The following is a 57,671-nucleotide window of genomic DNA, read 5'->3' on the forward strand; positions in this document are numbered from 1 at the left end:
GTTACGTATCGACGGATTCGTACAACGGGTGATCTACGCGCGTAGGAGTTAGAGTGCGGAAATGACGAGCCAGAGCACCCCGAACACCCCGACGCCGGACCAGATCCGCCGGGCGCCGAAGGTTCTGCTGCACGACCACCTCGACGGCGGTCTCCGCCCGGGGACGATCGTCGAACTCGCGCGGGACGCCGGGTACACCGGACTCCCCGAGACCGACCCGGACAAACTCGGCGTGTGGTTCGCCGAGGCCGCCGACTCCGGTTCGCTGGAACGGTACTTGGAGACCTTCTCGCACACCGTCGCCGTGATGCAGACCCGGGACGCGCTGATCCGGGTCGCCCGCGAGTGCGCGGAGGACCTCGCCGAGGACGGGGTCGTATACGCCGAGGTGCGGTACGCGCCCGAGCAGCACCTCGACGGCGGGCTCAGCCTCGAAGAGGTCGTCGAGGCAGTCAACGAGGGCTTCCGGCAAGGGGAGTTGCTGGCGAGGGAGGGCGGGCGACGGATCCGCGTCGGGGCGCTGCTCACCGCCATGCGGCACGCGGCCCGCGCCCTGGAGATCGCCGAACTCGCCAACCGCTACCGCGACCTGGGCGTCGTCGGCTTCGACATCGCGGGCGCGGAGGCCGGGTTCCCGCCCACCCGCCACCTCGACGCCTTCGAGTACCTCAAGCGCGAGAACAACCACTTCACCATCCACGCCGGCGAGGCCTTCGGACTGCCGTCCATCTGGCAGGCGCTCCAGTGGTGCGGCGCCGACCGGCTCGGGCACGGCGTGCGCATCATCGACGACATCCAGGTCCAGGACGACGGCACGGTCAAGCTCGGCCGCCTCGCCTCCTACGTCCGGGACAAGCGCATCCCGCTGGAACTGTGCCCCAGCTCCAACCTCCAGACCGGCGCCGCCGACTCCTACGCCGAGCACCCCATCGGGCTGCTGCGCCGACTCCACTTCCGGGCTACGGTCAACACCGACAACCGGCTGATGTCCCACACCAGCATGAGCAGTGAATTCGAGCACCTTGTCGAGGCGTTCGGTTATTCGCTCGACGACATGCAATGGTTCTCCGTCAATGCTATGAAGTCAGCATTCATTCCTTTCGATGAACGACTCGCGATGATCAATGACGTCATCAAGCCCGGATATGCGGAACTCAAATCCGAATGGCTGTTCCGGCAGACGGCTTCCACCAGCGGTTCTGTACCCGAAGAGGGCTGACAGGGGCCGTTCGGGAAACGGGAGATGCGGACGGACGTTCACAATCCGTCCGCATTTCGATGTTTGCGGCGGATGCCTTCGCGTGTTTACGGTCTTGGACCGCTCACATCCCCGTCATCCCATTCAAGGACGCATTCACCATGAAGCAGTCTGCTGCCAAGACCCTCGGTGTCGCCGCCCTCGGTGCCGCCTTCGCCGCCGTAGGCGCGGGTGCCGCGAGCGCGGCTCCGGCGGTCCCGGACACCACCCAGGTCCTGGGCGCCGTGACCCACACGCTGCCTGCGGAGAACGTCACCAAGGCGCTGCCGGGTGCCGGCGAGGCGCTGAGCCAGGCGCAGCCCGCGCTCGCCGGTGGTCTGTCCGCCGTGCAGCCGGCCGCCGAGAAGGTCCTCTCCGACGGCCCGACCGCGCCCGTAGCCGGCCTGCTGGGCGGCCTCCCGCTGTCCCAGACGGGCCTGCCCACGCACGGCCTGCCGCTGAACGGCATCCCGCTGGGCTGAGGTCCGTTGGGCCGAGCCCGCCCCTGAAACCCCTGAAACGCGCCGATGGGGCGCCCCCTGGACGAGGGGTGCGCCCCATCGGCGTACGCGCGCCGGGGTCTTGGCGGGTTTCGGTGGCTTACCAGGCCTCGGTGCGCACCTTGTCCTCGGACGGGAACAGGATCCACAGCGCGATGTAGAGCACGAACTGCGGCCCGGGCAGCAGACACGAGAGCAGGAAGATCACCCGCATCGTGGTCGCGGAGGTACCGAAGCGCCGCGCCAGCGCTGCGCACACTCCGCCGATCATGCGGCCGTGGGTGGGGCGGGCAATGGCGGTCATCATGGGCTCCTTCGCGAGCGTCTTTCCGAGGCCTCCCCTGCGGCTGCCTCATCTGACATCAACGCTACGAACCGGAAGCCCGCCCGGCGTCGCTCTACGGTGCGATGCCGACCCTGGGAATCGTCGGGGTCCGTCCCTGAGTCGCTTCCTCCTGGAGGAGGGGCGCGGGGTAGGGGCTCTCGGTCCTGCGGCGGAGCCAGGCGCGGGCCGCGGGGACGATCGCGACGTGCGCGAGGGCCACGCCCACCGTGTTCATGAGCAGCGAGTCGACGTCCACGACCTGGCCCGGCACGCCGGTCTGCAACAGTTCGATGCCCAGGGAGATCAGGGCGCCCGCGGCGACCGTACGGATCAGGGACGCGAGCGGCGAGACATGCAGCCGGCCACTCACCATGGGGAGCAGGACACCCAGCGGGGCCAGCAGCGCGAGGCCCTCACCGATCCGCTTCGTCGCCTCCGGCCAGCCCAGCGCCAGATCGGCCCGGATGCTGGCCAGCGGGTGCAGGTTCGGCGGCATCACCCAGGGGACGTCCCGCGGGCGCAGCGTGACCCAGGCGACGAGCACGAGATGTGCGACGAGGAGGACACCTCCTGTCACACGGACGCGAATCGCGGCACTGCCGCCGATGGAGCCTTGACGCTGCACGCCCCACTAGACGCCCCCTCCGGCACGATCGGTTCCGGGTAGGGCCCAAGCACCAAGCTGAGGCTTCCGCCACACCCGTGCTTCTGGGCTCGTTCACCTACGGGGCGCATTCAGCCCCCCGTCACCTCGCTGGACGGCGGAGCCTTCGTCCCCGGCGCGGAGCGGACGTCGTCCGTGCACTCGTAGCGGCGCAGCGGGGCGTCGTCCGGGCCGCCGAGGATGACGGAGCCGTCGCCCTCGGCCGCGGCCGAGTCGGAGAACGTGCAGACGATCTGGGCGAGCGCGTACGACGTCAGGTCGGCCGGTGAATTGGACAGTCGCAGCGTGTCCTTGGGGTCCTTGGGGCGCGGTCCGCTCACGGACATGCCGCCGCGGACGTCGGTCGTGTACCCGGCGTCCCGCTCGCCCGACGACGGCGACTCGGCGAGCTGGTCCAGCAGCCCCTGGGCCACGATCACGCGCCGCTGTACGTCCGCCGTGCCGTCCGGCACCTGTACGGCCCGGTCGACGGCCACCAGCGACGACCCGCACAGCAGGAACACCTGCACCGGTACTCCTCGCGCGGCCTGCGCCGTCACGTCCGGCTCGGTCAGGGTGCACGGCACCCGTGAGGGCGCGGCCCCGAAGTCGGTCGGCACCTCGGTGGCCCTGATGCCACATCCCGCGAGCAGCAGGCCGAGCAGAGGGAGAGCCGTCAATCGGCGTGCCTTCATGAGGGGTTCCCCTTCGAGCTGTCCCCTTCGGCCTCGCCCTTGTCGGTCTCCTCCATGAGCGCGGAGGCATCCCTCGGCAGCCGCAGGGTGAACACCGCGCCGCCGTCGGGGGAGTTGGCGGCGGTGATGTCACCGCCGTGGATGTGGGCGTTCTCCAGGGCGATGGAGAGGCCGAGGCCGCTGCCCTCGGAGCGGGGGCGGGAGGCGCTCGCCTTGTAGAAGCGGTCGAAGACGTGCGGGAGGACGTCCTCGGGGATGCCGGGACCGTGGTCGCGGACCGCGATGACGAGGTCGTCGTCCTCCAGGCGGACGGACACCCGGACCGGTGAGCCGCCGTGCTTGAGGGCGTTGCCGATGAGGTTGGCGAGGATGACGTCGAGGCGGCGCGGGTCGAGCCGGGAGTGGATGCCGCGCTCGGCGTCGAGGTCCACGGCGTCGAGCCAGGCGCGGGCGTCGATGCAGGCGGTGATCTGGTCGGCGAGGTCGACGTCGTCGAGGACGAGCCGGGCGGTGCCCGCGTCGAAGCGGGTGACCTCCATCAGGTTCTCGACGAGGTCGCCGAGCCGCTTGGTCTCGCTGACGACGAGCCGTACGGCGGGCTCGATCATCGGGTCCACGCTGCCGGTCTCGGCGTCGAGTTCCTCCTCCAGGACCTCGACCACGGCCGTGATCGCGGTGAGTGGAGTCCGCAGCTCGTGGGACATGTCGGCCACGAAACGGCGCGAGGCGTCGTCGCGGGCGGCCATGTCGGCGACCCGTTTCTCCAGCGCCTCGGCGGTCTGGTTGAACGTCCGTGACAGTTCGGCGAGTTCGTCCGTGCCGGAGACCCGCAGGCGCGTGTCGAGCTTGCCCTCGCCCAGTCGGCGCGCGGCGATGCCGAGCCGGTGCACGGGCTTGAGGACGGTCGTCGCGGCGGCCTGCGCGAGCAGCGCGGAACCGATCAGCGCGAGTCCGGTGGCGATACCGAGCGACCAGGCGAGGGAGTTGAGATCCTTCGCCTCCGGCTCAAGTGACTTGAGCATGTAGCCGGTTGGGCCGCCGCCGATCATCCGCGTACCGGCCACCAGGAACGGCGTGCCGTGCTCGGTGACCCGCTGCCAGTACAGGTGGTACGGCTCCTTGTTGCCGTCGGTCACCGACTGCTGCTTGTTCACCGCCGTGCGCAGGGACTTGGGCACGTCCTCCAGCGAAAACCCGTTCAGGCCGCCGGAGTTGCCGTAGACCGTCTTGGAGTCGGTGTCCTCGGCTACGAGCAGGACGCTGAAGCGCTGGCTGCTGTTGGCCATCTGGCCCGCCGTGCGCATGAGTTCGTCCTGCGTGGGGTGCACGGGCAGCGAGCCCGCGTGGTTCTGCATCTCCTGGCGGAAGTCGCGCAGTACCGCGTCCTGGGCGCGGGTGAGGACGGCCTCGCGGTTGAGCCAGTAGGCGATGCCGGACGCGGACACGGCGGCCGTCAGCGCGACCAGGCCGAACACGACCACCAGCCGCAGCCGCAGGCTGGTGAACCGCAGCCGCCACAGGACTCCCTTACGACCCGGGCGCCAGCCGCGGATCCCCCTTGGTGCGTCGGTCACTGAGGCGAGTCCAGGCGGTAACCGACGCCGCGCACGGTACGGATGAGCGTCGGGGACGAGGGCACGTCCTCGACCTTGGCGCGCAGCCGCTGGACACACGCGTCCACCAGGCGCGAGTCACCGAGGTAGTCGTGCTCCCACACCAGCCGCAGCAACTGCTGCCGGGACAGGGCCTGTCCGGGCCGTCGGCTCAGTTCGAGGAGCAACCGCAGCTCGGTGGGCGTGAGTTGGAGGTCCTCGCCGTTCTTCGTGACGGTCATCGCGGCCCGGTCGATGACCAGCGAACCGAACGAGGCCGCGTCGTTGGCCTCCCGCTCGCCGCGCCGCAGCACGGCCCGGATGCGGGCGTCCAGCACGCGCCCCTGCACGGGTTTGACCACGTAGTCGTCGGCACCGGACTCCAGGCCGACGACGATGTCGATGTCGTCGCTGCGCGCGGTGAGCAGAATGATCGGCAGCTGGTCCGTGCGCCGGATGCGCCGGCACACCTCGAAACCGTCGATGCCGGGCAGCATCACATCCAGCACGATCAGGTCCGGCCGCTGCTCGCGCAACAGCTTCAGACCGTCCTCGCCGCTGGCAGCGGTGGCTACCCGGTGTCCCTGGCGCGTCAGCGAGAGCTCCAGGGCCGTCCGGATGGCGTCGTCGTCCTCGATCAGCAACAGGGAAGGCACGGGGCTCATTCTGGCCCATGTGGGGGCGGTGTTTCGACACCTGCACGGGTACGCGCCCGTAGCGCTCCGATCTGTGACCGGACTGTCCGTTTTCTGAGGACGGCCGCAGAGACCCACCCCTGTGACAGGTCTGTGACAGTCGGCGGACACGTCCATGAAGTGACCCCGGCAGGATTTTCGTCACAGGCAAGGAACCACGAGGAACCGAGCCGGAAGATCCGAACACCGGGCAAGTCCACTACGGGGGGCGCGAGATGAACACGCTGCACAGCACCAGCAACAACGCAGTCATCACGCGTCTGCACGACGTGACCCGGGGTTCCGAGAAGTCCGGTGCCGTGAGCGGGCGGGGGTGCGTTCGCGGTGCCGGGCGTCAGCACACCGGTTACATGACGGTGGTCGACGCGCACACGGGGGAAGCGCACGGGGGAAGCGGGTACAGGGAGGACACGGGGGAGCGTAGCTCGCTGTCGGAGGCGGAGTTCACCGCCTACGTCCAGGAGCGCCGCGCCTCCCTGTACGCGACCGCCTACCACCTGACCGGCGACCGCTTCGAGGCCGAGGACCTGCTCCAGAGCGCGCTGTTCTCGACGTACAAGGCGTGGGACCGGATCAGCGACAAGGCCGCGGTCGGGGGCTACCTCCGCCGCACCATGACGAACCTGCACATCAGCGCGTGGCGCCGCCGCAAGCTGAACGAGTACCCGACCGAGGAACTGCCGGAGACGCCCGGCGACACGGACGCGATGCGCGGCACCGAACTGCGCGCGGTCCTGTGGCAGGCACTCTCCCGGCTGCCGGAACTCCAGCGCACCATGCTGGTCCTCCGCTACTACGAGGGCCGCACGGACCCGGAGATCGCGGAGATCCTCGACATCAGTGTCGGCACGGTGAAGTCCAGTATCTGGCGGTCGCTCCGCCGCATGCGCGAGGACGAGGTCCTCAGCTTCGGCCGTGACGAGGAGGACGCCTTCGGGGAGCTGGTCGCCTGAGGGTCGGGGGGAAGTAGGGAACGGGGGAGCACCAAAGGGGAAAGAGGACCACGGGGGATCGGCGCTGGGGGGCGCCGACGGGGTCCTGGGGGGAAATATCGGGGGGAGCACGGGGGAAGTACCACGGGGGAAAAGGAAGAGCGGGACTGGAGGGCCGGGGGGTCCGTCCAGTCCCGCTTTTTCTTGTGCCGTCAGCTGGTCGGTGTGGGTGTGGGTGCGGGAGCCGCCGCCGGGCGCCTGCCCACCGCCGCTGCCGCGAGCCTGCCCAGCGCCTCGTCCTTGTCGCACGCGTACGCGCCGAGCGTCGTCTGCCGCGCCACGATCGACCGCTCCAGCCGCATCAGCCGCCAGCCGCGCCGCAACAGGAACGGCACGGACTTACGGCCCTCCCGCAGATCCCGCAGGAAGCGGCGGCGGAAGGTGCGCACAGGTCCGCGGCTCAGGCACAGCGCGTCCGCGAGGACACCCAGCTCCCGGCACCGGGTGATGACCTCGGCGGCGAAGATGCCCTCCGCTATGAACAACGGCGTCCGGCCCACATCGACCGCCTCCGTGCCGGTACGGGCGCTCAGCGAGATGTCGTAGACCGGCACATCCGTACGACCCGTGCGGCACAGTTCGACGATCGCGGTGACCGCGACCTCCGCGTCCCAGGAGCCGGGGTGGTCCCAGTCGATGTCCGAACTCCCCGCCACGAGTGGCAGCGTCGGGTCGTCGCCCTCCTTGTAGAAGTCGTCGAGCCGCAGCACGGGGAGACCAGAGCGGGCCGAGACGAGGGACTTGCCGGAACCCGAGGGGCCGCACAGCAGCACGACACGGGCCGGTGACGGGGAAAGGATGCTCACGGGACACCAGTTTGACGTATTCCGTACGTCCTGCCGACCCCGCGGGTCGCCATTGGAACGCGCATCACACGTCAACTACCCTTCGTGCTGACCTGATTACCCTGCGCACCAGAAGGTGGCACCAGCAATGGCACGACACACGTCCTCCCAGCACCCGACCGCCCAGCGCGCCCTGGTCGCCCTCGCGACCGCCGGAGTCGCCCTGGGCGCGGGCGCGGCGACGGCCGCCGCGGACACCGCGCCCGTCGTCGACGTGATGCGGACGCGGCCCACCTCGCTGGGCAAGATCGACCCCGCGGCGGGGCTCGGCGCCGTTGCCGGCACCGTCGGCTACGTCACCGGGCCGATCGCCGGGCTCAAGCCCAACCCGCTTGCGGGTACGGGAGTTGACCCCCTCGACAACGGCGTTGCCACGCAGCTCGCCGACTTTCAGCCGGTTGCTTCGCAGATGTTGACGGCGCCTGTCGCTCAGGCGGAGTCGATCAGCAGGATTCCTGTGGTGGGGCAGGCGTTGGGAGTTCTTGGGGGTTGAGCGATTGTGGGGGAGGGGCGGGGAGCTGCGGTCTCGTTGCCGGGTGCGCGTCCGGTTGTGGCTGGTCGCGCAGTTCCCCGCGCCCCTGCTGAGCGGCCTGCGGCCTGCTCAGTAGGACGAGCCACCTGCCCCCAGTGAGCCCGTCGGGTGCCAGACCGTCTTCGTTTCCAAGAAGGCTGTCAGGCGGTCGGTGCCCGGAGTCTCCGCGTAATCCACAGGCTGTGGACGGAGGACTCGCTTGAGGTTGTCGGCCGCCGCGATCTCCAACTCCTTCGCCAGTACGTCGTCCGCGCCCGCGAGGTCGATCGCGTTGACGTCCTGGTGGGCGGCGAGGGGGGCCGCGATCTCCGCCGTCTTTCCGGAGAGGATGTTGACGACTCCGCCGGGGAGGTCCGAGGTCGCCAGGACCTCGCCCAACGACAGCGCGGGGAGCGGGGACTTCTCGCTCGCGATGACGACGGCCGTGTTGCCGGTCGCGATCACGGGGGCTACGACCGAGATCAGCCCGAGGAACGAGGACTCCTGGGGTGCGAGGACGGTGACGACACCCGTCGGCTCGGGCGAGGAGAGGTTGAAGTACGGGCCCGCGACCGGGTTCGCGCCTCCGACCACCTGGGCGATCTTGTCCGTCCAGCCCGCGTACCAGACCCAGCGGTCGATCGCCGCGTCCACGACCACGGAAGCCTTCGCCTTCGACAGGCCCTCCGCGTCCGCCACTTCGCGCACGAACTGGTCCTTGCGGCCCTCCAGCATCTCGGCGATGCGGTAGAGGATCTGGCCGCGGTTGTAGGCCGTCGCGCCGGACCAGCCGCCGAACGCCTTGCGGGCCGCCACGACCGCGTCCCGGGCGTCCTTACGGCTCCCCTGCGGGGCGTTGGCCAGCCACTTGCCCTTTGCGTCGGTCACCTCGTACACCCGGCCGCTCTCGGAACGCGGGAACTTGCCCCCGACGTACAGCTTGTAGGTCTTGAAGACAGACAGGCGATCAGACATCGAGGTATGCCTCCAGGCCATGGCGACCGCCCTCGCGGCCGAAGCCCGACTCCTTGTAGCCGCCGAACGGCGAGGTCGGGTCGAACTTGTTGAACGTGTTGGACCAGATGACACCCGCGCGCAGCTTGCTCGCGACCGCGAGGATGCGGGAGCCCTTCTCGGTCCAGATGCCCGCCGACAGGCCGTACTGGCTGTTGTTGGCCTTCGCGACCGCCTCCTCGGGCGTACGGAAGGTCAGCACGGACAGCACCGGGCCGAAGATCTCGTCGCGGGCGATGGTGTGCGCCTGGGTGACGTTCGTGAAGAGCGTCGGGGCGAACCAGTAGCCGGAGGACGGGAGTTCGCAGGACGGGGACCAGCGCTCGGCGCCTTCCGCCTCGCCCTGTTCCACGAGGGTGGTGATCCGCGCGAGTTGCTCGGCGGAGTTGATCGCGCCGATGTCCGTGTTCTTGTCGAGCGGGTCGCCGAGGCGCAGGGTCGACAGCCTGCGCTTCAGCGAGTCCATCAACTCGTCCTGGATCGACTCCTGTACGAGAAGTCGGCTGCCCGCGCAGCACACTTGGCCCTGGTTGAAGAAGATGCCGGTGACGATCCCCTCCACCGCCTGGTCGATGGGGGCGTCGTCGAAGACGATGTTCGCGCCCTTGCCGCCCAGTTCGAGGGTGACCTTCTTGGTCGTGCCCGCGATCTGGCGCGCGATCGCCTTTCCTACGGCCGTGGAACCGGTGAACGCGACCTTGTTCACGTCCGGGTGCGCGACGAGCGCGGCGCCCGAATCGCCGTAGCCCGGAAGGATGTTGACGACACCCTTGGGGAGGCCGGCCTGGCGGCAGATGTCCGCGAAGAAGAGCGCGGACAGCGGGGTCGTCTCGGCGGGCTTCAGGACGACCGTGTTGCCGGTGGCGAGTGCCGGGGCGATCTTCCAGGCCAGCATCAGGAGGGGGAAGTTCCAGGGGATGACCTGGCCCGCGACGCCGAGGGGTTGGGGGTTCGCGCCGAAGCCGGCGTGGTCCAACTTGTCGGCCCAGCCCGCGTAGTAGAAGAAGTGCGCGGCGACCAACGGCAGGTCCGCGTCCCTCGTCTCCTTGATGGGCTTGCCGTTGTCCAGGGTTTCCAGGACGGCCAGTTCGCGGCTGCGCTCCTGGATGATCCGGGCGATACGGAACAGGTACTTGGCGCGCTCGGAGCCGGGCAGAGCCGACCACTTCTCGAAGGCCTTGCGGGCGGCCCTCACCGCGCGGTCGACGTCCGCCTCGCCCGCCTGGGCGATCTCGGACAGGACCTCTTCGGTGGACGGGGACACGGTCTTGAAGACCTTGCCGTCGGCCGCCTCGGTGAACTCGCCGTCGATGAACAGGCCGTAGGAGGGCGCGATGTCGACGACGGAGCGGGACTCGGGCGCCGGTGCGTATTCGAAAACGGTCATGGGTCAGTCCACCGTCACGTAGTCGGGGCCGGAGTAGCGGCCGGTGGCCAGCTTCTGACGCTGCATCAGCAGGTCGTTCAGGAGCGAGGACGCGCCGAAGCGGAACCAGTGGTTGTCCAGCCAGTCCTCGCCCGCCGTCTCGTTGACGATGACCAGGAACTTGACCGCGTCCTTGGAGGTACGGATACCGCCCGCGGGCTTCACCCCGACCTGGATGCCGGTCTGGGCGCGGAAATCGCGGACCGCCTCCAGCATCAACAGGGTGTTCGCGGGCGTGGCGTTGACGGCGACCTTGCCCGTCGACGTCTTGATGAAGTCCGCGCCGGCCAGCATGCCGAGCCAGCTCGCGCGCCGGATGTTGTCGTACGTCGACAGCTCGCCGGTCTCGAAGATGACCTTGAGACGGGCCGCCCCGGACGCCTCCTTCACGGCGACGATCTCGTCGTAGACCTTCATGTAGTGGCCCGCGAGGAACGCCCCGCGGTCGATGACCATGTCGATCTCGTCGGCGCCCGCGGCGACCGCGTCGCGCACGTCGGCCAGCTTCACGGCGAGCGCGGCACGGCCGGCCGGGAACGCGGTGGCGACGGAGGCGACCTTCACGGAGGAACCGGCGACGGCCTCCTTCGCGGTGGCCACCATGTCGGGATAGACACAGACGGCCGCGGTCGAGGGGCTCGTCCGGTCCGTCGGGTCGGGGCGGACCGCCTTGGCGCCGAGCGCCCGGACCTTGCCGGGGGTGTCCGCGCCTTCCAGCGTCGTCAGGTCGACCATCGAAATGGCGAGGTCGATGGCGTACGCCTTCGCGGTGGTCTTGATGGAACGGGTCCCGAGCGAGGCGGCGCGCGCCTCCAGGCCGACCGCGTCGACGCCGGGCAGCCCGTGAAGGAAACGGCGCAGCGTGCTGTCGGACGCGGTGACGTCACCGAGAGCGTGTGCTGTGGGTGCAGTGGTGGGCATGGTCACCAGACGAGCATATCTACGCGCGTAGCGGCTGTACACCCCGGATGCTTGGTCCCACCTAAGGGGCGCGGGGAACTGCGCGAGCAACCACGACGCACCCGCAGTCGCGCACGCACAGGTCCCCATCGACGAGAAGGCGCACCCCTGAGGCACAATCGCACCATGACGACCCCGCACCACGAGCCCTCCGCACCGCAGCCCCCGCTACCCATGTCCAGGGACCGTATCTACCGGTCCCCCATGGGCATCGTCGGCGGCGTACTGCTGCTCGGCATCGGGCTGTGGCTCGGCATCGACGCCCTCGCGCGCGGGCACGGCCGCACCCCGTGGCTGGCGCTCGCGGGGCTGATCCTCGTGGTGCCGCTGGTGGTGGCGTTCACGTTCCGCCCGGCGGTGTACGCCAACGAGGACCGGCTGCGCGTGCGCAACCCCTTCCGGCTGATCGTGGTGCCGTGGGGCGAGATGGCCGCGCTGCGGTCCGGGCTCTCGAACGAGGTCGTCGCCAAGTCCGGCACCAAGTTCCAGCTGTGGGCGATCCCGGTCTCGCTGCGCGGCCGGAAGCGGGCGGCGCGGCGCGAGGCGCGGGCCGCGGCGGAGGCGGCGGGCGGCGGGCGGACCGGCCGGGGCGGCCGGGCCGGGGGCCTCGGCGGCTTCGGCGGCGGCTTCGGAGGCCTCGGCGGGGGCTTGGGCGGTGGCCTGGGCGGCGGTTCCGCGGCCGGTGAGCCCACGCGGGCGGAGTCCGACCAGATCATGAGCGACCTGCGGGAACTGCTGGAGAACCGGGAGCAGGCGGAGTCGGCGCAGGGCGAGGTCACGGTGCGCTGGGCGTACGAGGTGATCGCCCCGGCGCTCGCCGGCGCCGTGGTCCTGGCGATCCTGCTGGCGACGGGCTGACCGGAACCGTGCTCCGGCCCGTGACCGGGTGACTGGTTGACCGGACCGAATCGGCGCCCGTACCCCCGTACCCCCGTTCACAGTTTTCCGGGTCATCATTCGACATTCGACCCGAACTCGGCCGCGACGGCGGTCCCCCCACCCGGAGGCGAAGCCGAGCCACGCCGACCACGCCCGTGGTCCGAGTCTCTGGGAAGTCATGGACACGAACGTCCGGGAGCCGCTGCGGCTGCCCTCCTCCGCGATACCCGACGGCTCCCTCCGCTGGCGCGGCGAACAGGTGCGCCGGTGGACGGAGGCGCTGCCGCCGCGCCGGACATCGATACGGCTGCGGCTGCGGTACATCAAGCTCGTGGTGCTGTGCGCCTGGCTCGCCGGGTACGGGCTGTTGTACTTCGCCCACCACCTCTCCCCGTACCTCGCGGCTCTGCTCCCGCTCCAGGCGGTCTGGCTGCTGTGGCGGCCCGAGGTCATGTGGTACACGGCGGCGGCCCTGTTTGCTGCCCTGGCCGCGCAGGAGCTGTTCGCGCCGGTGACCTGGTGGGTGCTCGCCCTCGCCGTTCCGCTGCTGGCGGGCTCGGTCGCGCTCGCCGAGATCCGCATCCGCGCGGCTCGGCGGCAACGGGAGGCCGCCCTGGCCGCGTCCGACGGCGTCACCGCACTTCTCCCCGATGCGGGCGAGCCGGTCCGGCGCGGCCGGTTCCTCATCGGTGCCGGAACGTTCCTGCTCGTACCCGGTGCCGTACTGACCGCCCTGGCGCCGCTCTTCCCCCACGCCGAGGACCAGCGGGGCGCCGCGATGACCGGCTGCTCCGTGATGGGACTCGGCTTCACGGTCCTGCTGTCCGGCGTGGTGGGGCGACGGCGGGCCCGCGCGCTGCGGCAGGCTCCGGCACCCGTCCTGCGTGTGCTGGTCCGGGACACCGCGCACGCCGACATGGAGGTCCTCGCCGCCGACGACCCGGCCGCGCTGCGACCCCTGTTCCGGATCGCCGTCTCGGATCCGGAAAAGACGCCCGCCGGTATCCACACCGCCGACCGTACCGACCACGCCGACAAGGATGCGGAGGACCCGGAGAACTCGGAGGATGGCACCGCCCTCCCCACCCCCCTCGACGACATCGTCGACGACGTCCTGGACGACGTCCTCGGCGGCGGCCGTCTCCCCGTCGAGCGTTCCGGCCCCCTCCGCGAAGCCGTCCTCTACGGCACTCCTTACGACGGCGCCGAGATCCTCCTCGTCAGCGCCGCCTCGAAGCCGGGCGGGGCGCCGCGAGCGCAGTGGTCGACCGGACCCGTGAGGCCGCTGTCGGAGGCCGAGGTGCGGCGGCGGCTCGTGCGGGCGAAGCGGGCGGCGGTCCGGGCGGCCCGGAGCGACGCGCGGCACGCGGAACTGGTCGCGGCCGTGCGGGCGCAGAGCATCGACATCGTGCCGGTACGGCGCTGGCGGGCGGGCCCGGTGGACTGGCTGGCGACCTTCCTGATGGCGCAGTGCGGCGTCTGGCTGTACTGGGTCGCGACCGCCGAGAGCCTCTGGCATCACTTCCTGCTGATTGTCGTGGGCACGAGGGGAGCCACCCGGATCCCCGTGAAGCTGTCCTGGCGCATCACCGCCGACCGCACCGGCATCTGGCTGAACGGTCTGCGCCGGCCGCGGCACATCCGCTGGGACGACCTCCGCTCGGCCCGCCGCGAGGGGTTCGACCTGAAGCTCCGGTGGCGCGGCGGCGACACGTGGGTGGTCGCCGCCCCGCACTCGGCCCGGCTGCAACGCAGACGCGGCCTGATCCATCCTTACGACGCCCTCGCCGCCGAACTCTCCGCGATGATCGCCGATCCCGCGCTGCGGCCGAGCGGTGAGAGCGGGGAGGACGAGCGCGGGCGCCCGCTGTGGCCGTTCGCCGCGGTCCTCGGTATCGCCTGGATCGCGCTGCTCGTCACGCGGTGGCTGTACTGACCGCTGTGCGGGGCGGTGCCCCCATGGAAGCGCTTCCGTCCCCTTATTGGCAACGTTGTCCGGACCGGGGAGTGAGCGCTTTCCCTGTGGCTGTCCTAGGGGTTACCTAGGGGATACTTCGACATGAAGCGTGTGCCGGGCCGTCACGTTTGCCTCTCCCCGTTCATCTCCGGCTCAGTAGATTGCTGGTGCCGTCCATAGCGCCGTACCTGCGGGTTTTACTCATCAATGGGCGGCAGGGGTGGGGACATGGAGCGGTCCGGCGAGACGGCAAGACCTGCCGTCGCGGTGATGGGCATGAGATGTCAGATCGACATCGACGGCCGAGGCGGATACGGCTGGCGGCTGGTGGCCCCCAACGGCCGGTCGGTGGCGGTGTCGTTGACCTCGCACGACAGCCATGAACGATGTCGTACGGCGTTCGTGCGGCTGTGCTCCCGGCATGCCGAGATGGGTGGCGGCATCCAGCACAGCGCCGAGGGCGGCGGCTGGGTGTGGGTGGTCTGGGAGACGTCCGGCCGACATCTGGCCGGGGCGGCGCGGACCTACGAACGGCATGCCACCTGTCGTGCCGCCTACGACCGTTTCCGCGCGCTGCTGCCCGAACTGGTGGGCGTGGGGCCGGAGTTGTTCGGCAACAGCTGACTCCGACCGTCAACTCATCATGTCCATAGGTGAGTTGTCCATGGTGCGGATGTGCCGAGCGCAACGGTTGTTGCCCCCAGGGCACCTCTTGTTCACACCTCGGGGTGAGCATGTCAATCGCGGGCCCGGAGCGTCGGGACCGTGCCTCCGCCGATACACATCAGACAGCCGCAGCCTGGGACGGCCCTCGCGGCCGGGCCCGACGACGACGTGCCGAGACGCCTGTACCCCGACCCGGGGCTGCCCGACCGGATCTTCCGCGTGGTGCTGCGCTCCGGCGGCACCTTCGTGCTGGGCGTCATGCTGCTCGTGGGCGGCTTCCTGCTCTACCGGGCGTGGCTGGCGCTGGACAAGGCCGGCTGGTCGTTTCTGACGACCGCTCAATGGGCCCCGGACCAGGGGAACTTCGGCATCGCGGCGGTGCTCGTCGGCACCGTGCTGATCGCGGTCGTCGCCGTGCTGGTCGCCGTACCGCTGGCGACCGGCGCGGCCCTGTACATCTCGGAGTACGCGCCCGCCCGGCTGCGCCGGACCCTGATCAGCACCGTCGACCTGATGGCCGCCGTACCGTCGGTGGTCTACGGGTTGTGGGGGGTGTTCTTCCTCCAGGACAAGGTGCTGCCGGTCGCCCGCTGGATCTCCACCTACTTCGGGTGGATCCCGGTCTTCGACGTGCGGGGCGCCGATCCGGCCGACCCGCTGGCGCCCGAAAGCCTGTACACGTCCTCGACGTTCATCGCGGGCCTGGTCGTCGGCATGATGATCGCGCCGATCGTCTGCTCGATCATGCGCGAGGTCTTCTCCCAGGCCCCCGCCGGTGAGCGCGAGGGCGCCTACGCGCTCGGCGCGACCCGCTGGGGCATGATCCGCAGCGTCGTACTGCCCTTCGGGCGCGGCGGGATGATCGGCGGCACCATGCTCGGGCTCGGCCGGGCGCTCGGCGAGACCATAGCCATCTTCATGATCATCTCGGTGACCTTCGACATCCAGTGGCACGTCCTCCAGTCCGGGACCAGCTCGATCGCCTCGCTGATCGCCCTGCACTACGGCGAGGCCAGCGAGTTCGGCATGTCCGCGCTGATGGCCGCCGGATTCGCGCTGTTCCTCATGACGCTGATCGTCAACTTCGCGGCCTCCTCGATCGTCGCCCGCTCGCGCTCGGGCGCGACGAGCGACGCCTGACGACGGCCTCCTTCCCATGCCAACTCCCAGGCGCCCGCAGCCCGTTACGCCACACAGGAATGAGCGACCATGACCGTTGCCCCTGAAGCGCCCGGCGCGCGTCAGGCGACCGGCCGCCCGCGCACCACGCTGCCGGGCTCCGCGCGCGGCACCGGGCCGGGCGGGGAGCGCCGCCGCGCCCTGACCCGGATGCGCGCCACCGACCTGTACGCCGTCGTCGGCGCCGCCGCCTCCGCGCTGTCGCTGACCTGGCTGCTGTTCGTCTGGCTGCTCCCCTTCAACGGCGCGGTCGGCTTCGCCGTCCTGGCCTACGGCCTCTTCCTGCTGATCTACGCCCTGCTGGTCTCCTTCGACGAGGACGGACCCGCCGTCGTCGACCGCATCGCGGCGGCGGTCGTACGGTCGATGGGCGTGCTGCTGGTCGTGATCCTCGCGTTCGTCGTCGTGTACGCGCTGGTCGAGGGCCGCAAGGCGCTCGTGCACCTGAACTTCTTCACCCAGGACATGCATCTGGCGGGACCGCTGGAGCCGCTCAGCGTGGGCGGGGCGCTGCACGCGGCGGCCGGCACCCTGATCATGATCACCATCGCGCTGCTGATCACCGTCCCGGCCGGGCTGATCTGCGCGGTGTTCCTCACCGAAGTCCCGGGCGGCTACGCCCGGTTCGTGCGCACCATCGTCGAGGCGATGACCGCGCTGCCGTCGATCGTCGCGGGCCTGTTCATCTACGCGACCGTGATCCTGGGCCTCGGTCTGGGCCAGTCCGGTCTCGCCGCCGGTCTCGCGCTCTCGGTGATGATGCTGCCGATCATCATCCGGGCCGCCGACGTCGTCATCCGGCTGGTGCCCGGCACCCTGCGCGAGGCCAGTTACGCGATGGGGACCAGCCGTTGGCGCACGGTGTGGCACGTCGTCCTGCCGACCTGCCGCTCCGGCCTGACCACCGCCGTGATCCTCGGCACCGCGCGCGGTATCGGCGAGACCTCACCGGTGCTGCTGACCGCGGGCTACACCAACGACCTCAACCTCAATCCGCTGCACGACCCGATGGTTTCGCTGCCGCTGGTCACCTTCGAGTTCGTCAAGTCGCCCGAGCCGAACATGATTTCGCGCGGTTTCGGTACGGCGGCCCTGCTGATGACGCTGGTGCTGCTGCTGTTCGTCGCGGCACGCATCGTCGGCGGCCGTGGCCCGGGTCAGTTGACGCGCCGTCAGGAACACCGGCGCGTCCTCGCGTCGCAGCGTGACGCGCGTCGCTTCACCGCCCGCCCGGCCGCCATCGCCGCCACCCCGAGCCCCAACGCCCTTACCGAAAACGGGAGTTCGTCGTGAAACCCGCCACTCGTTTCCGTCTGGCGGCCACCGTGCTGTCACTGCTGTGCGCCCTGCTCGCCGCCCAACCACCGTCCGCCGCGGCCGCCTCCTACGCGAAGATCACCGGCTCGGGTTCGACCTGGAGTTCCAACGCGGTCCAGCAGTGGGTCCGCAACGTCAAGGCCAACTACGGCATGACGGTGAACTTCTCGGCCAACGGCTCCTCCCAGGGCCGCCAGCAGTTCAAGAACAACACCGTCGACTTCGCGGTCTCCGAGATCCCCTACGGCCTCAAGGAACAGGGCGTCACCGAGGTCCCGCCGAGCCGGGGTTACGCCTATATGCCGATCGTGGCCGGCGGTACGGCGTTCATGTACAACCTCAAGATCAACGGCAAGATGGTCACCAACCTGCGCCTGTCCGGCGACGTCGTCACCAAGATCTTCACCGGGAAGATCACCCGCTGGAACGACCCCGCGATCGCCGCCGACAACCCCGGCCTGACCATGCCGGCCCGCGCGATCGTCCCGGTCGTCCGCTCCGACGGCTCGGGCACCAGCGCGCAGTTCACAACCTGGATGTCCAAGGAGTACCCCGCCCTCTGGAGCGACTACTGCTCCCGCACCGGGCGCGGCAGCGGCAACTGCGGGATGACCTCGTTCTACCCGCTGCTCAGCGGCTCCACGATGGTCTCCAAGTCCGGCTCGCTCGGCGTCTCCGGCCATGTCCGCCAGCCCTCCGGCGAGGGCGCGATCACCTACGTCGAGTACTCCTACGCCAAGAACACCGGCTTCCCGGTGGCCAAGATCCTCAACAAGGACAACTACTACGTCGAGCCGACCGCGGCGAGCGTGGCGGTGGCCCTGACGAAGGCCGAGATCAACGAGAACCAGCAGTCCTCGAACTACCTCACCCAGATCCTCGACAACGTCTACACCAACGCGGACGCCCGCACCTATCCGCTCTCCAGCTACAGCTACATGATCCTGCCGACGAAGGTGGAGGCGGGCTTCACCACCGCCAAGGGCAACTCCCTCGGCACGTTCGCCCGTTACTTCCTGTGCGACGGCCAGCAGCAGGCGGACGACCTGGGCTACTCGCCGCTGCCGAAGAACCTCGTCGAGGCGGGCTTCGACCAGATCCGCCGGGTGCCGGGCGCCCCCACGGGCTCGATCAACATCAACGACTGCCGCAACCCCACCTTCTCCGGCGGCGTCAACACCCTGATCAAGAACGCCCCTTACCCCAAGTCCTGCGACAAGAAGGGGACGACGCAGTGCACCACCGGCACGGCGGGCGCGGCGGGCACCGACACCCCGGTGAAGCCGTCCGCAAACGGCGGTAGCACCTCGGGCGGCTCCAACTCCTCGACCGGCGGCTCGACTTCGGGCGGTTCCTCCGCCACGGGCGGCACCGCGGGCACGGACACCAACGGCGACGGCACGCCCGACTCCACCGCGAGCGCCGCGGCCGGCGGCACCTCCGGGGCGTCCATCGACCCCGACACCGGCGAGGTCGTCAGCGGCGACGGGACCGGCGCGGGCACCGGCAGCGGCTCCGGCGACACGTCCGTGGTCGCCAACCCCGTGGCCCTCGCCGCCGACAACGGCCTCGGGATGCGCGGCGCCCTCATGGCCCTGTCGGCCGTACTGCTGCTCGCGGTCGTCGTCGGACCACCGCTCACCGCCCGGATGCTGGCGGCCCGTTCGCGCCGCAAGAGGGAGTTCTGATGAGACGCCGTACGACACGGGTGACCGCGGGCGTGGGCTGCCTGCTGTCCGCCCTGGTGCTGGCGGTACTGCCGCTGCCCCACGGGGCGGACCAGGCGCGGGCGGCGACCGCCGAGGGTTCGGCGGTGACCGAGAGCGGGGCGAAGGGGGTGTACGGCGACGACTTCTCGAACCTCAAGGTCACCGTGCACCAGACGAAGGACCTGACCGGGCAGGGCGTGCGGGTGACGTGGACGGGCGGTGATCCGTCCCTCAACGATCAGACGAACTTCCTGTCGATCATGCAGTGCTGGGGGGACGCGGCATCCGGGCCGGACCGTACACAGTGCGAGTTCGGGCTGGCGGCGGGCGGGCAGAAGGGGGACGGCCGGTACGTGTACCGGGGCGACACCGCGGGCCACGACCCGCTGGAATCCGACTCCGCGACTCCCGTCGAGGCGAGTGGCAAGCACTACGTGCCGTTCCAGCCGGTCGAGGGCCAGGGGGACCCCACCACGGGCGCCACCGACACCACGTACTTCACCGACGGTGACACCAACGCCATCCCGTTCATGCCGAACGACGGGGACGGCGGCGGCGACGTGTCGTTCGAGCTGAAGTCGTCCGTGGAACAGCCGGCCCTGGGCTGTGGCGCCCGCACCACCTCGGCCGGCGCGATCCAGCCGTGCTGGCTGGTGGTGGTGCCGCGCGGCACCCACGACCCCAGCGGGAAGACGCACGGCCTGGGCGACCAGGTCACCTCGTCGATCAGCCAGTCGAACTGGGACCAGCGCATCGCGTTCCGACTCGGCTTCGCGCCGGTGACGGACAACTGCGACGCGGACAAGCCCGAGCGCGGAATCATGGGTTCCGAACTGGCCACCGATGTCGTCACGTCCTGGCAGAGCGCGCTGTGCAGGACCGGAACCTACCGGTTCAACTTCACCCAGTCCGGGGAGCAGCAGGCTCGGGACGCCGTGACCTCGGGTGACTCCTTGGCGGGGCTCGCCATGACCGTGGACCCCGTCGAACCGGTCGACGGCGCGCCTCAGGTGGTGCACGCGCCCGTCGCGGTCACGGGGCTGACCATCGGTTTCGCCTGGATGTATGACACGGCGGGCGGCAGCAGGCCGCTGACCGAGCTGAAGCTCAACCAGAGACTGCTGGCCAAGGTGCTCACACAGTCCTATCCCTTCAGCATGGTCAAGCCGGCCGACAAGATCCCCGATTACCTCGCCGACAATCCGCAGTCCATCGTCAAGGACCCTGAATTCCTTCGGCTCAATCCTGATCTCGCGGGTCAGGCAGCGGTCAACGCCCCATTGGGTCTGGCCGTCACCGTGGACAACACCGACTCCGCCAACCTGGTGTGGAAATACATTCTGGCGAACGCCGATGCGAGGGAGTTCATCGCGGGGAAAGCCGATCCCTGGGGAATGAAGGTGAACCCCTCGTACGAGAACGGGGTGATCTCGGATTCCCTGGACTTCTTCCCCAAGACGGACCTCACGCCCTCGACGACCCCGTGTGGTGGAGGCTATCCCGACATCACGTACAACGGTCTCGACGTGGTCCCCTACATGAACGACATGCACGACGCGGCGCTGAAGGTACGCCGTGGCTCCATCGGAACCGCGTACAACTGCGACACCAGCGCCATCCCGCCGAGGCCGACGGCGGTGGACCGCCCGATTCCCACGCAGCAGCGTCAGTTCGGCATCGTCGACAACGCGTCCGCGACGCGTTACCTGCTGGGCGCCGCCGCCCTGCCGAACGCCGACGGGGACTACGTCAAGCCGACCGACGAGTCCCTGCTCAAGGCGGTCGCCGAGATGCCCGACTCGGACGTGGCCGGCGTCAAGACGTCCGATCCCGCCAAGATGAAGGACGGCGCCTATCCGCTGACCGCGGTGGTCTACGCGGCGGCCTCCCTCGACCAGGCCAAGGACGCCCGGCTCGACTACGCCAAGGTGATGCGCTACGCGGCCGGCGACGGGCAGACCCAGGGCACCGCGAAGGGTCAACTGCCGTACGGATACGCCCCGTTGCCCACGGCACTGCGCACGCAGGCGAAGCAGGCGGCGGATCTGCTGGAGAAGGGCGTGCCGGCCGCCGACGAGTCCTCCAGCGGTACGTCCGGCGGGGGCGACGACGTGAGCGGCACCGGCAGCGGCGGCTCGGCGGCGGGCGGCACGGACGGCGGCATCACCGGCGCCACCGGCACCGGCTCCACAGGGACACCGGGCGCCACCGCCGACGCCTCGGACACCGCGCGCCCTTCCGCCGCCCCGACGGAGACCGACCCGGCCAAGCAGAACGTGGCCCAGTCCGGCGGCTACACACCGTCGGAGGTGCTCGGGATGGTCCGCTGGGTGCTGCTCGGTGTCCTCGTCGCCGGCGGAGCGGCCGCCCTCGCGGGCCCGGTCATGCTGCGGTTCTCGGCGCGCAGGGCGGGAGGGGAAGCCAAGTGAACGTCAACTCCCTTCGGCGCGCGGGCGTCTGCACCGGAGCGCTGGCACTGGTCCTGGGCGCCGTGGCCGCTCCCGCTCCCGCCCACGCGGACCCCGGCTCGGTCACCGACTACCGTCAGCTGGCCGGTGTCGGCTCCGCGGCGAGCCAGGACGTCATGAACGCCCTCGGCGACGCGATCACGAACAGCAGCGGCAAGGTCGTCGCCTCGTGGAACGCCACCGGTTCCAGCACCATCACGACCAAGGGGACCGGCACCTGCACGATCCCCCGGCCCTACCTCTCCGACCGCGGCGTCTACTGGTTGAACGTCGCCCTTGACGGCTCCACCGGCTGCGTGGACTTCGCCCGTTCCTCGCGCGGCCCCAACGACACCACCACCACGGACCTGACCTTCATCCCGTACGCGAAGGACGCCGTGTCCTGGGTGAAGCTCAACGGCAGCGCCCTGCCCGACAGCCTGACGACCGCTCAGCTCAAGAGGATCTACGAGTGCACCCTGACCTCGCTGAACGGCATCCCGCTCACCCCGATCCTGCCGGAGTCCAGCTCGGACGTCCGGGCCTTCTTCCTCACATCCATCGGTGTGACGACGCCGGGCTCCTGCGTCACGTACAAGAACTCCACCTGGGAGAACGACGGCTCGGTCGTCGACAGCGCCGGCGACATCCTCCCGTACTCGGTGCCTCAGTACACCGCCCAGGAGACCTTCGTCGTGGACGACCTGCGCGGTGACGCCGTGCTCGGCTCCGTGAACGGACTGGACCCGCGCAACGACGACCTCACGCCGAACCCGGACTTCCCGTATCTGCGGAACATCTTCAACGTCGTCCCGACCGCCAACCTGTCGGTCCCGTTGATCGCGGACACCTTCGTGGGCACCGGTTCGAAGATCTGCAAGCTCGCCGCCACCATCACGAACTACGGCTTCGGCACCCTCGGCGGCGACTGCGGCAGCACGACCCTCAAGGGAGAGACGTGATCGCCACCCCATAACCGCCGGATTCCGAAGACCGGGGCGCATTCACGCCCCGGGGAATCCGCACACCGCCAAGTGAATTCCCTTGGAGTCACTTAGGAAATGGAGTCGTAACCTGATGACCGGCTGGAATTAGTGGCCTCGGGACGCGATTCTACGGAATTGTTCTGCGTGGCCGGCCGACGGGTCGGCGGCGAAAGAGATCCGGATTCTTCTTGTACGTCCTTTGCTCGATCCGTTTCCACGGAGGAGAACTCAAGTGAACGTCAAGACCCGCCTGCGTATCGGTGCCGGTGTCGGTGCGGTCGCCCTGGGCCTCGGTGCCCTGGCCGCCCCCGCCTACGCCGACCCCAGCTCGGCCACCGACTACCGTCAGCTCGCCGGTGTCGGCTCCGACACGACCCAGGACGTCGTGAACGCCCTCGGCGACGCGATCACGAACAGCAGCGGCAAGGTCATCGCCTCGTGGAACGCCACCGGCTCCAGCACGATCACCACCAAGGCGACCGGCAACTGCACGATCGCCCGCCCCGACGGCTCCGGCGCCGGCATCACGGCCCTCAACACCGCCCTTGACGGCTCCACCGGCTGTGTGGACTTCGCCCGTTCCTCGCGAGGCCCGAACAACACCACCACCGCGGACCTGACCTTCATCCCGTACGCCAAGGACGCGGTGTCCTGGGTGAAGCAGGACGGCAGCGCGCTGCCCGACAGCCTGACGACCGCCCAGCTCAAGGCGATCTACGAGTGCACCCTGACCACGCTCAACGGTGTCACCCTCACCCCGATCCTGCCGCAGTCGGCCTCGGGCACCCGCGCCTTCTTCCTCAGCTCCATCGGCGTGACGACCCCCGGCTCCTGTGTCACCTCGAACTCCACGATCCAGGAGAACGACGGCTCGGCGGTCGACAGCGCGGGTGACATCTTCCCGTACTCGGTGGCCCAGTACACCGCGCAGGAGAGCTTCGTCGTGGACGACCGTCGCGGCGAGGCCGTCCTCGGCTCCGTGAACGGCGTCGTCGCCCGCAACGACGACCTGACGCTGAACCTGAGCTTCCCCTACCTGCGGAACGTCTACAACGTCGTCCCGACCAGCAAGCTGTCGGACTCGGTGATCGCGAGCACCTTCGTGGGCACCGGCTCGAAGGTCTGCGCGAACACCTCCGTCATCACCCTGTACGGCTTCGGCACCCTCGGCAGCGACTGCGGCAGCACCAGCATCACGGGCGAGAGCTGATCAGCACCCCATAGCCGCACAACGGCCGGGCACCCACGGGTGTCCGGCCCTGTCGGCGTTATTCATCCACGACCCAAACCCCGTGGGGGGACCACCACATGACTCACCGTCTCGCACAACTCAGATCACCAGTGGCGCTGTTGACATGCTGCGCGTTGCTGTTCGCCGCCCTGGCCGGGGTGGTCGCCTTCTCGGGCCGGGCCCATGCCGCCACGGAACTGGGCAAGTTCACCGTCAGCCCGGCGACCGGCAACATCGCGGACATTCCCATGACCACGTCCGTCACGACGAGCGCCGGCTGCAACTCGACCACCGCGCAGACGACGGTGCTCAGGCTGGTGAACCCGACCACCCCGACCGCACTCCTGCCGCTGGCCCAGTCGGTGACGAAGGCCGGCGTCGGCACGGACCCGTTCACGGTGGCACTCGCGGCCACCGCGGCCAAGCCGAGCCTTCAGTCGGCCCTGACGAGCGCGGGCGTCACCGCGCCCTACGACGGCACGTACACCGTGGCCCTGATGTGCACCACCAGCACGACCGCCGACCGGTTCCTCGCCAAGATCCGGGTCACGGGCGACACCTGGTCCCTGCTCGAACAGCAGGCCACGACCCTCGCCGTGAGCGCGCCCACCGGCGTCGCCGTGGGCGGCGACCTCAAGCTCACCGCCACGGTGTCGCCAGCGGCCGCGGCCGGTTCCGTGGAGTTCAAGAACGGTGACACCTCGCTCGGCACGGCACCGGCCACGAACGGCACGGCCGAACTCACCGTCAAGGCACCCGCGATCGGCGGCCCCCTGCCGTTCAGCGGCGTGTTCACGCCCACCGATGCCGACGCCTACTCCAGCGCCTCGGCGACGGGGAGCGCGACCATCGACTACGTCGTCTCCGCCAAGGACGCCGACGGCAAGGACCTCACGGCCAAACCCACGCTGGCCATCGGCCAGAAGGTGAAGGTCACCGTCAAGGGCTTCACACCGGCGGCCGCCGTACACGTGGCCCTCAGCGGCTCCTCCGCGACCTACCCCGACGTGACCGTGAACGCCGACGGGGCCGTCGCGGACTACGCGTTCACCGTGCCCGACCAACTGCCCAACGGTGACCACAACCTTCAGTTCTCCGAGAAGTCGGGCGTGTTCGGGTCCTTCGACTTCGTCAGCACCGACGCCGCCACCTCCAGCCCCAGCCCCACCGTCACCGACGACCCCGACCTCACGGTGACCGACGAGGACGGCAACGACCTCGGCACGAACCCCGCGCTCGACGCCGGCCAGAAGGTGAAGATCACCGCCCGCGGCTACACCGCGAGCGCCGCCGTCAAGGTCACCCTCGCCGACAGCACCGCGACCTTCGCGGACGCCAAGGCCAACTCGTCCGGAACCGTGGACAGTTACGAGTTCACCGTGCCGAGCGACATCGCCGACGGCGACCACACCCTGACGCTCGCCGAGGACGCGACCGACGGCCACAGCGTCGCCTTCGCGTTCACCACCGGCGCCGCCTCCAGCGAGTCCCCCTCGCCCAGCGCGTCCGACTCGGACTCGGGCGCCACACCCACCGACGGTTCCAGCACCGGCGGTTCGGACACGGGCGGCACCACCGGCGGAGACAGCGGCACCGGCTCCTCCTCCGGCTCCGGCTCCATGGCGGCCACCGGCGCCCAGGTCGGCGCGATCGGCCTGGCCTCCCTCGCCTTCCTCGCCGCGGGTTCCGCGCTCGTCCTCCACATGCGCCGCAAGGGCCTGCTGACCTTCGGCAACGGCGACACCCCGCAACACCGCTGACCGGCCGGGCGGTTCCGGGGGCGCCCACCCCCCGCCCCCGGCCCCGCCCCACGACAGGCGCCGCACGACAGACGCCGTACGAAGGAAACCGTCCCGCTTCGAGGAGCGCACCCCGTGACCACGCTCGCCCCGCCCCCGGCCGACGCGCCCGCGCCGGCCGACGGCCCGCCACCGCCGCCCGTCCGGCCGCGCCAGGAGACCCCACGGCCCCCCGCCCGCCCCGGGCTCGCACTCGCCGGGGCGGCCGTGTGCGTCCTGGCCGCCGTGCTCCTCGGCTTCGCCGCGAACCTCACCGTCGTCGGCCACCTCCAGCACGCCCGCGACCAGCGCACCGCCTACGACGAACTCCGCAAGGAACTCGCCCTGGGCACCGCCCCGGTAGGCCAACGCGACTACGAGGGAAGGATGTTGAAGCCAGGCGCACCGGTCGCCCTCCTGCGCGTCCCCGCCCTCGGTATCAAGGAGGTCGTAGCCGAGGGCACGACCTCCGAAGTGCTCATGTCGGGGCCGGGCCACCGCCGCGACACCCCGCTGCCCGGCCAGCCCGGCACCTCGGTGATCATGGGCCGCCAATGGGGATACGGCAGCCCGTTCCTGGACCTCCACAGCCTGCCCACCGGTGCCCGCATCGAGCTGACCACCGGCCAGACCAAGGCCGTCTACGAGGTCACGGACATCCGTCGGGCAGGCGACGAACTACCCACCCCCCTGGCCCAGGGACAGGGCCGACTCACCCTGATCACCGCCACCGGAGCCCCGTACACACCGAGCGGCGTCCTGCGGGTGGACGCCAAGCTGATCACCCCCACCCAGACCGCCCCGCCGCGCGACCTGCGCCCCGGCTGGATCGCCGCCTCCGAGCAGGCACTCGGCGGCGACGACTCCGCCTGGCTCCGCGTCTTCCTCTGGTCCCAGGCCCTGCTGCTCGCCGCCCTGCTGGCAGTGGTCGCCCATCGCGTCTGGGGCCGCTGGCAGACCTGGATCTGCGCGGGCCCGCTCCTCCTGGCCCTGGGCCTCGCCGACTCCGGCGCGATCGTCTCCCTGCTGCCGAACCTTCTCTGAACGACCAAGCCCCGTACGGGAGTTGACCACACCACCATGTCCACCGACCTCACCGGGAACGCCCCCTCGGAAGCGAACCCCGACCTCACCGACACCCTCCGCCAGCCCCCGCTCACCGGCACCGGACAGGGCCCCGCGAGCCTGCGCGCCGACTCCGTCTCCGCCTGGTTCGGCGACCACAAGGTCCTCGACCAGGTCTCCCTCACCATGCCCGCCCGCGAGGTCACCGCCCTCATCGGCCCCTCCGGCTGCGGCAAGTCGACCTTCCTGCGCATCCTCAACCGCATGCACGAACTCATCGGCTCCGCCTCACTGGCCGGCCGGGTCCTCCTCGACGACCAGGACATCTACGACCGGGGCCGCCGCATCACCCACGCCCGCCGCCAGATCGGCATGGTCTTCCAGAAGCCGAACCCGTTCCCCGCCATGTCGATCTACGACAACGTCCTCGCCGGCCTCAAGCTCAACGCCATCAGGGCCACCCGCGACGGCAAGGACGACCTGGTCGAGGAGTGCCTGATCAAGGCGGGCCTGTGGAAGGAGGTCAAGGACCGCCTCCGCCAGCCCGGCGGCGCCCTCTCCGGCGGCCAGCAGCAACGCCTGTGCATCGCAAGGTCGTTGGCGGTACGCCCCCGCGTCCTCCTCATGGACGAACCCTGCTCGGCGCTCGACCCCACCTCCACCCGCCGCATCGAGGAGACCATCGCCGAGCTGAAGTCCGAGGTGACCATCGTCATCGTCACCCACAACATGCAGCAGGCCGCCCGCGTCTCGGACAGCTGCGCCTTCTTCCTCGCCTCGCAGAACACCCCCGGCGTGATCGTCGAGCACGGCGACACCCAGGCGATGTTCAACTCGCCCCAGGACGAACGGACTTCGGACTACGTGAACGGACGGTTCGGATGACGGCAGTGCGGCTCGCGGGCGTGGCCGCAGCGGCCCTGCTCCTCGTCGGCTGCGGAACCGGGGCGCGGACCACGCACGCCGCGCCCGGACCGATCGCCACGGGGACCAGGACGGCGACCGCTCCGGTGTCCCTCGCGCCGCCGGCGCCCTCCGTGTCCGCGTCGCGGTCCGCCACCGCTCCGAGCCCCCGGCCACCGATAGCGCACCCGCCCGCCCCCTCCCCGAGCGCCTCCGACAGCCGGGTCCCCGGCCCGGACCTGTCCCGCCGGACACCGATCGCCACCCCTCGCCCCACCCGGTCCACCGCACCGACCACCGACACGGCGACGACCGGACGCCCCACGACCACCACGATCCGTATCGGCGACTGGTCCTCAACGGTCGTCCGGGGCGACCAGACGGAGGTCGACGCCTGCCGGAACGCCGTACAGTGGACGGGCCCCAACATCGGCACCGAGAACGGCTACGAACTACGAACCGTGGTGATCGTCGGCCACGACTACTGCGGCTTCGACCGCTTCGCCACGCTCCGCGCAGGCACCAAGGTCACGATCGACACCCCACGAGGCACCTGGACTTACACCGTCTACGCCCACTACGTCACCCCCGGCCGTGGCGTCCCCGCCGCCGGCCTCTACTGGGGCGACCTCACCCTCCAGTCCTGCGTGGGACCGGACACGGGGTTCAGCTACCTGGTACGGGACTGAACCCCGTGCAGGGGCAAGGGAGTTGGCGGCAGGCCGCTCAGATACCGGCAGCCGCCGACAGATCGCGCTTGATCATGGCGAGGGTCTCGGCGGCCTTCGCACGGGCCACCGGGAGGTCGGCGTGCGCGGCCACGGGAACCACGACCTCCAGGTAGCACTTCAGTTTGGGCTCGGTGCCGCTGGGCCGGACGATGACACGGGCGCCGTCGAGCGTGTAACGCAGGCCGTCAGTGGGCGGAAGCGCGTCGGTACCCTCCGCCAGATCCTCGGCCTTCGTAACACGCAGACCCGCAAGCTGAGTCGGCGGCTGCTCCCGCAACCGCCGCATGGCATCGGCGATGACGGTCAAGTCCCCGACCCGCACCGACAGTTGATCGGTGGCGTGCAGACCGTGTTCGACGGCGAGATCATCGAGGAGATCCAGCAGATCACGGCCTTCCTCCTTCAACTCGGAGGCCAGCTCGGTGATCAGCAGGGCGGCGGTGATGCCGTCCTTGTCCCGCACCCCATCCGGGTCCACGCAGTAGCCGAGGGCCTCCTCATAGCCGTAGCGAAGCCCGTCCACCCGGGCGATCCACTTGAAGCCGGTGAGGGTCTCCTCGTAGGGCAGGCCCGCCTTCTCGGCGATACGGCCGAGGAGGGACGAGGAGACGATCGACTCGGCGAAGGTGCCCCGGGCGCCGCGCCGTACGAGGTGCGCGGCGAGCAGCGAGCCGACCTCGTCACCGCGGAGCATGCGCCAGTCCCCCTCGGCCTTCACGGCTACGGCGCAGCGGTCGGCGTCGGGGTCGTTGGCGATGATCAGGTCGGGTTCCGTGGCCCGGGCCCGCGCGAAGGCGAGGTCCATCGCGCCCGGCTCCTCCGGGTTGGGGAACGCGACGGTCGGGAAGTCCGGGTCGGGCTCGGCCTGTTCGGCGACGAGCACGGGTTCGGGGAACCCGGCGCGGGCGAACGCGGCCAGCAGGACGTCCTTGCCGACGCCGTGCATCGCCGTGTAGACGGTACGGGCGGTGCGGGGGGAGCCGGGGGAGAGGACGGCGTCGGTACGGGCGAGATAGGCGTCCAGGACGCCGTCGTCGAGGATCTCCCACCCGTCCTCCGGCCGGGCCACGTCGTGCAGTGAGCGGACCGCGTCGATCTCGGCGGCGATCTCCGCGTCGGCCGGAGGCACGATCTGGGAGCCGTCGCCGAGATAGACCTTGTAGCCGTTGTCCCGGGGCGGGTTGTGGCTCGCGGTGACCTCCACACCCGCGATCGCGCCCAAGTGCCTTATGGCGAAGGCGAGTACGGGGGTGGGGAGCGGCCGGGGCAGCACGGCGGCCCGCAGCCCCGCGCCGGTCATCACGGCGGCGGTGTCGCGGGCGAAGTCCGCGGACTTGTGCCGGGCGTCGTAGCCGATGACGACGACTCCGTCGGTGTGGCCGTGGTGCTTGAGGTACGCGGCGAGTCCGGCGGCGGCGCGGATGACGACGGCGCGGTTCATCCGCATGGGTCCGGCACCGAGTTCGCCGCGGAGGCCGGCGGTGCCGAACTGGAGAGTGCCGCCGAAGCGCTCCGCGAGTTCCGTGACGTCCCCGGCGTCGATGAGCTTCCCCAGCTCCTCGCGGGTGTCCGCGTCGGGGTCCTCGGCGAGCCAGGTCTTGGCCCGCGCGATGAGATCGTCGTCGTGCACGTCAGGTCAACCTCTCGTGGTGTGGTGTGCGTCAGCTTCTCGACCGACCGAGACGGGCGGCGGGTGGGCAAACTCCTGGGCGGTGCCTACAGCCGACCCAGCACCTGGGCCAACAGCGAGCCCATCTGCGTAGCGGAGTCCCGCCCGGCCTGGAGAACCTCCTCGTGGTTCAGCGGTTCCCCCGTCATCCCCGCGGCAAGGTTGGTCACCAGGGAGATACCCAGCACCTCCGCACCCGCCTCACGCGCGGCAATGGCCTCCAGCACCGTGGACATCCCCACCAGGTCCGCCCCGATCACCCGAGCCATCCGAATCTCCGCCGGAGTCTCATAGTGCGGCCCGGGGAACTGGGCGTAGACACCCTCCTCCAGACCAGGGTCGATCTCCTTGCACAGCGCCCGCAGCCGCGGCGAGTACAGATCCGTCAAGTCGACGAAGTTCGCACCGATGATCGGGGAGGCGGCCGTGAGATTGATGTGGTCGCTGATCAGCACGGGCTGCCCAGGCCGCATACCCTCACGCAGCCCCCCGCAGCCGTTGGTCAGCACGATGGTCTTGCAGCCCGCGGCGACGGCGGTACGAACCCCGTGCGCGACGGCGGCGACACCGCGCCCCTCGTAGTAGTGGGTACGGCCGAGGAAGACGAGCGCGCGCTTGTCACCGATGGCGTACGAGCGGACCCGCCCGCCATGGCCCTCGACGGCCGGCGGCGGGAATCCGGGCAGCTCGGTGACGGGAAAGTCGGCCTCGGGTACGCCGAGGGCGTCGACGGCCGGCCCCCAGCCGGAGCCCATCACGAGAGCGACGTCGTGGGTCTCGGCGCCCGTCAGTTCGCGCAGGCGCGTGGCGGCGGCGTCAGCGGCGGCGTGGGGGTCGCCCTGGATGTCGTCCGGAAGAAGAGATGCGTTCACGCGGTTGAGGGTAGCTGGTCTGGGCCTACGCGCGTAGATGACAGAGCTCACGGGATTGCGATCGTTGTCTTGTCGTTTCCAACGAGACCCGCGACGGGCGTTATGTGTGGGAAGCCCTCAGCAGGGCCGCTTCCGCAGCTCCATCACATAGTCGTGGGGTGCCCCGGCCGACTCGGCGGCGTCCGCGAGTTCGCCGAGGTAGCGGGCGGACGGGAGTCCCCCCTCATAACCGTTGAGGACGTACAGCCAGACGGGTTCCTCGCCCTCAAGGGTGTGCACCCGGACCCGCATGCGCCGGTAGACGTCGAGGCCGACGCCCTCCCACCGGTCCATGGACTCCTCGTCGGGCGGCGCGATCTCGTACAGCGCGACGAAGACCTGCGAGCGCGGCGCCTCCACGATGGTCGCGAGCGCGCCCTCCCAGCCCATGTGCTCACCGCCGAAGGTCAGCCGCCATCCGTTCAGCCAGCCCGTGGCGCGCAACGGCGAGTGCGGGGCGCGGCGGGTCATCAGCCGCGCGTCGAGATTGCCGGCGTACGCGGCGTAGAGCGACATGCTCCGAGAGTACGGCAGCGAACCCACCCGCCACTCCCGTAACCGGCGGTACTCAGGACACCCGCGTACGGCACCGACCCACAACGAACCGCAGGCGATCCACACCGAACGGACCGGCGAACCACGCACCCCCGCCGCCCCCGGGCGGAAGCATCTTGAAGCGTGCGGGACAATGGGGTACGTGACTCGGATCGTGATCATCGGTGGCGGACCCGGCGGCTATGAAGCGGCGCTGGTGGCAGCGCAGCTCGGCGCGGAGGTGACCGTCGTCGACTGCGACGGTCTGGGCGGGGCGTCGGTGCTGACCGACTGCGTGCCGTCGAAGACCCTTATCGCGACGGCCGAGGTGATGACCACCTTCGACTCGTCGTACGAGGAACTCGGCATCATCGTGGCCGACGACACTCCACCCCTGGAACAGGCGGCAAGGGTCGTCGGCGTCGACCTCGGCAAGGTGAACCGCCGTGTGAAGCGCCTGGCGCTGGCCCAGTCGCACGACATCACCGCGTCCGTGACCCGAGCGGGCGCCCGTGTCATGCGCGGCCGTGGCCGGCTCGACGGCATGCAGGCGATCGACGGTTCCCGCAAGGTGATCGTGAAGGCGGCCGACGGCACCGAGGAGACCCTGGTCGCGGACGCCGTCCTCATCGCGACCGGCGGCCACCCCCGCGAACTGGACGACGCCCGCCCCGACGGCGAGCGCATCCTGAACTGGACCCAGGTCTACGACCTCACCGAACTCCCCGAAGAGCTGATCGTGGTCGGCTCCGGTGTCACCGGCGCCGAGTTCGCCGGCGCCTACCAGGCCCTGGGCTCCAAGGTCACCCTCGTCTCCTCCCGCGACCGCGTCCTGCCGGGCGAGGACCCGGACGCCGCCGCCGTACTCGAAGACGTCTTCCGGCGCCGCGGCATGAACGTGATGGCCCGCTCCCGCGCCCAGTCCGCCAAGCGGGTCGGCGACAAGGTGGAGGTCGTCCTGGCCGACGGCCGAGTCATCACCGGCTCACACTGCCTCATGGCGGTCGGCGCCATCCCGAACTCCGCGGGCATGGGCCTGGAGGAGGCGGGCGTCAGGCTGCGCGACTCGGGCCACATCTGGACCGACAAGGTCTCCCGTACGACCGCCCCAGGCGTCTACGCGGCCGGTGACGTCACCGGCATCTTCGCGCTGGCCTCGGTGGCCGCGATGCAGGGCCGTATCGCGATGTACCACTTCCTCGGCGACGCGGTGGCCCCGCTCAACCTGAAGACGGTCTCCTCGAACGTCTTCACCGACCCCGAGATCGCCACGGTCGGCTACTCCCAGGCCGACGTCGACGCAGGCAAGATCGACGCCCGAGTGGTGAAGCTCCCCCTCCTCCGCAACCCGCGCGCGAAGATGCAGGGCATCAGGGACGGCTTCGTCAAGATCTTCTGCCGTCCGGGCACGGGGATCATCGTCGGCGGTGTGGTCGTGGCCCCCCGAGCCTCGGAACTGATCCACCCGATTTCGATCGCCGTGGACAACAACCTGACGGTCGAACAGATCGCGAACGCCTTCACCGTCTACCCGTCCCTTTCGGGCTCGATCGCCGAGGTGGCCCGACAGTTGCACACCCGCAAGGCGACGGGCGAAGTCTGAGGCCGCACCGACTCCCCGCTGGTCACGGGGAGTTGCCGCCCATTCGTACGGCATAGGCGCGAGGACTAACCCCTATACCACTTCTCGCCCCCCTGTGCGAACAACTTCTGCTATTCACCGCAAACAGCTGAAAGCAGACGGTCGTTGGGGTTACTGTCAGTTTCGTGTTCGCTGCAGAACGTCGCCAATTGATCCTCGAAATGGTGCGAGCGAATGGGGCTGTATCGCTCCGTGAGCTCGCCCGCGTCGTCCAGACCTCCGAAGTGACCGTACGGCGGGACGTGCGCGCACTGGAGGCAGAAGGACTCCTCGACCGCCGGCACGGCGGTGCGGTATTGCCGGGCGGGTTCACGCGGGAGTCCGGCTTTCCGCAGAAATCGCATCTCGCGACCGCCGAGAAGACGGCCATCGCCGATCTCGCCGCGAGCTTCGTCGAAGAGGGCGAAGCGATCGTGGTAGGGGCGGGTACCACCACACAGGAGCTGGCCCGCCGGCTCGCCCGGGTACCCGGACTGACCGTAGTCACCAACTCCCTTCTGGTGGCCCAGGCGTTGGCCCATGCCAACCGCGTGGAGGTCGTGATGACCGGGGGCACCCTGCGCGGTTCCAACTACGCGCTGGTGGGCAGCGGGGCCGAGCAGTCCCTCCAGGGGCTGCGCGTCTCCCGGGCCTTCCTCTCCGGAAGCGGGCTGACCGCCGAGCGCGGGCTCTCCACGTCCAACATGCTCTCGGCGTCCGTCGACCGCGCGCTCGTCCAGGCGGCGGCCGAGGTCGTCGTCCTGGCCGACCACACCAAGCTCGGTACGGACACCATGTTCCAGACCGTGCCCACGGACGTGATCACCCGCCTGGTCACCGACGAACCCCCGGGCCACGACGACCGCGCGGCAACGGAGTTGCAGGCGCTGGCCGACCAGGGGGTGCAGATCGCCGTGGCCGGCGCGGCGGGAGGCCAGGGGGGTGATCAGACCCCGACGCGGGAACAACGCCGCCGGGACGTACCCCTTCCGGCACCGCGACGGGGTCAAGTACCGGGGCTGCGCTCGGCGGGCGTACTGACGGGTGAGTCCCCGGAGCGGGAACGCGCGGCGAGGGTGGCGGATCTGCGCAGGCGTTGATCGGCGCGGATTTCGGCTGCGGCGCCGTCGTGGCTGGTCGCGCAGTTCCCCGCGCCCCTAAAAGGTCGGACCAGCTGAGCCGCTTTTAAGGGGCGCGGGGAACTGCGCGACCAGCCCCCACCGGCCCGCAGACGAATCTCTACGGCTTCAACCCCCGCAAGGTCAACGTCAGCAACCTGTCCGCCAGTTCAGGATCCCCGGGATTCCCCTCCGCGGCGAGCGCAATCGCATGCGTCAGCTGAAGCAGGTCACCGATCTCGACGTCACCACGCACGTCACCGGCGTCCTGCGCCCTGGACAGCAACGCACCCCCCGCTTCCCGGATAGGGCTGCTGCACCGGGCCAGGGCAGACGTCTCGTCCTGGCCCACCGCCATCAACGCCCGTGAAAGCCCCCGGTATTCACTCGCGTGGGTCACCATCTCCCGCAGCCAGGTCACCAGTGCCGCACACGGCTGCGGAGCGTCCCGCAACTCCCGTGAACGCGCGAGGAGTTCACCCACCGCGTCCTCGAACACCGCGCTCATCAGGGCCTGTCGGTTCGGGAAGTGGCGATACAGCGTGCCGATGCCGACGCCCGCGCGCCGGGCCACGTCCTCCAGGGACGCGTCCGTGCCGTGCGCGGCGAACGACACGCGCGCCTCGGTGAGCAGCCGCTCATAGTTGCGGCGGGCGTCGGCACGCAGCCCCGCCGGCGGCCTGGCCGTGTCAGCCACGGTTCCCACCTGCCCTCCTCGGCGCGACAAGGCGCGATACAGCGAGATACGGCGCTGTCCCGTCACAGTACAGAGGTGCCCGGCGGACAGGCTGTTCCTGTCGGCCGGGCACCCCTGGACGTACCGCCGGATCAGTCCTTGATCTCGCAGATCGCGGCGCCGGACGTGATGGACGCACCGACCTCCGCGCCGAGGCCCTTGATCGTGCCGGACTTGTGCGCGTTCAGCGGCTGTTCCATCTTCATCGCTTCGAGTACGACGATGAGGTCGCCCTCCTTGACCTCCTGGCCCTCCTCGACCGCGACCTTGACGATCGTGCCCTGCATGGGCGAGGCGAGGGTGTCGCCGGAGGCGACGGGCCCGGACTTCTTGGCCGCCCGGCGCTTCGGCTTGGCTCCCGCCGCGAGCCCGGTGCGGGCCAGCGACATCCCCAGCGAGACGGGCAGGGAGACCTCAAGGCGCTTGCCGCCGACCTCGACGACGATCGTCTCGCGGTCCGCGTCCTCGTCCGCCTCGGCGTCCGTGGGAGCCGCGAAGGGCTTGATCTCGTTGACGAACTCGGTCTCGATCCACCGCGTGTGGACCGTGAACGGCTCGGCGGAGCCGGTGAGTTCGGGAGCGAACGCCGGGTCCTTCACCACCGCGCGGTGGAAGGGGATCGCCGTGGCCATGCCCTCGACCCGGAACTCCTCCAGCGCCCGCGCCGCCCGCTGCAACGCCTGTTCACGCGTCGCGCCGGTGACGATCAGCTTGGCCAGCAGCGAGTCCCACGCCGGGCCGATCACCGAGCCCGACTCGACACCGGCGTCCAGCCGGACACCCGGCCCGGACGGCGCGTCGAACGTGGTGACGGTACCGGGCGCGGGCAGGAAACCGCGGCCCGGGTCCTCGCCGTTGATGCGGAACTCGAAGGAGTGGCCGCGCAGTTCGGGATCGCCGTAACCGAGTTCCTCGCCGTCCGCGACACGGAACATCTCGCGCACGAGGTCGATGCCGGCGACCTCCTCGGTGACCGGGTGCTCCACCTGGAGGCGGGTGTTGACCTCAAGGAAGGAGATCGTGCCGTCCTGCCCGACGAGGAACTCGACGGTCCCGGCGCCGACGTAGCCGGCCTCCTTCAGGATCGCCTTGGAGGAGGAGTACAGCTCGGCGACCTGCTCGTCCGACAGGAACGGCGCGGGCGCCTCCTCGACCAGCTTCTGGTGGCGGCGCTGGAGGGAGCAGTCACGCGTCGACACGACGACCACGTTGCCGTGGGTGTCGGCGAGGCACTGGGTCTCCACGTGCCGGGGCTTGTCGAGGTAGCGCTCGACGAAGCACTCGCCGCGACCGAAGGCGGCGACCGCCTCGCGGACCGCGGAGTCGTACAGCTCGGGAACCTCTTCGAGCGTGCGGGCCACCTTCAGACCGCGACCGCCGCCACCGAAGGCGGCCTTGATCGCGATGGGCAGCCCGTGCTGCTCGGCGAACGCGACGACCTCGTCCGCGCCCGACACCGGGTCCGGCGTACCGGCCACCAGCGGGGCACCGGCGCGCTGCGCGATGTGCCGGGCGGCGACCTTGTCACCGAGGTCCCGGATCGCCTGCGGCGGCGGACCGATCCAGACCAGGTCGGCGTCCAGCACCGCCTGCGCGAACTCCGCGTTCTCGGACAGGAAGCCGTAGCCGGGGTGGACGGCGTCGGCACCGGACTCGCGGGCCGCGTTCAGGACCTTGTCGATGTCCAGGTAGCTGCTCGCCGGTGTGTCACCGCCCAGGGCGAACGCCTCATCCGCGGCGCGGACATGCAGAGCGTCCCGGTCCGGGTCGGCGTATACGGCCACGCTCGCGATCCCGGCATCCCGGCAGGCCCGGGCAACGCGGACAGCGATTTCGCCACGATTGGCGATGAGCACCTTGCGCACGATTGAGGCTCCCTCCTTGAAACAAGCCGAGTTTAGGGACTGCCGACACGGCGCATCGACCCGTCCCCTGTGGTGAGCTTGCCCACACGGAGCGTGATACGGGGCCCGCTCGACCCGCGAAATCCCTTGTCGCACCTCGGTACGCAGGACTCCTCTGAGAAACCCTAGCCCTCCGGTGTGGTCAAGGTCTCTGTGAGAGCGTGCCGCGCGCCACGCCGTTTCTTTGTGGAGTCCCTACGAATGGCCCAATGATTCTTTGCCCCTGACACAACCCTTGTCCCGTGGTTTACCCGTTAGTAGCGTTCGGGGTGTCTCGAACGGAAGTGGGTGGGGGCCGGTGGTGCGCAGACCGGTGGCATGGATCTTGGCGGTCGTCCTCTTCGTGGAGGCCTTCGGAGTGGCCGCGCTGAACTGGTTCCTGGGGATCGTCGCCGACCGCCAGAACATGTCCCTGGCCGGTATCGACCCGGACGCGATGTCCGTCTCCTCGAAGATCGGCGGAGTCGTCTTCGGCCTCTACTTCCTGCTGTGCGCCGTGGTCGCCCTGCTGGTCGCGGTCCGCGACCGGGCCCCGGCCGGCGTCGGCCGCATCCTGCTGATCAGCGTGGCCGTGGTGCACGGGCTGCTGGGCGCGTTCGCCTGGGCCATGGTGGAGGACAAGGCCGCGTTCGTGTTCCTGGTGGTGGTGCTCGGCCTCGTCGTCCTGCTCCTGATGACCTACGACCGTCTGGAGAGGCCCTCGGACGCGGCACCGACACGGACACCGGCACCGGGCGGCCCGGACGGCCCCAAGGACCCCGAGCGGCCCGACAAGGACCCGGCGCCGATCACTCCGCCACCGGCCCCGAGCCCCTCCTGATCGCTACTTCTCCCGGGGCGCCCACAACTCCGTGATGCCGACGCCCAGTTGACCCAGCAGGCGCCGAACGAGCGGCAGGCTGATGCCGATCACGTTGCCGTGGTCGCCGTCGATGCCCTCGATGAACGGTGCCGAACGCCCGTCGAGCGTGAACGCCCCTGCCACATAAAGGGGTTCGCCCGAGGCGACGTACGCGGCGACCTCTGCGTCGGTCGGCTCGCCGAAGCGGACGACGGTCGACGCGGTCGCCGACACGTACCGGCCGCTCGTCGTGTCGTAGACGCAGTGGCCGGTCTGGAGTGTGCCCGCCCGGCCGCGCATCGCCTTCCAGCGGGCGGTGGCCTCCTCGGCGTCGGCGGGCTTGCCGAGGGCTTCGCCGTCGAGGTCGAGCACGGAGTCGCAGCCGATCACCAGGGCGCCCTGCACCTCCGGGCGGGCGGCCACGACGGAGGCCTTCGCCTCGGCGAGCGCGAGCGCCAGTTCGGCGGGAGTGGGGGCTGAGATCGCGTCCTCGTCCACCCCGCTCACGATCACCTCGGGGTCCAGTCCCGCCTGGCGCAGGAGTCCCAGCCGGGCGGGGGACTGAGAGGCGAGCACGAGGCGGCGGCGCGGCTGATCTGTCATACGACCAGGGTATCGGCGGCGCCCCCGCCGCTTGCCTCAGCCCGAGAGTCCGATCACGATCATCGCCAGGACCATCGCGAGTGCCATGAGTATGCCGAGCCGCCGCAACATGACCTGCGTCTCCCGCAGTTCCTCGGGAGGCTCGTCATCGGGGTCGGACCACAACATGTCACCAGCGTGCGGCTTGGCAGGGGCGCGGCGCCTGAGTACGGGTACTTAAATTCTTGCCCGCGATTGTGGTGCTGTGCGCGGTTCCCCGCGCCCCTGAAAAATGACCGCTCAGCCGGGCCAGAAAGTGCGGGTCCATGAGCTGGGCCCTGGGATCGGCAGCCTCGCGCCCGCGATCCTCGACGGGTCCGACCACGCGTCCCGCTGCCTCGGGGCGCCGGACGGCGTGGTCGTCGCCGCCGCGGCGCGGGCCCTGACCACCGCCAGGGCGGCGGCCAGCTCCTCCGGGGTCGGGTTGCCTCTTACGACTTTGATGTTCATGGAGGCGGCTCCTCTACAGGGGGATGTTGCCGTGCTTCTTGGGGGGCAACGACTCGCGCTTGGTGCGGAGTTGGCGTAGGCCCCGGACCACGTGGCGGCGGGTGTCGGAGGGGAGGACGACCGCGTCGATGTAGCCGCGCTCGGCCGCGATGTAGGGGTTGAGGAGGGTGTCCTCGTACTCCTGGATGAGGCGGGCGCGCACCGCGTCCAGGTCCTCGCCGGCGGCCTCCGCCTCGGCGAGCGTGCGGCGGTGCAGGATGTTGACCGCGCCCTGGGCGCCCATGACGGCGATCTGGGCGGTCGGCCAGGCGAGGTTGAGATCGGCGCCCAGGTGCTTGGAGCCCATGACGTCGTAGGCGCCGCCGAAGGCCTTGCGGGTGATGACCGTGATGAGCGGGACCGTGGCCTCCGCGTACGCGTAGATCAGCTTCGCGCCCCTGCGGATGATGCCGTAGTGCTCCTGGTCGACGCCCGGGAGGAAGCCGGGGACGTCGACGAAGGTGAGGACCGGGACGTTGAACGCGTCGCAGGTGCGGACGAAGCGCGCCGCCTTCTCGGACGCGTCGATGTCCAGGCAACCCGCGAACTGCATCGGCTGGTTGGCGACGATGCCCACCGGGCGGCCCTCGACCCGGCCGAAACCGGTGAGGATGTTCGGTGCGAACAGCGCCTGCGTCTCGAAGAACTCGGCGTCGTCCAGGACGTGTTCGATCACCGTGTGCATGTCGTACGGCTGGTTCGCGCTGTCCGGGACCAGGGTGTCCAGTTCGCGGTCCTCGTCCGTGACGGCGAGGTCCGCCTCCTCGGGGAAGGCGGGGGGTTCACTGAGGTTGTTGGACGGGAGGTACGACAGCAGTTGCTTGACGTACTCGATGGCGTCCTTCTCGTCGCCCGCCATGTGATGGGCCACGCCCGAGACCGAGTTGTGGGTGCGCGCGCCGCCCAGCTCCTCGAAGCCGACGTCCTCGCCGGTGACCGTCTTGATGACGTCCGGTCCTGTGATGAACATGTGCGAGGTCTGGTCGACCATCACCGTGAAGTCGGTGATCGCGGGGGAGTAGACCGCGCCGCCCGCGCACGGGCCCACGACGAGGGAGATCTGCGGGATCACGCCGCTCGCGTGGGTGTTGCGGCGGAAGATCTCGCCGTACGCCCCGAGCGAGGCCACGCCCTCCTGGATGCGGGCGCCGCCCGAGTCGTTGATGCCGATGACCGGGCAGCCGGTCTTCAGCGCGAAGTCCATCACCTTGACGATCTTCTGGCCGTAGACCTCGCCCAGGGCGCCGCCGAAGACCGTGAAGTCCTGGGAGAACACGGCGATGGGGCGGCCGTCGACCGTGCCGTAGCCGGAGACGACACCGTCGCCGTAGGGGCGGTTCTTCTCCAGGCCGAAGTCCGTGGACCGGTGCCGGGTGAACTCGTCGAACTCGACGAAGGAGTCCTCGTCGAGGAGCAGCTCGATCCGCTCACGGGCCGTCAACTTGCCCTTGGCGTGCTGCTTTTCGACCGCTCGTGCCGAGCCCGCGTGCGTCGCCTCCTGGGTGCGGCGCCGAAGATCCGCGATCTTCCCGGCGGTGGTGTGGATGTCGATCTCTTGAGGCGCTTCCGGCTCGGACATCGGGATTACGGCTCCCTGCCTGCTCAAAAGGGGGGACGGTTACTCATTCGTAGAGTAGTGGCGGGCCTACCGATCGGCAGTGCGGCGTACAACACACCTAGGGTGGCTTGCATGACGCCGCGAGATGCCTCAGACGAGAACAGCAGCCGTTGGTCCGATCTGGACCGGCCGCCCCTCAACGCCGGTGCGCTGGGGCGCGGGCTGGTCCGGGCGGGCGGGCTGTGGACCGGTGTGGAGGTCGTGCAGTCCACCGGTTCCACCAACTCCGACCTCGTCGCCCTGGCCGCCGCGGGCAAGGCGGCCGAAGGCACCGTCCTGGTCGCCGAGGAGCAGACCTCCGGGCGCGGGCGCCTCGACCGGCAGTGGACGGCACCGGCCCGCTCGGGACTTTTCTTCTCCGTGCTGCTGGCGCCGGGCGACGTCCCCGTCTCCCGCTGGGGCTGGCTCCCGCTGCTGACCGGTGTCGCCGTCGCGACGGGCCTCTCCCGGGCGGCCGGCGTCGATACGGCACTCAAGTGGCCCAACGACCTGCTGGTGACTGTCGGTGGCGAGGAACGCAAGGCCGGCGGCATCCTCGCCGAGCGCGCCGGGGACGACGCCGTGATCGTCGGCGTCGGCATCAACGTCACCCTCCGCGAGGACGAGCTGCCCGTGCCGCAGGCGGCCTCCCTGGCCCTGGCCGGGGCCGTCACCACGGACCGCGACCCCCTGCTGCGGGCGGTCCTGCGGTCCCTGGAGCACTGGTACGACAAGTGGCGCGCGGCGGGCGGGGACCCGGTGGAGAGCGGCCTCCAGGAGACCTACGCGGCCGGCTGCGCCACGCTCGGCCGGACCGTACGGGCCGAACTGCCCGGGGACCGGTCCATCACCGGGGAGGCCGTCGCCATCGACGGGGACGGGCGGCTGGTGCTCGCGACCGAGGACGGCGTGCAGGAGCCCGTGGGGGCGGGCGACATCGTGCATCTGCGCCCCGCGTGACCCCGACCGCTCTTGTGGCGGCTTTGTCCGTGTGACTCACGGAGTGAGCTGGCCCACACCTGCCGTAGCATTGGGCCCGGTCGATACCTGACCGTGGCAGATCGGAAGGGCAGCAGGCGTGACCGTCGACGACACGGGCTCCGGCGCGGACGCGGACGGCCGGGTGGACCCCGATGCCGCCGGTGGCCGGGACGACCCCTATGCCGCCGATCCCGGCGAAGACCCCCTCGCGCTGCGCCTCGAAGGGCTCATCCTGGGCGCGGAGCGCCGCTACACCCCGTTCCAGGCGGCCCGTACCGCCGGTGTCTCCATGGAGCTGGCCACCCGTTTCTGGCGCGCCATGGGCTTCGCCGACGTCGGTCAGGCCAAGGCGTTCACGGAGGCGGACGTCCTCGCGCTGCGCCGCCTGGCCGGTCTCGTCGAGGCGGGGCTGCTCAGCGAGGCGATGGCCGTGCAGGTGGCCCGTTCCACCGGGCAGACCACCGCGCGGCTGGCCGGCTGGCAGATGGACTCGTTCCTGGAGGGCCTGACCGAGCCGCCCGAGCCCGGGATGTCCCGCACCGAGGTGACGTACCCGATCATCGAGCTGCTGCTGCCCGAGCTGGAGGAGTTCCTCGTCTATGTGTGGCGGCGCCAGCTCGCCGCCTCGGCCGGCCGGGTCGTCCAGGCCAGTGACGACGAGGAGATGGTCGACCGGCGCCTCGCGGTGGGCTTCGCCGACCTGGTGGGCTTCACGCGGCTGACCCGTCGTATGGAGGAAGAGGAACTCGGCGAACTGGTCGAGGCGTTCGAGACCACCGCCGCCGACCTCGTGGCCGCGCGCGGCGGTCGGCTCATCAAGACCCTGGGCGACGAGGTGCTGTTCTCCGCGGACGACGCCGGGGTCGCCGCCGAGATCGCGCTGCGCCTGATCGAGACCATGGCCCACGACGAGACCATGCCCGAACTCCGTGTCGGCATCGCCTTCGGCACGGTCACGACCCGCATGGGCGACGTCTTCGGCACGACCGTGAACCTCGCCTCGCGGCTCACCTCGATAGCCCCCCGTGACGCCGTCCTCGTGGACAGCGCCTTCGCCGAGGAGCTGATCCGCAGCGGCGAGGCGCCCGCGTCCGAGGCGGAGGCGGCCGAGGCCGCGGCGACCGCGGAGAAGGAGGGCGAGGAGCCCCCGACGTACCGTTTCGCGCTCCAGCCGATGTGGCAGCGGCCCGTGCGCGGCCTGGGCGTGGTGGAGCCCTGGCTGCTGACCCGCCGGGACTCGGCCCCGGCGTAGGCCTCTGTTACGGCGCGATGCCGAGCTGGCGCAGGATGCCGAGTTCGTCGGGGCGGTTCCAGCGCTCGACGATGTGGCCGTCGCGGATCCTGAAGATGTTGGTTCCGTGCAGGGTCAGGGGGCGGCCCCCGGCCGGGGCCGGTACTCCGAGCAGTTCGCCGCGTTGCGTCCCACTGGCGGTGAAGTGCTCTACGACCAGGTCGTCCTCGGCGATCATCAGGTCCGGCTCGCTGTGCCAGTCGGGACACGCCTCCCGGAACAGCGCGCCCGCGGTACGGAAGCCCTCGCGGTCGCCGGGGCCGTTGAACGGGGGGTCGTGGTCGACGAAGTCCTCGGCCAGGTACTCGTCGACCGCGCCGAGGTCGCCCTTGGTGAACAGCGCGTCGATGAACGCGTGCACCAGGTCCTTGTTCTGCGTGAGGGTGGTCTCTGAGGTGCTCATGTCTTCAGTCTCGCGCTGTCGGTAAATCGACACAAACGGGGCGCTCTACGGTCACTTTCGGTGGATCAGCGCTTCCACGACGCTGTCGATCTTCTTGGCAACGCCCTCACCGGCCGTCAGACGCCCAGAGGGCCCGCCGGAATCAAACCCGGCGGGCCCTTTGAATTTCAATCCGACCCATTAATCCCTACTCACGCGGGCGGCCAGCCTCAAGGAACTGTCGATAAACGAGATCCAGTAGCGCCGCGTACGCGTGTTGCGACCGAGCGACCGCCTGGTCGCCATCCGATGCACCGCCACCGAGCCGATCAATTCGATGCAGCAGTTCTTGAAGCAATGCAAGGACGTCGACCGGGGCCGGCTTGAAGATCCCGCGTTCCACATATCGAATCACAGTCGTCACGTACTCGTCGACGCCCGCCAGATCGCTGTGCGCGAGAACCAGGCCCTCGTCTGACCCGCTCGAAGGGAACGGCAGGTGGCGCCACAGGGTATAGGAGTCCATAAAGCTCAGCATTATTTGTCCCCTGGTCCTAGTGGGCATCCGTATACCAGAAGGAAACAACTTTTCCATCCGGCCCGATGATCCCGCCCATGCCCCCATTGGGATCTGCGTACTTCACGCCGAATTTGCCGTCGTCAAAAGGCATCCTCTTTGCGTTCAAGCCCGCCTTGCCTCCCGGCTGAGCCAGTCGCGCCGCCCAGTCCTTTGAATCCTGCAAGTACTGCTCGGGGGAGACGTTCACTGGCGCACCGTGCTTATTGAAGTGGTACTGGAAACTGTCCTCGGGAGAGGCGAAAGTACCCTCGTGCCAGACATCCGCAACGCCGTCGCAGCCTGGCCCGGTGTTATGCACGAGTACCGGCGTGTTTCCCGCGAGTACATAGTACGTATGGAGCTGGGCGACGGTGAGGTTGTATCTCTCGCCGATGCCCGGGGTCCTGTGGACGGTGACCACGTAGGCCTTGTGGTTGTCCGCGGTGACGAGGGCGTGGGATCGCTTGAGTTCGGCCGCCGGTACCCACGTGTGGGCGGTCTCGTCCCAGAAGGGGTGCCTCGATGTGGTGTGGACGGTCTCGGTGCGGTTGTCCGGAGTGTGGACGGTGAGGTCGAGCAGGTCGTCGTCGAGGTTTCGGTGGAGGGCGGTGACCTTGCGGGTGCCGCGGTGCTTGCCGGTCCCGGGGTCGGCGGCCTCCACTTCGTCGCCCTGCTTCACCTCGCTGATCGGCTTCGTCTTCCCGTCCGCCAGCAGGACCGGCGTGTCGGCACGGAAGCTGCACTGTCCCTCCGCCGCGGTGCCCGTGCCCTGACACACCGAACCCGGGCCGGAGGCGCCGAGGGCGCAGGCGGCGGAGCCGGTGAGCATGTCGAAGAGGCTGCCGCCGGCTGAGCAGTTGTAGCCGAGCAGGCCGCCGGCGCAGAATCCGCCACCGCCGTCCGTGGCGCCCGGTGGCAGCCCGTCCGTGCGGATGCCCGCCACGCAGTTGTTGGTGCTGGAGGCCGAGGTGCCGCAGGTGGCGTTGTCGTCGGCGGCGGCCGTGATGGTGGGGCCGGTGGGCTTGGCGGGGCCGGTGGTGGGGACCTTGACCAGGGTGTCGAGGTCGATCAGCGGTTGGCGCTCGATGGTCCAGCGGTGGCTGGTCGGGCTGCGCCACCAGTTGTAGGAGGTGGTGCCGTTGTCGTAGTACGTCCACTGCTGGGTGGTGGTGTAGCTGTAGTAGTCGGTGCGCGTGTAGAGGTAGCTGTCGTCGAGCCACTTGCTGCTGGTCTGCCAACTGGTGGTGCTGGTGTGCTGCTTGGTGCCGATGACGACGGGCTTGGTCGGGCGGGGCGGCTGGGGCTTGTCCGTGGCGGTCGGCGGCGGCGGTACGACGTCGGCGTCGGGCACGCGGACGGCCGACGCGTCGACACTGGCGGTCCCGGTGGCGGCGTCGTAGATGACGGCGGACGCGGCGGCGACGACCAGGACGCCACCGACGACGAGGAGGATCTCGCCCGCGCCCACGGTGGCGGCGGCGCCGCCCACGACCTCCGCGGCCTCCGTGACGACGCCCGCGCCCTCGGCGACGGCGGAGCCGATGCCCCGCGCGATCGACCAGAACTCCTCGTCGACCTCCGCCTGGGTCCAACTGCTCACCCCGTGGAGGACGTCCATGACCGCGTTGTGCCCGTCCGGGTCCAAGTTGCTGGTCGGATTGGCGTTCCCGTACAGATACGCGTTGGTGGAGGCCGCCCCCGTGAGCGGAACGGCGGCGGAGTCCTGCGACGCGAACGTGCCGGTCCCGGAGTCGTACCAGCGGGACTGGGCCGACACCCGTCCGGTCGACGTGTCGGTCCAGCTGCCCTGGAAGCCGGCGGTCATGGTTGCCGTATGGGTGGACTGCGCGGTGACCTTCCCGAACGCGTCGTAGGCCCGGGAGGACAGGACGTCTCCGAAGGTCACGTCCAGTGCGGCCACGACGTTGCCGTGGGCGTCCTGCACCAGGGGCTGGGCGTAGCCGCCGGCCGGTTTGCCGGAGAGCAGGGTGCCGTCGGCGGTGCGGGCGTAGGTCCAGCTGCCGTCGGCGACCGGTTCGGCGGACTGGCCGCCGTAGGACAGTTGCCGGGTCGTCGTGCCGTCGGAGACGGAGAGCAGGCGGTCCAGGCTGTCGTAGGAGTAGGTGTGCTGTCCGTCGCCGACCAGGCGGTCGAAGGAGTCGAAGACCGACACCGCGCTCGACGCGGAGCCGCTCGCCGTGGTCGTGGTGGTCTTCGCCAGGGTGCCGCGCGGGGTCCAGGCGTAGGACGTGGTGTCGCCGCCGGAGACGGAGGCGAGGGTGACGCGGTCGCGTTCGTCGTACTGTGCCGCCGTCGCGCCCCCGGTCGGTGTGTGCGCGGTGCCCGACCACGGGGTGACCTTGGTGCGGTTGCCCACCGCGTCCCAGGTGTAGTCGGTGCCGGTCGGCGTGGCGCCGTCCGTCGAGGAGCGGATGAGCCGGTTGTCCTCGTCGTAGTCGTAGGAGGTGGTGCCGGGCGCGACGTAGGAGCCGGTGCGGGTGGAGGTCTTCAGGTTGCCGTTCTTGTCCCAGGTGGAGGAGAGCGTGCTCTTGCGGTCCTGGAAGGGGGCATCGGGGGTGCTGGTCTCGGAGGTGAGGCGGCCGAGGTCGTCGTAGGTGAAGTCCCTGGTGGGGTAGTAGGCGCCCTCGCCCGGCGCGCTGCCGCTGATCTGCTTGACCTGGCCGGCCGTGTCCCGGGTGTAGCTCAGCGAGTCACCGGTCAGCCCGTCGTACACGCTCCCGACGTCCTCCAGGCCGCTGTAGCCGTAGGACACCGTCGTCGCCGGGTCCTGCTGGTAGGTGAGGCGGCCCAGCGAGTCGTAGCGGTAGGACGAGGTGCCCAGCGCGCCGCTGCTGCCGGTGAGCAGATTGCGGTCGTCGTAGGTGAAGTTCTCGGTGCCGCCGCCGGGTGTGCCGATTGCGGTCAGCCGGTCGTCCAGGTCGTAGCCGAACGACCGGGTCGCCGCGCCGCCCTCGCCGCCGGTGCCGCTCTGTCCGGTGTTCCGGTAGTAGGTGTCGTAGGCGTACGACGTGGAGACACCGCCGGGTTCCGTCACCTTGGTGAGGTGGCCGCCGAGGCTGGAGTCGTAGGCGTAGGACCAGGTGCGGTCGGCGGCGGCCGGCTGGGCGGTGGTGGCGGGCTCCACCCGGCTGCTCAGCCGGCCCACGCCGTCATAGGTCTGGTACGTGGAGTGGTGGTCGGCGTCCGTGACCCGGGTGGCGTCGCCGAGGACGTCGTAGCCGACGGTGGTGACTGGGGCCGGTGCGGTGGTGCCGTCGGCGGCGGTCGGCGCGGGGTCGGTCAGCGAGACGAGCTGGTTCGCGGCGTCGTAACCCGCCTGCCAGACGTTCCTGTTGGGGTCCTTGACGGCGGTGACGTTGCCCGCCGGGTCCACGGTGTAGTCGGTGCGCGCCAGTTCGTTGTCACCGGGGTCCCGGGCGATGACGGCGGTGCGGCGGCCGGCCAGGTCGTAGACGGTCTCGGTGGAGCGCTGCAGCGGGTCGGTGACCTTGGTGAGCCGGCCCGCGACGTCGTGGCCGTAGGTCGTGGTGCCCCGGCCGGTCTCGGTCTCGGACTTCAGCTCGCCGGCGGCGTCGTAGCCGGAGCGCTGTTCGAAGACCTTGCCGCCGATCGTCTGCCAGCTGTGCGTCTGCTCCCCGAAGTCGTCGTAGCGGTACTGCGTGATGTCCTGGTCGGGGGTGGCGGTGCCGTTGCGGACGACCTGGTCCAGGGTCTGCCGGCGGTCCATGTCGTCGTAGGTGCTCAGCGTCTGGGCGCCCGTGGGTGTGATGAGGGACAGCAGGTTGGAGTTGTCGTCGTAGGTGTACGTGGCGGCGGTGCCGTCGGCCTTGTTCGTGGTCCGGTTCCAGCGGGTCGCGGTGTGCACCCGGTCGCGGGCGTCGTAGGTGTAGTCGGTGCGGCCGTTGTCGCTGGTGGTCCGGGACGTCATGTTCCCGGCGTAGTCGTAGGTGCGGAGGTCGAACCTGCCCGGACCGTCGTGGACGGCGGTCAGATTGCCACGTGTGTCGTAGTCGAAGCCCGTGCCACTCTGCTTGGGATTGCGGATCCCCGTCATCTCGCCGTAGGAGTCGTAGGCGTACCTGGTGACGGACCTGGCCGTCGTCGCCGCCGCGCCCGATCCGTCCTCGACCGGCACCTCCGGTTCGCTCACGGTCGAGGTGCGGCCGAGCACGTCGTACGTGTACGACGTGGTGTTCTGCCGGGGGTCGGTGGCCGTGAGGACCCGCCCGAAGGCGTCCCGGGTGTACGACGTCACCAGGTCGGGCGTGGCGTCGTTGTGGACCGTCGAGCGCAGCATGGCCCCGGTCGTCGGGTCGTAGGACTGGGTGGTGGACTCGGTGCGGGTGCCGTCGGAGACCGTGGTGCCGGTCACCAGACCGGCCTTGTCGTAGGTGTAGCCGGTGGTGCGCTTCAGGCCGGCGGGGTCGACGGTGACTGCGGTGCGTTCGTTGGCGGCGTCGTAGCCGTAGGTCGTCGTGCGGGCGTCGGTGCCGCCGCCCTCGACGTCCTTGAGCAGGTTGCCGGCCGTGTCGTAGCTGTAGGAGTGGAGCGGGACGTCCCGGGTGGAGCCGGGGTTGTCCGGGTCGGCGTGCGCGATGTACGTCTCGGTCAGCCGCAGGTCGTCGTGCGTGTACGTGTACGACACGACGTGGCCCTTGGCGTCCCAGAAGTCCGTGAGGCGGCCCGCGTCGTCGTAGTCGTAGGCCTTCAGCCGCACGCTGCGGGTGGTCGCGCCGCTCTGGCCCGGCGTGTCCGAATAGGCCGGGATCTCCACGGAGTTGAGCAGTCCGCGTGTGTCGTAGACGTAGCGGTAGTGGACGTTGTTGGCGTCCCAGGAGTCCGCGACATGGCCCACCCCGTCGTACAACTGGCGGGACAGGACGTGGTTGTCGTCGGTGGTGGTGCTGGTGAGGCGGTCCCGGGCGTCGTACTGGTAGCTCTGGGAGCGCCGGAGGTACGGCTCCTCGTCGAAGTCGGGGACGTGGTCCATGCGGGTGGCGAAGGCGAGGTTGCCGTCCACGTCGTAGCTGTAGGAGACCTGGAGCTGGTCGTCCCAACCACCGCCCACGATCAGGGGGTTGGACACCAGGTCGCCGAGGGTGGACGTCACCCGCCCGTGGGTGTCGTACCAGTAGCTCGTCCCGTACCCGGAGCCGCCCGGGGTGTCGGAGACGACCTGACGGGTCATCAGGCCATGGGTGTCGTAGTAGCTGTTGACCGCTCCGCCGGTGGGCAGCTGCTCCAGGGTGCGGTCGCCGAAGCGGTCGTAGCCGTATCGGGTGACGTGCCCGTCGGGGTCGGTGACGGTGGCCAGGAGGCCGCAGGGCTGGACGCTGCCGGTGGGTGCGGCAGGGTCGTTGACCACCGGCGGCTGGGTACCGGAGTCGCAGGTGTAGCCGTAGGTGGTCGTCGCGCCGCTGGGGGCCGCCTGTGTCGGCGGGGTGGTGCGGGTCTTCAGGCGTTCGCCGCTGTAGGTCATGGTGACGGCGTGGTGGTTGCCGTCGGCGACGGAGAGCGTGTTGGCGTACGGCGTCGAGTCGTACTCGTAGTGCGTGTTGACGATCGTGCCGAGGGTGTCCCGGTAGCGGTTCTGGTCCTGTAGCCGGCCGGTGATGCTGTCCCAGTGGTACTCGGTGACGTTGTCGTTCTCGTCGATCAGGGCGGAGACCCGTCCGACGGCGTCGTACTGCCAGCTGCGGGTGTTGCCGTGGGTGGGCGCGGTCCCGCCGGTCCACCGGGCGAGCAGGCTGCCGTGCGCGTTGAACTCGTAGTAGACGTTGACGCCCGTCGGGTCGGTGGTGTGGACGACGTCCGAGGCGTTCGTGTCGCCGCTGGGCGGGTCGGTGCGCCGGTAGAACCAGGTGTCCCAGCCGCCGCTCACCAGGTCCGAGGGGTAGGCGATGGTGTAGAGGCGGTCGCCGCTGTACGTCAGCTTGGTGACGGCGGCGGTGTTGGGGCGGGTGACCTGGGTCAACCGGGGCACGGTGTGCGCGGAGTCGGTGCCGCCGTAGGCATAGGCGGTGCAGCGCGGGGTCGGCTCGGCGTCGCAGACCTTGGTGAGCTGGTTGCCGGTGTAGGTGTAGTTCCAGGTGTTCCAGCGTTCACCGGAGGCCAGGCCCGCCGACACCGCGGTGACGTGGGAGCCGGTCCAGGTCAGGAAGATCGACCGCTGGGAGGGGTACTCGTCGATCTCGGTGATGTGGCCGCCGCTGACACCGAAGTACAACTGGCTGCCGTTGGGCGCGTAGAACCGTTTCACCGGCTGGTGGCCGCCGGTGGGCGAGAACTCGGCCGACGAGCCGTCCTTGAACCGCAGCCAGATCACGCCCGTGTCGTGCTCCACCTCGTACTTCACCGAGTCGCCCTCGCCGTACGAGGGTGCCCAACTGCCGTCGTCGTTCTTGCCGAACTGGATCTGCTTGCCGTCCTTGAAGGTGGTCCGCACCCAGCCCTCGGCGGTGGGGTCGATCGCCATGTCCAGGATCGAGGACCAGCCGGTGCCGAACGCGCTGTTGGCCGTGTTGACGGAGTTGTAGACGCGCTCCACGGCCAGCGGCTGCGCCCCGGTCGGGACCGGCACGTCGAGGTCTGTCTCGTCCCGGGTGTAGTTGCCCGCGAAGAGGTTCACCCCGGCCGGGTCGAGCGTCGACGGGTCCACCCCGTAGTGGGCGCCGTTGGAGGCGGCCGGGGAGACCACGGGGGTGAAGGGGCTCATCGTCGACCAGGGGCTGGTGACGGAGTCCTTGACCCGGGCCCGCCAGAAATAGGTGGTGTTCCACCTCAGTGCCCCGTACGGCACCGTCCAGAGGGAGGCAGCGTCGAAGCTGTCGCCCATGGTGACGCTCTGCCAGCCCGAGTCGTGGCAGTTCTTGGTGGCCGCCTGGTCCTCGCACACCGTGAACTCGCTCTGCACCGGCTGGGTCTTGTCCGCCGAGAGTCCGATCTCCAGCTGCGGGGTGAGCGTGGCGACGGTCGCGTCCCACCGCGGGTAGACCAGGTGGCCGCTCGGCGCGGAGTGGGGGATGGTGAACGACAGGGTGGGGCTCACCGGGACGCTGTGTGTGGAGAACCACGCGTCGGAGCCGGACGCGCTGTTGAGTTCGGCGTCCCAGACGAGCTTGAACGAGCCCGCCGGCAGCGGCTCCACATACGACAGGACCCGGATCGACTGGCCCCGGGTCACGGCCTTGGTGATCAGGACGCCGTAACCGCCGCAGTTGTAGGCGGTGTTGTTCGACCGGTACAGGTGGTAGCCGAGGGTGACGGCGTTGGCCGCCCAGTCCTTGGTCGAGGTGTTCTTGACGGTGACCCACATCGCCCCGTCGACATCGTGCGCGGGCTGCACCGCGAAGGGTGTCTCGGCGGTGTAGGTGGCGCCGTAGGGGGTGGGGGCCGACGGTGTGTCGGTCGGGGTGATGCACGCGTCCGTCGCCGCGGTGCTGAGGGTGGCGCGGCGCATCGTCGAGCCCGGGGTGCTCCGCCGGTCCTTAGGGGGCCGCTTGGGCAGCAGGTGGGCCGCGCGCAGTGCCGCGGCCTGCTGCCGGGCCCTGCGGTCGGCCGGGGCCGCCGGGATGAGCGCCGGTGCGTGCCGGGTCTTCTGGGCCCCTACGGCGGCGTCGACGCGTGCGACCTTCTTGTGCCAGGCGTCTCCCGGTCTGCCCCGGCTCTGTGACGGCCGGTTCGGGTCGGGTTTGGCGGGCGCGGAGACGCTGCCCGCCGGCAGCGGCTTGGAACGCACCGGTGACGCACCGGCGTGCTCCACGGTCGGGCCGAGCAGGCCGGTGAGCAGCGCGAGCGCCAGGACGAAGACGAGCCGAACCCGCACGGCAAGGCGCACGATTCCCCCAGGTGGTGTGGACCTCGGGAGAGCAGATCATTCGTGTCCATGCCAAATCGGCCATGGTGAATGAACAGATGATGCACAGGTTGCCAACAGGCTGTGTGCGGCCTGTACGCGCATTCCCCGGATCAGGGGTTTCCAGGGCGGCCCTTCAGCGGGTTTCAGGGGTGGCCCTTCAGCGCGTCCACGCAGAGGCCGATGATCGGCACGCACAGACCCGGCCGACTCGGCGCCGGGGCAGGGGAGTTGGCGGTCCGGCTCGGTGCGGGGGTCGGGGTGGATGCGGACGTCGGAGCCGAGGTCGGGCGGGTGGCCGGTGCCTGCGGTGTGTCGGCCGCCGGCGTCTCGGGGATGGTTGTCGGGATCGCGTCCCCGGATGTCTGCGCCGCCGTCGCGTACGGGGTCGGTACGACGCCGGAGGTCCTGGTCGCGGTCGGGGTCGGGCGCGCGCCGCCCATCACCGAGGTCGCGGTGGGGATCGCGGTGGGGAGCCCGGAGGGGAACGCCGTCGGGTCGGCGTTGATCGTGGCGGCGGCGTTGGCCGGGTGTCCGGCGGTCTGCTCCGCGTCCGCGCCCGGGCTCGGCTCCGCCTCCGCCGTGCCCACGCCGCCGACCCCGGACTCGGGTGTCAGTCGTACGAGGCTCAGCACCCCGGCGGCGACCGCGAGGCCGCCGAAGGCGAGGAGGACCTTGCGGGGCCTGGGGCGTCGGTGGCGGCCCCGGGGGAGGACGGGTGGCGCTACGTCCGCGGTGGCCTCGGCCGGCTCCGCCTTCGTGGTCGTCGTCACGAACCCTCCCCTGTCGTGTGGCGGACGCACGTTATGCGCTTCTCCGGGCGGTGCGGCGGGAGTTGGGCGCCATGTCACCCGAACGGGGAAGGCCCGTGCGATGATCGGGGCGAGTTCAGTTAACCCACGTTAACCAGGAGGGCGTCATGAGCGAGGAACGGTTCGGGGAGTTCGTGCTGGTGCGGCGGCAGGGGCATGTCGCCGAGCTCGTCCTGGACCGGCCCAAGGCCATGAACGCCGTCTCCACCGCGATGGCGGGCTCCATCGCCGCGGCCTGTACGGCCCTGGCGGCGGACCGGGACGTTCGCGTGACCGTGGTGACCTCCTCGCACGAGCGGGCCTTCTGTGTCGGCGCGGACCTCAAGGAGCGCAACTCGCTCACGGATGCGGAGCTGGTACGGCAGCGGCCGGTCGCCCGGGGTGCGTACACCGGTGTCCTGGAACTCCCGATGCCCACGATCGCCGCCGTGCACGGGTTCGCGCTGGGCGGTGGCTTCGAACTCGCCCTGTCCTGCGACCTGATCGTGGCCGACGGTACGGCTGTGGTGGGGCTGCCGGAGGTGTCGGTGGGCGTGATTCCGGGGGGCGGGGGGACGCAGTTGCTGCCCCGGCGGGTGGGAGCGGCTCGGGCGGCCGAACTCATCTTCACCGCACGGCGGTTGGAGGCGGCCGAGGCGGCGGAACTGGGGCTCGTGGACGTCCTGGTGGAGGCGGGTCGGGACCGCGCGGAGGCTCTTGCTCTGGGCGCGCGCATCGCCGCGAACTCGCCGGTCGGGCTGCGGGCGGCCAAGCGCGCGCTGCGGCTCGGGCACGGGCTGGATCTGCGGGCCGGACTTGAGATCGAGGACGCGGCGTGGCGGTCGGTGGCGTTCTCGGGGGACCGGGCGGAGGGCGTGGCGGCATTCAACGAGAAGCGGAAGCCGGAGTGGCCGGGGGAGTAGGGCCCCACCTGTCAACGGGCCCGGCGTCAACCCCTAGGGGCGCGGGGCTGTGTCGATTTGCGGCTCCGCCGCGTGGGCGCGACCAGCCCCCACCGGCCCCGCACTCAGCAGACAACCCAAGCCCGCCGACACCTGTTCGCCGCATCAATGTCCCGCTATGTCCTAAACATCCCTAGCCTGGAGTGATGGGTGAGGACAGGCGGCTGGCCGCCGTGGTGGAGCTGGCGCAGGGGATGGCGGCGGCGCACACCCCGCGCGAGTCCTGGCGGGCGGCGGCGACCGGGGCGTGCCGGGCGCTGGCGGGGAGTTTCGCCGCGTTGTCGGTGTGGGAGCGGGAACTGGGGCGGCTGCGGGTTCTCGTGAACGTGGGGGAGCGGGCGGCGGGCGAGGAGGAGTTCCCGGACTCCGAGACGTATCCGGTGCACCAGTTCCCCGAGATCACCGAGTTCCTGCACGAGCGGTGGGCCGGGGGCGGCGAGCCCAACGCCTGGGTCGAGACCGCCGAGGGGCCGGCCGCGGGCAGCCCCGGCTACTGCCATCAGCGGGTGGCGGCGCTACGGCGTCGTAGGCGTGGGTGTTGTGTGGTCGCCCCGATCGTGCTGCACGGGCGGGCCTGGGGTGAGCTGTATGTGGCGCGGCCGGTCGGGGCGCCGGTTTTTGGGCGGGATGACGCGGACTTCGCCACCGTGCTGGCCTCCGTGGTCGCGGCCGGGCTCGCGCAGACCGAGCGGCTGGAGGAGGCTCGGCGGCTGGCGTTCACGGACGCGCTGACCGGGCTCGCCAATCGGCGGGCCGTGGACGTACGGCTCGACGAGGCGGTCGAGCGGCATCGGCGGGACGGGGTCGTGGTCAGCCTGGTGGTGTGCGACCTCAATGGGCTCAAGCGCGTCAATGACACCCGGGGGCATGCGGTCGGGGACCGGCTGCTCGAACGGTTTGGGTCGGTGCTGTCGTTGTGCGGGGCGATGCTGCCGGGCGCGCTGGCCGCGCGGCTCGGTGGGGACGAGTTCTGTCTGCTCGCGGTCGGGCCGCCCGCCGATGAAGTGGTCGACGCGGCGACTGAACTGTGCCGCCGCGCCGCCGAGTTGGAGCTGGGCGAGGGTGTTGCGTGCGGGGTTGCGTCCACCGAGGATCCGATCGGGGCGGTACGGTCCGGGCGCCGGCTGTTCCGGCTGGCGGACGCCGCCCAGTACCGTGCGAAGGCGCTGCGCGCGGATCGGCCGGTCGTTGCCGGGCGCGATGGTCCGGACGATCCGGTGGTGCGGCTTGCCGACTCGCCTACGCCGGAGATGCCTGCCGAGCGGCGGCGGTTTCGGGGGCGGCGGGCGTGAGGGGTGGACCGCCTGCGGTTTGGTGTGGGTCGGTGCCGCGCCGGGGGGTGTCCGTCCTCGGAACGGCGCGGAATCGGTCTTTCAAGAGTGTCAGCGCGTTGACGCGCCAACCGCTGCGGGCGGACACCCCCCGACACGTCACCTTCGCGCCGTACGCGGCTGTCGGCCCGCTCTGCCCAGTGACCTATCTGTAAGGGTCTAAGTGGGTACCCGGTAGTGACACTGTCGCATTCAATGCGTACGCTCCTGAATATGGATATGCACACTGTGGTGGTGGGGACGTCGGGGGTCACCGCGTCCGACGTTCTTGCCGTGGCGCGCGGGGGCGCCCGGATCGAGCTTTCGGGTGAGGCCGTCTCGGCGCTCGCCGCGGCGCGGGAGATCGTGGACGCGCTGGCCGCCAAGCCGGAGCCCGTGTACGGCGTCAGCACCGGGTTCGGGGCGTTGGCGTCGCGGCACATCAGCCCGGAGCTGCGGGCTCAGTTGCAGCGCAACATCGTTCGCTCGCACGCGGCCGGGATGGGGCCTCGGGTGGAGCGGGAGGTTGTGCGGGCTTTGATGTTCCTGCGGCTCAAGACCGTGTGCTCGGGGCATACCGGTGTGCGGCCCGAGGTCGCGCAGACCATGGCCGATGTGCTCAACGCCGGGATCACGCCCGTTGTTCATGAGTACGGTTCTCTTGGGTGTTCCGGTGACCTCGCTCCGCTCTCCCACTGTGCGCTCACGCTCATGGGGGAGGGTGATGCGGAGGGGGCGGACGGTGTTGTGCGGCCCGCCGGTGAGTTGTTGGCCGAGGCCGGGATCGTGCCTGTCGAGTTGCGGGAGAAGGAGGGGCTCGCCCTTCTCAACGGCACTGATGGCATGCTCGGGATGCTGGTCATGGCGCTCGCCGATCTCGACATGCTTTACAAGTCGGCCGATGTCACCGCGGCGTTGAGTTTGGAAGCTCTGCTCGGTACCGACAAAGTGCTCGCGCCCGAGTTGCACGCCATTCGCCCGCACCTGGGGCAGGGTGCCAGCGCCGCCAACATGCTTGCCGTGCTTGCCGGTTCGGAGCTCACCGGGCATCACCAGGACGGTGCGCCGAGGGTTCAGGACGCGTACTCGGTGCGGTGTGCTCCGCAGGTCGCTGGGGCCGGGCGGGACACCATCGCGTATGCCCGGCTCGTCGCGGAACGGGAGTTGGCGTCGGCCGTCGACAATCCCGTTGTGCTGCCCGACGGTCGGGTCGAGTCCAACGGCAACTTCCATGGTGCGCCCGTGGCTTACGTTCTTGACTTTCTTGCCATCGCCGCCGCCGATCTCGGTTCTATCGCCGAACGACGTACCGACCGGCTGCTCGACAAGAACCGGTCGCACGGGCTGCCGCCGTTCCTCGCGGACGACGCCGGTGTCGACTCCGGGCTGATGATCGCCCAGTACACGCAGGCCGCGCTCGTGAGTGAGATGAAGCGGCTGGCCGTACCGGCTTCCGTTGATTCGATTCCGTCCTCCGCGATGCAGGAGGACCATGTCTCCATGGGGTGGTCGGCCGCGCGCAAGCTGCGTACCGCCGTGGACAATCTGACCCGGATCATCGCCGTCGAGCTGTACGCGGCCACGCGTGCCGTGGAGTTGCGTGAGGGGCTGGCGCCGGCTCCCGCGACCCGTGCGGTCATCGATGCCGTACGGGCGGCGGGAGTTGAGGGGCCGGGGCCGGACCGGTTCCTGTCGCCCGACCTCGCCGCGGCGGACGCGTTCGTGCGTGGTGGGCATGTCGTCGAGGCCGTGGAGAAGGTCACCGGGCCGCTGCTGTAGGGGAGTTGGGGCCCGCGCGTGGCAACAGCCGGGCCCCGTACGTCACTTCAGCTTGGCGGATTGCGCGGTGATCACCGCGGCCGGGATGGCGTAGGTCTTCTGCGACATCAGGGCGCCGAGGTTGACCGTGTAGTACGTGACGAGGGTGCTGCCGTGCCTCACCACCTCGGTGTGCACGGTGCCCGTCTCGCCGCCGGTGTCCTCCATCACGGCGGTCGCGCCGAACGCCACCGACTCGTCACCGGTGTCCGAGGCCTTCTCGGCCGCGACGCCGGTGTACTTGGTGCCGTCGGAGCCGGGGAGGAGGGTGAAGCCGCCCGCGCAGGTCTTGACCGCGTCGGCGATGGTCTTGAACGTCTTCTCCGCGCCGTCGCCGTCGTACGAGGACAGCCCGACGACGGTGGTCGTGCGGTCCAGTGCGGAACCGAACGCGTCCTCGAACTCCTTCTCGCTCATGTCCTCAACGGACTTGGAGGGGGTGGCGGAGGTCTTCTTCGCCTCGGTGACCAGCTTGTTCGTGGCCGTGGCCGCGTCGCCCGGCGCCTGCCCGGCCATGGCCCAGGCCAGTGGGCGGCACTGCGCCTTGTCGACGGTGACGGCGCTCTTGGTCGCGGGGAAGGTCTTGTCGACCGATCCGACCTCGTAGCCGGCGACGTCGCCCGTCGCGATGGCCAGCTTCTTCAACTCGGCGGCGGTGAGCGCCTTCGAGGAGTTCTTCGTGGTGCCTTCGGTGTCGCTCTTGGCGTCGGTGCTCTTCGCGGTGTCCGAACCGCCGTCGGAGCAGCCGGTGATGAGGGCCAGCGACAGCGCGCCCACCGCGACGGTGACGCACAGCCGTATGCCCGATGATCTCTTCATGAGCGGACTATGAAGCTTGAGTCAAGTAACCGTCAAGCAAGTTAAAACCCGAGGCGCTCCCGTCGCACCGAATACGCCACGAATCCGGCGCCGAGACCGAGGAACACCGTGCCGCCGACGATGTACGGCGTGGTGTCCGGGCTTCCGGTGTCGGCGAGGTGGGTGTCGTCCGAGAAGGTGGTGACGGCTGTCGAGGTCACCCTTGCCTGCTGGGTGACCTGGGAGGTTGGCGTCGCCGAAGTCTCCACTCTCACCTGGTCGGTCACCGTCGCGTTGGCGGAGGGGACGAACCACAGGGCGCCCAGCAGGGTGCCCGCGGCGGTGGCGGTCAGCATCGTTCGGCGAGCGGTTGACACGGAATATCGATCCCCTTGTGGCGCTGGCGAATTGGCCGTGTGGAGCGATGCTAATGAACTCTGCGGGTCGTGGGAAAGTCACGGTGGCTGTGGGCCGTACGCTCCCGGCATGAGCACTCCAGAGACATCACGTTTTGTACGCCTTCGTGTCGAACTCGTTCTTGAAGTCGAGAACGAGGAC

The 57,671-nt window shown here is 70.0% G+C and carries 50 protein-coding genes (1 of these 50 running past the window's edge); 26 read left to right on the top strand and 24 right to left on the bottom strand.

Annotated elements, in window-relative coordinates:
- The first annotated feature begins 61 nt into the window (after window positions 1-61).
- Complete coding sequence (locus tag ACWIHT_RS06410) at window positions 62-1,219, top strand: adenosine deaminase (RefSeq protein ID WP_456165019.1); 1,158 nt, start codon at window positions 62-64, stop codon at window positions 1,217-1,219.
- Between the two features lie 140 nt (window positions 1,220-1,359).
- Complete coding sequence (locus tag ACWIHT_RS06415; RefSeq protein ID WP_456165021.1) at window positions 1,360-1,719, top strand: ATP-binding protein; 360 nt, start codon at window positions 1,360-1,362, stop codon at window positions 1,717-1,719.
- Between the two features lie 118 nt (window positions 1,720-1,837).
- Here ACWIHT_RS06415 and ACWIHT_RS06420 read toward each other — a convergent pair whose 3' ends face one another.
- From ACWIHT_RS06420 to afsQ1, 5 genes are all read right to left on the bottom strand, one after another.
- Complete coding sequence (locus ACWIHT_RS06420; protein ID WP_456165988.1) at window positions 1,838-2,041, bottom strand: PspC domain-containing protein; 204 nt, start codon at window positions 2,039-2,041, stop codon at window positions 1,838-1,840.
- 94 nt (window positions 2,042-2,135) lie between these two features.
- Window positions 2,136-2,687 (bottom strand): VanZ family protein, encoded by a 552-nt coding sequence (locus ACWIHT_RS06425; protein WP_456165023.1) that lies wholly within the window; start codon window positions 2,685-2,687, stop codon window positions 2,136-2,138.
- Between the two features lie 110 nt (window positions 2,688-2,797).
- Window positions 2,798-3,400 (bottom strand): hypothetical protein, encoded by a 603-nt coding sequence (locus ACWIHT_RS06430; RefSeq protein WP_456165025.1) that lies wholly within the window; start codon window positions 3,398-3,400, stop codon window positions 2,798-2,800.
- On the bottom strand, window positions 3,397-4,974 hold the full coding sequence (locus tag ACWIHT_RS06435) for an ATP-binding protein (RefSeq protein WP_456165027.1): 1,578 nt from the start codon (window positions 4,972-4,974) through the stop codon (window positions 3,397-3,399). Before ACWIHT_RS06435 ends, ACWIHT_RS06430 begins: the two co-directional genes overlap by 4 nt.
- Complete coding sequence (gene afsQ1, locus ACWIHT_RS06440; protein ID WP_019066936.1) at window positions 4,971-5,648, bottom strand: two-component system response regulator AfsQ1; 678 nt, start codon at window positions 5,646-5,648, stop codon at window positions 4,971-4,973. The genes ACWIHT_RS06435 and afsQ1 overlap by 4 nt, the downstream gene beginning before the upstream one ends.
- 254 nt (window positions 5,649-5,902) lie before the next feature.
- On the opposite strand from afsQ1, the gene ACWIHT_RS06445 reads away from it, so the two are divergent.
- On the top strand, window positions 5,903-6,640 hold the full coding sequence (locus ACWIHT_RS06445) for a SigE family RNA polymerase sigma factor (protein ID WP_456165029.1): 738 nt from the start codon (window positions 5,903-5,905) through the stop codon (window positions 6,638-6,640).
- A gap of 191 nt (window positions 6,641-6,831) precedes the next feature.
- On the opposite strand, the gene ACWIHT_RS06450 is transcribed toward ACWIHT_RS06445, so the two are convergent.
- Window positions 6,832-7,485: a uridine kinase gene (locus ACWIHT_RS06450; protein WP_456165031.1), complete on the bottom strand. Its 654-nt coding sequence runs from the start codon at window positions 7,483-7,485 to the stop codon at window positions 6,832-6,834.
- A 127-nt stretch (window positions 7,486-7,612) separates the two neighbouring features.
- Between ACWIHT_RS06450 and ACWIHT_RS06455 the strand changes: the two genes are divergently transcribed.
- Window positions 7,613-8,017, top strand: coding sequence for a hypothetical protein (locus ACWIHT_RS06455; RefSeq protein ID WP_456165033.1), 405 nt, complete (start codon window positions 7,613-7,615; stop codon window positions 8,015-8,017).
- 108 nt (window positions 8,018-8,125) lie between these two features.
- Here ACWIHT_RS06455 and ACWIHT_RS06460 read toward each other — a convergent pair whose 3' ends face one another.
- Genes ACWIHT_RS06460 through deoC form a run of 3 tightly spaced genes read right to left on the bottom strand, consistent with a single transcriptional unit; the run spans window position 8,126 to window position 11,396 of the window.
- Window positions 8,126-9,010, bottom strand: coding sequence for an aldehyde dehydrogenase family protein (locus tag ACWIHT_RS06460; protein WP_456165035.1), 885 nt, complete (start codon window positions 9,008-9,010; stop codon window positions 8,126-8,128).
- Window positions 9,003-10,436: an aldehyde dehydrogenase family protein gene (locus ACWIHT_RS06465; protein ID WP_456165037.1), complete on the bottom strand. Its 1,434-nt coding sequence runs from the start codon at window positions 10,434-10,436 to the stop codon at window positions 9,003-9,005. Before ACWIHT_RS06465 ends, ACWIHT_RS06460 begins: the two co-directional genes overlap by 8 nt.
- A gap of 3 nt (window positions 10,437-10,439) precedes the next feature.
- Entirely contained in the window at window positions 10,440-11,396 is a 957-nt protein-coding gene (gene deoC, locus ACWIHT_RS06470) for a deoxyribose-phosphate aldolase (protein WP_456165039.1), read from the bottom strand.
- A gap of 165 nt (window positions 11,397-11,561) precedes the next feature.
- Between deoC and ACWIHT_RS06475 the strand changes: the two genes are divergently transcribed.
- From ACWIHT_RS06475 to ACWIHT_RS06535, 13 genes are all read left to right on the top strand, one after another.
- Window positions 11,562-12,293, top strand: a complete 732-nt coding sequence (locus tag ACWIHT_RS06475) for a PH domain-containing protein (protein WP_456165041.1) — start codon at window positions 11,562-11,564, stop codon at window positions 12,291-12,293.
- 199 nt (window positions 12,294-12,492) lie between these two features.
- Window positions 12,493-14,250: a hypothetical protein gene (locus ACWIHT_RS06480; protein WP_456165043.1), complete on the top strand. Its 1,758-nt coding sequence runs from the start codon at window positions 12,493-12,495 to the stop codon at window positions 14,248-14,250.
- Window positions 14,251-14,547: 297 nt separating this feature from the next.
- Window positions 14,548-14,895, top strand: coding sequence for a hypothetical protein (locus ACWIHT_RS06485; RefSeq protein WP_200716380.1), 348 nt, complete (start codon window positions 14,548-14,550; stop codon window positions 14,893-14,895).
- A 141-nt stretch (window positions 14,896-15,036) separates the two neighbouring features.
- On the top strand, window positions 15,037-16,077 hold the full coding sequence (pstC, locus tag ACWIHT_RS06490; RefSeq protein WP_456165045.1) for a phosphate ABC transporter permease subunit PstC: 1,041 nt from the start codon (window positions 15,037-15,039) through the stop codon (window positions 16,075-16,077).
- Between the two features lie 69 nt (window positions 16,078-16,146).
- The gene (gene pstA, locus ACWIHT_RS06495) at window positions 16,147-17,409 is read left to right on the top strand and encodes a phosphate ABC transporter permease PstA (protein ID WP_456165047.1); all 1,263 of its coding nucleotides are present in this window, start codon (window positions 16,147-16,149) and stop codon (window positions 17,407-17,409) included.
- Window positions 17,406-19,121, top strand: coding sequence for a phosphate ABC transporter substrate-binding protein PstS (pstS, locus tag ACWIHT_RS06500; protein ID WP_456165049.1), 1,716 nt, complete (start codon window positions 17,406-17,408; stop codon window positions 19,119-19,121). The genes pstA and pstS overlap by 4 nt, the downstream gene beginning before the upstream one ends.
- Window positions 19,121-21,571, top strand: coding sequence for a hypothetical protein (locus tag ACWIHT_RS06505; RefSeq protein WP_456165051.1), 2,451 nt, complete (start codon window positions 19,121-19,123; stop codon window positions 21,569-21,571). Before pstS ends, ACWIHT_RS06505 begins: the two co-directional genes overlap by 1 nt.
- Entirely contained in the window at window positions 21,568-22,551 is a 984-nt protein-coding gene (locus ACWIHT_RS06510; RefSeq protein WP_456165053.1) for a hypothetical protein, read from the top strand. The genes ACWIHT_RS06505 and ACWIHT_RS06510 overlap by 4 nt, the downstream gene beginning before the upstream one ends.
- 256 nt (window positions 22,552-22,807) lie before the next feature.
- The gene (locus tag ACWIHT_RS06515) at window positions 22,808-23,785 is read left to right on the top strand and encodes a substrate-binding domain-containing protein (protein ID WP_456165055.1); all 978 of its coding nucleotides are present in this window, start codon (window positions 22,808-22,810) and stop codon (window positions 23,783-23,785) included.
- A gap of 131 nt (window positions 23,786-23,916) precedes the next feature.
- A complete protein-coding gene (locus ACWIHT_RS06520; protein WP_456165057.1) occupies window positions 23,917-25,566 on the top strand; it encodes a hypothetical protein in 1,650 nt (549 codons plus the stop codon).
- Between the two features lie 114 nt (window positions 25,567-25,680).
- Complete coding sequence (locus ACWIHT_RS06525) at window positions 25,681-26,628, top strand: sortase (protein WP_456165059.1); 948 nt, start codon at window positions 25,681-25,683, stop codon at window positions 26,626-26,628.
- Window positions 26,629-26,664: 36 nt separating this feature from the next.
- Entirely contained in the window at window positions 26,665-27,534 is an 870-nt protein-coding gene (gene pstB, locus ACWIHT_RS06530; protein WP_456165061.1) for a phosphate ABC transporter ATP-binding protein PstB, read from the top strand.
- The gene (locus tag ACWIHT_RS06535; protein ID WP_456165063.1) at window positions 27,531-28,241 is read left to right on the top strand and encodes a hypothetical protein; all 711 of its coding nucleotides are present in this window, start codon (window positions 27,531-27,533) and stop codon (window positions 28,239-28,241) included. Before pstB ends, ACWIHT_RS06535 begins: the two co-directional genes overlap by 4 nt.
- Before the next feature lie 37 nt (window positions 28,242-28,278).
- On the opposite strand, the gene ACWIHT_RS06540 is transcribed toward ACWIHT_RS06535, so the two are convergent.
- From ACWIHT_RS06540 to ACWIHT_RS06550, 3 genes are all read right to left on the bottom strand, one after another.
- Window positions 28,279-29,913, bottom strand: coding sequence for a phospho-sugar mutase (locus tag ACWIHT_RS06540; RefSeq protein ID WP_456165065.1), 1,635 nt, complete (start codon window positions 29,911-29,913; stop codon window positions 28,279-28,281).
- Window positions 29,914-29,999: 86 nt separating this feature from the next.
- Window positions 30,000-30,824 carry a purine-nucleoside phosphorylase gene (locus ACWIHT_RS06545; protein ID WP_019066946.1) on the bottom strand — a complete coding sequence of 275 codons (825 nt, stop codon included), beginning with the start codon at window positions 30,822-30,824 and terminating at the stop codon, window positions 30,000-30,002.
- A gap of 117 nt (window positions 30,825-30,941) precedes the next feature.
- Window positions 30,942-31,379: a gamma-glutamylcyclotransferase gene (locus ACWIHT_RS06550; RefSeq protein ID WP_456165067.1), complete on the bottom strand. Its 438-nt coding sequence runs from the start codon at window positions 31,377-31,379 to the stop codon at window positions 30,942-30,944.
- 172 nt (window positions 31,380-31,551) lie between these two features.
- On the opposite strand from ACWIHT_RS06550, the gene ACWIHT_RS06555 reads away from it, so the two are divergent.
- Both ACWIHT_RS06555 and ACWIHT_RS06560 read left to right on the top strand, forming a co-directional pair.
- Window positions 31,552-33,000 (top strand): NAD(P)H-quinone dehydrogenase, encoded by a 1,449-nt coding sequence (locus ACWIHT_RS06555; protein WP_019072870.1) that lies wholly within the window; start codon window positions 31,552-31,554, stop codon window positions 32,998-33,000.
- 164 nt (window positions 33,001-33,164) lie between these two features.
- Complete coding sequence (locus ACWIHT_RS06560; protein WP_200711661.1) at window positions 33,165-34,118, top strand: DeoR/GlpR family DNA-binding transcription regulator; 954 nt, start codon at window positions 33,165-33,167, stop codon at window positions 34,116-34,118.
- Between the two features lie 139 nt (window positions 34,119-34,257).
- Here the strand turns inward: ACWIHT_RS06560 and ACWIHT_RS06565 are convergent, their stop codons facing one another.
- On the bottom strand, window positions 34,258-34,803 hold the full coding sequence (locus ACWIHT_RS06565) for a TetR/AcrR family transcriptional regulator (RefSeq protein WP_456165990.1): 546 nt from the start codon (window positions 34,801-34,803) through the stop codon (window positions 34,258-34,260).
- 161 nt (window positions 34,804-34,964) lie between these two features.
- Window positions 34,965-36,737 (bottom strand): acetyl/propionyl/methylcrotonyl-CoA carboxylase subunit alpha, encoded by a 1,773-nt coding sequence (locus ACWIHT_RS06570; protein ID WP_456165070.1) that lies wholly within the window; start codon window positions 36,735-36,737, stop codon window positions 34,965-34,967.
- Between the two features lie 352 nt (window positions 36,738-37,089).
- Between ACWIHT_RS06570 and ACWIHT_RS06575 the strand changes: the two genes are divergently transcribed.
- Window positions 37,090-37,596, top strand: a complete 507-nt coding sequence (locus ACWIHT_RS06575; RefSeq protein WP_456165072.1) for a hypothetical protein — start codon at window positions 37,090-37,092, stop codon at window positions 37,594-37,596.
- Between the two features lie 3 nt (window positions 37,597-37,599).
- Here ACWIHT_RS06575 and ACWIHT_RS06580 read toward each other — a convergent pair whose 3' ends face one another.
- From ACWIHT_RS06580 to ACWIHT_RS06595, 4 genes are all read right to left on the bottom strand, one after another.
- Window positions 37,600-38,220, bottom strand: a complete 621-nt coding sequence (locus ACWIHT_RS06580) for a Maf family protein (protein ID WP_456165074.1) — start codon at window positions 38,218-38,220, stop codon at window positions 37,600-37,602.
- A gap of 36 nt (window positions 38,221-38,256) precedes the next feature.
- The gene (gene mmpB / locus ACWIHT_RS06585) at window positions 38,257-38,388 is read right to left on the bottom strand and encodes a morphogenic membrane protein MmpB (protein ID WP_388104491.1); all 132 of its coding nucleotides are present in this window, start codon (window positions 38,386-38,388) and stop codon (window positions 38,257-38,259) included.
- A gap of 111 nt (window positions 38,389-38,499) precedes the next feature.
- Window positions 38,500-38,709, bottom strand: coding sequence for an acyl-CoA carboxylase subunit epsilon (locus ACWIHT_RS06590; RefSeq protein WP_456165076.1), 210 nt, complete (start codon window positions 38,707-38,709; stop codon window positions 38,500-38,502).
- 13 nt (window positions 38,710-38,722) lie between these two features.
- Window positions 38,723-40,327 carry an acyl-CoA carboxylase subunit beta gene (locus ACWIHT_RS06595; RefSeq protein ID WP_456165078.1) on the bottom strand — a complete coding sequence of 535 codons (1,605 nt, stop codon included), beginning with the start codon at window positions 40,325-40,327 and terminating at the stop codon, window positions 38,723-38,725.
- A gap of 111 nt (window positions 40,328-40,438) precedes the next feature.
- Here ACWIHT_RS06595 and ACWIHT_RS06600 point away from each other — a divergent pair, with 111 nt between their 5' ends.
- Window positions 40,439-41,305: a biotin--[acetyl-CoA-carboxylase] ligase gene (locus tag ACWIHT_RS06600; protein WP_456165080.1), complete on the top strand. Its 867-nt coding sequence runs from the start codon at window positions 40,439-40,441 to the stop codon at window positions 41,303-41,305.
- A gap of 118 nt (window positions 41,306-41,423) precedes the next feature.
- Window positions 41,424-42,578: an adenylate/guanylate cyclase domain-containing protein gene (locus ACWIHT_RS06605; RefSeq protein WP_456165082.1), complete on the top strand. Its 1,155-nt coding sequence runs from the start codon at window positions 41,424-41,426 to the stop codon at window positions 42,576-42,578.
- Window positions 42,579-42,585: 7 nt separating this feature from the next.
- Here the strand turns inward: ACWIHT_RS06605 and ACWIHT_RS06610 are convergent, their stop codons facing one another.
- The 4 genes from ACWIHT_RS06610 to ACWIHT_RS06625 form a co-directional block, all read right to left on the bottom strand.
- The gene (locus tag ACWIHT_RS06610) at window positions 42,586-43,020 is read right to left on the bottom strand and encodes an ester cyclase (protein WP_456165084.1); all 435 of its coding nucleotides are present in this window, start codon (window positions 43,018-43,020) and stop codon (window positions 42,586-42,588) included.
- Window positions 43,021-43,207: 187 nt separating this feature from the next.
- The gene (locus tag ACWIHT_RS06615) at window positions 43,208-43,525 is read right to left on the bottom strand and encodes a hypothetical protein (protein WP_456165086.1); all 318 of its coding nucleotides are present in this window, start codon (window positions 43,523-43,525) and stop codon (window positions 43,208-43,210) included.
- Between the two features lie 28 nt (window positions 43,526-43,553).
- Window positions 43,554-51,404 carry an RHS repeat-associated core domain-containing protein gene (locus tag ACWIHT_RS06620; RefSeq protein WP_456165088.1) on the bottom strand — a complete coding sequence of 2,617 codons (7,851 nt, stop codon included), beginning with the start codon at window positions 51,402-51,404 and terminating at the stop codon, window positions 43,554-43,556.
- A gap of 176 nt (window positions 51,405-51,580) precedes the next feature.
- Window positions 51,581-52,207 carry a hypothetical protein gene (locus ACWIHT_RS06625; RefSeq protein WP_456165090.1) on the bottom strand — a complete coding sequence of 209 codons (627 nt, stop codon included), beginning with the start codon at window positions 52,205-52,207 and terminating at the stop codon, window positions 51,581-51,583.
- Window positions 52,208-52,353: 146 nt separating this feature from the next.
- Between ACWIHT_RS06625 and ACWIHT_RS06630 the strand changes: the two genes are divergently transcribed.
- The 3 genes from ACWIHT_RS06630 (at window position 52,354) to hutH (ending at window position 56,276) form a co-directional block, all read left to right on the top strand.
- Window positions 52,354-53,148, top strand: a complete 795-nt coding sequence (locus ACWIHT_RS06630; protein ID WP_456165092.1) for an enoyl-CoA hydratase/isomerase family protein — start codon at window positions 52,354-52,356, stop codon at window positions 53,146-53,148.
- Between the two features lie 185 nt (window positions 53,149-53,333).
- Window positions 53,334-54,479: a diguanylate cyclase domain-containing protein gene (locus tag ACWIHT_RS06635; protein WP_456165094.1), complete on the top strand. Its 1,146-nt coding sequence runs from the start codon at window positions 53,334-53,336 to the stop codon at window positions 54,477-54,479.
- A gap of 258 nt (window positions 54,480-54,737) precedes the next feature.
- Entirely contained in the window at window positions 54,738-56,276 is a 1,539-nt protein-coding gene (gene hutH, locus ACWIHT_RS06640; RefSeq protein ID WP_456165992.1) for a histidine ammonia-lyase, read from the top strand.
- Window positions 56,277-56,318: 42 nt separating this feature from the next.
- On the opposite strand, the gene ACWIHT_RS06645 is transcribed toward hutH, so the two are convergent.
- Both ACWIHT_RS06645 and ACWIHT_RS06650 read right to left on the bottom strand, forming a co-directional pair.
- The gene (locus tag ACWIHT_RS06645; protein ID WP_456165096.1) at window positions 56,319-57,134 is read right to left on the bottom strand and encodes a hypothetical protein; all 816 of its coding nucleotides are present in this window, start codon (window positions 57,132-57,134) and stop codon (window positions 56,319-56,321) included.
- A gap of 41 nt (window positions 57,135-57,175) precedes the next feature.
- On the bottom strand, window positions 57,176-57,469 hold the full coding sequence (locus tag ACWIHT_RS06650) for an LAETG motif-containing sortase-dependent surface protein (RefSeq protein ID WP_200712198.1): 294 nt from the start codon (window positions 57,467-57,469) through the stop codon (window positions 57,176-57,178).
- Between the two features lie 130 nt (window positions 57,470-57,599).
- On the opposite strand from ACWIHT_RS06650, the gene ACWIHT_RS06655 reads away from it, so the two are divergent.
- A protein-coding gene (locus tag ACWIHT_RS06655) for a hypothetical protein (protein WP_200712146.1) crosses the window boundary here: on the top strand, window positions 57,600-57,671 show its beginning. The gene runs 282 nt beyond the window's last position; 72 of the gene's 354 nt are visible here — the first part of the coding sequence; it begins with the start codon at window positions 57,600-57,602; the stop codon falls past the right edge of the window.

The sequence above is a fragment of the Streptomyces sp. NPDC002276 genome, from assembly GCF_053891435.1.

Bases quoted from the DNA above. Each gene is read 5' to 3' on its own strand.
- ACWIHT_RS06460 (WP_456165035.1), bottom strand. From the start codon at position 9,010: ATGTCTGATCGCCTGTCTGTCTTCAAGACCTACAAGCTGTACGTCGGG.
- ACWIHT_RS06635 (WP_456165094.1), top strand. From the start codon at position 53,334: ATGGGTGAGGACAGGCGGCTGGCCGCCGTGGTGGAGCTGGCGCAGGGG.
- ACWIHT_RS06610 (WP_456165084.1), bottom strand. From the start codon at position 43,020: ATGAGCACCTCAGAGACCACCCTCACGCAGAACAAGGACCTGGTGCAC.
- ACWIHT_RS06420 (WP_456165988.1), bottom strand. From the start codon at position 2,041: ATGACCGCCATTGCCCGCCCCACCCACGGCCGCATGATCGGCGGAGTG.
- ACWIHT_RS06595 (WP_456165078.1), bottom strand. From the start codon at position 40,327: ATGTCCGAGCCGGAAGCGCCTCAAGAGATCGACATCCACACCACCGCC.
- ACWIHT_RS06590 (WP_456165076.1), bottom strand. From the start codon at position 38,709: ATGAACATCAAAGTCGTAAGAGGCAACCCGACCCCGGAGGAGCTGGCC.
- ACWIHT_RS06555 (WP_019072870.1), top strand. From the start codon at position 31,552: ATGGGGTACGTGACTCGGATCGTGATCATCGGTGGCGGACCCGGCGGC.
- pstA (WP_456165047.1), top strand. From the start codon at position 16,147: ATGACCGTTGCCCCTGAAGCGCCCGGCGCGCGTCAGGCGACCGGCCGC.
- ACWIHT_RS06430 (WP_456165025.1), bottom strand. From the start codon at position 3,400: ATGAAGGCACGCCGATTGACGGCTCTCCCTCTGCTCGGCCTGCTGCTC.
- ACWIHT_RS06550 (WP_456165067.1), bottom strand. From the start codon at position 31,379: ATGTCGCTCTACGCCGCGTACGCCGGCAATCTCGACGCGCGGCTGATG.
- ACWIHT_RS06445 (WP_456165029.1), top strand. From the start codon at position 5,903: ATGAACACGCTGCACAGCACCAGCAACAACGCAGTCATCACGCGTCTG.
- ACWIHT_RS06480 (WP_456165043.1), top strand. From the start codon at position 12,493: ATGGACACGAACGTCCGGGAGCCGCTGCGGCTGCCCTCCTCCGCGATA.
- ACWIHT_RS06630 (WP_456165092.1), top strand. From the start codon at position 52,354: ATGAGCGAGGAACGGTTCGGGGAGTTCGTGCTGGTGCGGCGGCAGGGG.
- ACWIHT_RS06650 (WP_200712198.1), bottom strand. From the start codon at position 57,469: ATGCTGACCGCCACCGCCGCGGGCACCCTGCTGGGCGCCCTGTGGTTC.
- ACWIHT_RS06455 (WP_456165033.1), top strand. From the start codon at position 7,613: ATGGCACGACACACGTCCTCCCAGCACCCGACCGCCCAGCGCGCCCTG.
- ACWIHT_RS06485 (WP_200716380.1), top strand. From the start codon at position 14,548: ATGAGATGTCAGATCGACATCGACGGCCGAGGCGGATACGGCTGGCGG.
- ACWIHT_RS06600 (WP_456165080.1), top strand. From the start codon at position 40,439: ATGACGCCGCGAGATGCCTCAGACGAGAACAGCAGCCGTTGGTCCGAT.
- ACWIHT_RS06415 (WP_456165021.1), top strand. From the start codon at position 1,360: ATGAAGCAGTCTGCTGCCAAGACCCTCGGTGTCGCCGCCCTCGGTGCC.
- ACWIHT_RS06475 (WP_456165041.1), top strand. From the start codon at position 11,562: ATGACGACCCCGCACCACGAGCCCTCCGCACCGCAGCCCCCGCTACCC.
- hutH (WP_456165992.1), top strand. From the start codon at position 54,738: ATGCACACTGTGGTGGTGGGGACGTCGGGGGTCACCGCGTCCGACGTT.
- ACWIHT_RS06410 (WP_456165019.1), top strand. From the start codon at position 62: ATGACGAGCCAGAGCACCCCGAACACCCCGACGCCGGACCAGATCCGC.
- ACWIHT_RS06615 (WP_456165086.1), bottom strand. From the start codon at position 43,525: ATGGACTCCTATACCCTGTGGCGCCACCTGCCGTTCCCTTCGAGCGGG.
- mmpB (WP_388104491.1), bottom strand. From the start codon at position 38,388: ATGTTGTGGTCCGACCCCGATGACGAGCCTCCCGAGGAACTGCGGGAG.
- ACWIHT_RS06465 (WP_456165037.1), bottom strand. From the start codon at position 10,436: ATGACCGTTTTCGAATACGCACCGGCGCCCGAGTCCCGCTCCGTCGTC.
- deoC (WP_456165039.1), bottom strand. From the start codon at position 11,396: ATGCCCACCACTGCACCCACAGCACACGCTCTCGGTGACGTCACCGCG.
- ACWIHT_RS06580 (WP_456165074.1), bottom strand. From the start codon at position 38,220: ATGACAGATCAGCCGCGCCGCCGCCTCGTGCTCGCCTCTCAGTCCCCC.
- ACWIHT_RS06535 (WP_456165063.1), top strand. From the start codon at position 27,531: ATGACGGCAGTGCGGCTCGCGGGCGTGGCCGCAGCGGCCCTGCTCCTC.
- pstB (WP_456165061.1), top strand. From the start codon at position 26,665: ATGTCCACCGACCTCACCGGGAACGCCCCCTCGGAAGCGAACCCCGAC.
- ACWIHT_RS06645 (WP_456165096.1), bottom strand. From the start codon at position 57,134: ATGAAGAGATCATCGGGCATACGGCTGTGCGTCACCGTCGCGGTGGGC.
- ACWIHT_RS06505 (WP_456165051.1), top strand. From the start codon at position 19,121: ATGAGACGCCGTACGACACGGGTGACCGCGGGCGTGGGCTGCCTGCTG.